This window comes from Occultella gossypii (assembly GCF_019947135.1).
In the GTDB taxonomy this organism is placed as follows: Bacteria; Actinomycetota; Actinomycetes; order Actinomycetales; family Beutenbergiaceae; genus Occultella; species Occultella gossypii.
Map to the genome: position 1 here is coordinate 1 of NZ_JAGSHT010000015.1, position 57671 is coordinate 57671.

General features: G+C 71.6%; 54 protein-coding genes. 17 read left to right on the forward strand and 37 right to left on the reverse strand.

Features of this window, described 5'->3' with window-relative positions; translation table 11 throughout:
* Positions 1-123: 123 nt before the first annotated feature.
* Together KCQ71_RS15810 and KCQ71_RS15815 are read right to left on the reverse strand one after the other, a co-directional pair.
* The gene (locus tag KCQ71_RS15810) at positions 124-741 is read right to left on the reverse strand and encodes a MarC family protein (protein WP_223407603.1); all 618 of its coding nucleotides are present in this window, start codon (positions 739-741) and stop codon (positions 124-126) included.
* Positions 738-1580, reverse strand: coding sequence for a PHP domain-containing protein (locus KCQ71_RS15815; RefSeq protein ID WP_223407605.1), 843 nt, complete (start codon positions 1578-1580; stop codon positions 738-740). The genes KCQ71_RS15810 and KCQ71_RS15815 overlap by 4 nt, the downstream gene beginning before the upstream one ends.
* Before the next feature lie 83 nt (positions 1581-1663).
* Here KCQ71_RS15815 and KCQ71_RS15820 point away from each other — a divergent pair, with 83 nt between their 5' ends.
* Together KCQ71_RS15820 and KCQ71_RS15825 are read left to right on the forward strand one after the other, a co-directional pair.
* A complete protein-coding gene (locus tag KCQ71_RS15820) occupies positions 1664-3166 on the forward strand; it encodes an aminopeptidase P family protein (protein WP_223407607.1) in 1503 nt (500 codons plus the stop codon).
* Positions 3163-4608, forward strand: a complete 1446-nt coding sequence (locus tag KCQ71_RS15825; RefSeq protein WP_223407609.1) for a DUF2079 domain-containing protein — start codon at positions 3163-3165, stop codon at positions 4606-4608. The genes KCQ71_RS15820 and KCQ71_RS15825 overlap by 4 nt, the downstream gene beginning before the upstream one ends.
* Before the next feature lie 113 nt (positions 4609-4721).
* On the opposite strand, the gene KCQ71_RS15830 is transcribed toward KCQ71_RS15825, so the two are convergent.
* Entirely contained in the window at positions 4722-5216 is a 495-nt protein-coding gene (locus KCQ71_RS15830; RefSeq protein WP_223407611.1) for a YflT domain-containing protein, read from the reverse strand.
* 85 nt (positions 5217-5301) lie between these two features.
* Between KCQ71_RS15830 and KCQ71_RS15835 the strand changes: the two genes are divergently transcribed.
* The 3 genes from KCQ71_RS15835 (at position 5302) to KCQ71_RS15845 (ending at position 8336) form a co-directional block, all read left to right on the forward strand.
* Entirely contained in the window at positions 5302-6582 is a 1281-nt protein-coding gene (locus tag KCQ71_RS15835) for a magnesium transporter MgtE N-terminal domain-containing protein (RefSeq protein ID WP_223407613.1), read from the forward strand.
* Entirely contained in the window at positions 6575-7087 is a 513-nt protein-coding gene (locus KCQ71_RS15840; protein ID WP_223407615.1) for a DUF1003 domain-containing protein, read from the forward strand. Before KCQ71_RS15835 ends, KCQ71_RS15840 begins: the two co-directional genes overlap by 8 nt.
* A gap of 64 nt (positions 7088-7151) precedes the next feature.
* Positions 7152-8336 (forward strand): Mrp/NBP35 family ATP-binding protein, encoded by a 1185-nt coding sequence (locus KCQ71_RS15845; RefSeq protein ID WP_223407617.1) that lies wholly within the window; start codon positions 7152-7154, stop codon positions 8334-8336.
* Positions 8337-8387: 51 nt separating this feature from the next.
* On the opposite strand, the gene KCQ71_RS15850 is transcribed toward KCQ71_RS15845, so the two are convergent.
* The 5 genes from KCQ71_RS15850 to KCQ71_RS15870 form a co-directional block, all read right to left on the reverse strand.
* Entirely contained in the window at positions 8388-8840 is a 453-nt protein-coding gene (locus KCQ71_RS15850; protein WP_223407619.1) for a twin-arginine translocase TatA/TatE family subunit, read from the reverse strand.
* Positions 8841-8859: 19 nt separating this feature from the next.
* Positions 8860-10371, reverse strand: a complete 1512-nt coding sequence (locus KCQ71_RS15855) for a S1C family serine protease (protein WP_223407621.1) — start codon at positions 10369-10371, stop codon at positions 8860-8862.
* A gap of 93 nt (positions 10372-10464) precedes the next feature.
* A complete protein-coding gene (locus tag KCQ71_RS15860; protein WP_223407623.1) occupies positions 10465-11355 on the reverse strand; it encodes an anti-sigma factor family protein in 891 nt (296 codons plus the stop codon).
* Positions 11352-12002: an RNA polymerase sigma factor SigE gene (sigE, locus tag KCQ71_RS15865; RefSeq protein ID WP_223407625.1), complete on the reverse strand. Its 651-nt coding sequence runs from the start codon at positions 12000-12002 to the stop codon at positions 11352-11354. Before sigE ends, KCQ71_RS15860 begins: the two co-directional genes overlap by 4 nt.
* Before the next feature lie 76 nt (positions 12003-12078).
* Positions 12079-12819 carry a tetratricopeptide repeat protein gene (locus KCQ71_RS15870; protein ID WP_223407627.1) on the reverse strand — a complete coding sequence of 247 codons (741 nt, stop codon included), beginning with the start codon at positions 12817-12819 and terminating at the stop codon, positions 12079-12081.
* Between the two features lie 224 nt (positions 12820-13043).
* Here KCQ71_RS15870 and KCQ71_RS15875 point away from each other — a divergent pair, with 224 nt between their 5' ends.
* Positions 13044-13631, forward strand: a complete 588-nt coding sequence (locus KCQ71_RS15875) for an O-methyltransferase (RefSeq protein ID WP_443683102.1) — start codon at positions 13044-13046, stop codon at positions 13629-13631.
* A 42-nt stretch (positions 13632-13673) separates the two neighbouring features.
* On the opposite strand, the gene KCQ71_RS15880 is transcribed toward KCQ71_RS15875, so the two are convergent.
* From KCQ71_RS15880 to dapE, 4 genes are all read right to left on the reverse strand, one after another.
* Positions 13674-15209, reverse strand: a complete 1536-nt coding sequence (locus tag KCQ71_RS15880; protein ID WP_223407629.1) for a leucyl aminopeptidase family protein — start codon at positions 15207-15209, stop codon at positions 13674-13676.
* A gap of 8 nt (positions 15210-15217) precedes the next feature.
* Complete coding sequence (locus KCQ71_RS15885) at positions 15218-15385, reverse strand: DUF3117 domain-containing protein (RefSeq protein WP_223407631.1); 168 nt, start codon at positions 15383-15385, stop codon at positions 15218-15220.
* Positions 15386-15646: 261 nt separating this feature from the next.
* Positions 15647-16453, reverse strand: a complete 807-nt coding sequence (locus KCQ71_RS15890; protein WP_223407633.1) for an LOG family protein — start codon at positions 16451-16453, stop codon at positions 15647-15649.
* Positions 16450-17607 (reverse strand): succinyl-diaminopimelate desuccinylase, encoded by a 1158-nt coding sequence (gene dapE / locus KCQ71_RS15895; protein ID WP_223407635.1) that lies wholly within the window; start codon positions 17605-17607, stop codon positions 16450-16452. The genes KCQ71_RS15890 and dapE overlap by 4 nt, the downstream gene beginning before the upstream one ends.
* A gap of 180 nt (positions 17608-17787) precedes the next feature.
* Between dapE and KCQ71_RS15900 the strand changes: the two genes are divergently transcribed.
* The 3 genes from KCQ71_RS15900 (at position 17788) to KCQ71_RS15910 (ending at position 21262) form a co-directional block, all read left to right on the forward strand.
* Entirely contained in the window at positions 17788-18855 is a 1068-nt protein-coding gene (locus KCQ71_RS15900; protein WP_223407637.1) for a fatty acid desaturase family protein, read from the forward strand.
* A gap of 122 nt (positions 18856-18977) precedes the next feature.
* Entirely contained in the window at positions 18978-20444 is a 1467-nt protein-coding gene (locus KCQ71_RS15905; protein ID WP_223407639.1) for a sugar porter family MFS transporter, read from the forward strand.
* Positions 20445-20542: 98 nt separating this feature from the next.
* Positions 20543-21262 (forward strand): NADPH-dependent F420 reductase, encoded by a 720-nt coding sequence (locus tag KCQ71_RS15910; RefSeq protein ID WP_223407641.1) that lies wholly within the window; start codon positions 20543-20545, stop codon positions 21260-21262.
* A 39-nt stretch (positions 21263-21301) separates the two neighbouring features.
* Here KCQ71_RS15910 and KCQ71_RS15915 read toward each other — a convergent pair whose 3' ends face one another.
* Positions 21302-22768 carry an NAD(P)H-quinone dehydrogenase gene (locus tag KCQ71_RS15915; RefSeq protein ID WP_223407643.1) on the reverse strand — a complete coding sequence of 489 codons (1467 nt, stop codon included), beginning with the start codon at positions 22766-22768 and terminating at the stop codon, positions 21302-21304.
* Positions 22769-22851: 83 nt separating this feature from the next.
* Between KCQ71_RS15915 and KCQ71_RS15920 the strand changes: the two genes are divergently transcribed.
* The 7 genes from KCQ71_RS15920 (at position 22852) to KCQ71_RS15950 (ending at position 31164) form a co-directional block, all read left to right on the forward strand.
* Positions 22852-23676: a purine-nucleoside phosphorylase gene (locus tag KCQ71_RS15920; RefSeq protein WP_249423112.1), complete on the forward strand. Its 825-nt coding sequence runs from the start codon at positions 22852-22854 to the stop codon at positions 23674-23676.
* Positions 23676-25451, forward strand: a complete 1776-nt coding sequence (locus KCQ71_RS15925) for a phospho-sugar mutase (protein WP_223407645.1) — start codon at positions 23676-23678, stop codon at positions 25449-25451. The genes KCQ71_RS15920 and KCQ71_RS15925 overlap by 1 nt, the downstream gene beginning before the upstream one ends.
* On the forward strand, positions 25448-26725 hold the full coding sequence (gene ilvA / locus KCQ71_RS15930; protein WP_223407647.1) for a threonine ammonia-lyase IlvA: 1278 nt from the start codon (positions 25448-25450) through the stop codon (positions 26723-26725). The genes KCQ71_RS15925 and ilvA overlap by 4 nt, the downstream gene beginning before the upstream one ends.
* 357 nt (positions 26726-27082) lie before the next feature.
* On the forward strand, positions 27083-27703 hold the full coding sequence (locus KCQ71_RS15935; protein ID WP_223407649.1) for a CYTH domain-containing protein: 621 nt from the start codon (positions 27083-27085) through the stop codon (positions 27701-27703).
* A gap of 78 nt (positions 27704-27781) precedes the next feature.
* Positions 27782-28819, forward strand: a complete 1038-nt coding sequence (gene deoC, locus KCQ71_RS15940; protein ID WP_223407651.1) for a deoxyribose-phosphate aldolase — start codon at positions 27782-27784, stop codon at positions 28817-28819.
* A gap of 9 nt (positions 28820-28828) precedes the next feature.
* Positions 28829-30277, forward strand: coding sequence for an aldehyde dehydrogenase family protein (locus tag KCQ71_RS15945; protein ID WP_223407653.1), 1449 nt, complete (start codon positions 28829-28831; stop codon positions 30275-30277).
* Positions 30274-31164, forward strand: coding sequence for an aldehyde dehydrogenase family protein (locus KCQ71_RS15950; RefSeq protein WP_223407655.1), 891 nt, complete (start codon positions 30274-30276; stop codon positions 31162-31164). Before KCQ71_RS15945 ends, KCQ71_RS15950 begins: the two co-directional genes overlap by 4 nt.
* A gap of 146 nt (positions 31165-31310) precedes the next feature.
* On the opposite strand, the gene KCQ71_RS15955 is transcribed toward KCQ71_RS15950, so the two are convergent.
* The 24 genes from KCQ71_RS15955 to KCQ71_RS16070 all read right to left on the reverse strand — a co-directional run bounded on the left by KCQ71_RS15955 (position 31311) and on the right by KCQ71_RS16070 (position 56207).
* Positions 31311-32297: an EamA family transporter gene (locus KCQ71_RS15955; protein WP_223407657.1), complete on the reverse strand. Its 987-nt coding sequence runs from the start codon at positions 32295-32297 to the stop codon at positions 31311-31313.
* The gene (locus KCQ71_RS15960; RefSeq protein WP_223407659.1) at positions 32294-33052 is read right to left on the reverse strand and encodes an amino acid ABC transporter ATP-binding protein; all 759 of its coding nucleotides are present in this window, start codon (positions 33050-33052) and stop codon (positions 32294-32296) included. The genes KCQ71_RS15955 and KCQ71_RS15960 overlap by 4 nt, the downstream gene beginning before the upstream one ends.
* Positions 33049-33915, reverse strand: coding sequence for an amino acid ABC transporter permease (locus KCQ71_RS15965; RefSeq protein WP_223407661.1), 867 nt, complete (start codon positions 33913-33915; stop codon positions 33049-33051). Before KCQ71_RS15965 ends, KCQ71_RS15960 begins: the two co-directional genes overlap by 4 nt.
* 10 nt (positions 33916-33925) lie before the next feature.
* Positions 33926-34789, reverse strand: a complete 864-nt coding sequence (locus tag KCQ71_RS15970; RefSeq protein WP_223407662.1) for an ABC transporter substrate-binding protein — start codon at positions 34787-34789, stop codon at positions 33926-33928.
* A 146-nt stretch (positions 34790-34935) separates the two neighbouring features.
* The gene (locus tag KCQ71_RS15975; protein WP_223407664.1) at positions 34936-36123 is read right to left on the reverse strand and encodes a TerC family protein; all 1188 of its coding nucleotides are present in this window, start codon (positions 36121-36123) and stop codon (positions 34936-34938) included.
* On the reverse strand, positions 36123-37253 hold the full coding sequence (locus KCQ71_RS15980; RefSeq protein WP_223407666.1) for an adenosine deaminase: 1131 nt from the start codon (positions 37251-37253) through the stop codon (positions 36123-36125). The genes KCQ71_RS15975 and KCQ71_RS15980 overlap by 1 nt, the downstream gene beginning before the upstream one ends.
* Positions 37254-37299: 46 nt before the next feature.
* Complete coding sequence (locus KCQ71_RS15985) at positions 37300-37617, reverse strand: DUF202 domain-containing protein (RefSeq protein WP_223407668.1); 318 nt, start codon at positions 37615-37617, stop codon at positions 37300-37302.
* 13 nt (positions 37618-37630) lie between these two features.
* Positions 37631-38044: a YidH family protein gene (locus KCQ71_RS15990; RefSeq protein ID WP_223407670.1), complete on the reverse strand. Its 414-nt coding sequence runs from the start codon at positions 38042-38044 to the stop codon at positions 37631-37633.
* Positions 38041-39336 (reverse strand): thymidine phosphorylase, encoded by a 1296-nt coding sequence (locus KCQ71_RS15995; RefSeq protein WP_223407672.1) that lies wholly within the window; start codon positions 39334-39336, stop codon positions 38041-38043. The genes KCQ71_RS15990 and KCQ71_RS15995 overlap by 4 nt, the downstream gene beginning before the upstream one ends.
* 83 nt (positions 39337-39419) lie before the next feature.
* Positions 39420-39812 (reverse strand): cytidine deaminase, encoded by a 393-nt coding sequence (locus KCQ71_RS16000; protein ID WP_223407674.1) that lies wholly within the window; start codon positions 39810-39812, stop codon positions 39420-39422.
* A gap of 20 nt (positions 39813-39832) precedes the next feature.
* The gene (locus KCQ71_RS16005; RefSeq protein ID WP_372454049.1) at positions 39833-41122 is read right to left on the reverse strand and encodes an ABC transporter permease; all 1290 of its coding nucleotides are present in this window, start codon (positions 41120-41122) and stop codon (positions 39833-39835) included.
* Positions 41119-42393 carry an ABC transporter permease gene (locus KCQ71_RS16010; RefSeq protein ID WP_223407676.1) on the reverse strand — a complete coding sequence of 425 codons (1275 nt, stop codon included), beginning with the start codon at positions 42391-42393 and terminating at the stop codon, positions 41119-41121. The genes KCQ71_RS16005 and KCQ71_RS16010 overlap by 4 nt, the downstream gene beginning before the upstream one ends.
* The gene (locus tag KCQ71_RS16015) at positions 42390-43979 is read right to left on the reverse strand and encodes an ABC transporter ATP-binding protein (protein ID WP_223407678.1); all 1590 of its coding nucleotides are present in this window, start codon (positions 43977-43979) and stop codon (positions 42390-42392) included. The genes KCQ71_RS16010 and KCQ71_RS16015 overlap by 4 nt, the downstream gene beginning before the upstream one ends.
* A 196-nt stretch (positions 43980-44175) precedes the next feature.
* Positions 44176-45291, reverse strand: a complete 1116-nt coding sequence (locus KCQ71_RS16020) for a BMP family lipoprotein (RefSeq protein ID WP_223407680.1) — start codon at positions 45289-45291, stop codon at positions 44176-44178.
* 207 nt (positions 45292-45498) lie between these two features.
* Positions 45499-46743, reverse strand: a complete 1245-nt coding sequence (locus tag KCQ71_RS16025; protein WP_223407682.1) for an amidohydrolase — start codon at positions 46741-46743, stop codon at positions 45499-45501.
* 57 nt (positions 46744-46800) lie between these two features.
* Complete coding sequence (locus KCQ71_RS16030) at positions 46801-47844, reverse strand: LacI family DNA-binding transcriptional regulator (RefSeq protein ID WP_223407684.1); 1044 nt, start codon at positions 47842-47844, stop codon at positions 46801-46803.
* Between the two features lie 60 nt (positions 47845-47904).
* Positions 47905-48834, reverse strand: a complete 930-nt coding sequence (locus KCQ71_RS16035; protein ID WP_223407686.1) for a ribokinase — start codon at positions 48832-48834, stop codon at positions 47905-47907.
* Positions 48831-49691, reverse strand: a complete 861-nt coding sequence (locus KCQ71_RS16040; protein ID WP_223407688.1) for a carbohydrate ABC transporter permease — start codon at positions 49689-49691, stop codon at positions 48831-48833. The genes KCQ71_RS16035 and KCQ71_RS16040 overlap by 4 nt, the downstream gene beginning before the upstream one ends.
* Positions 49688-50599 (reverse strand): carbohydrate ABC transporter permease, encoded by a 912-nt coding sequence (locus KCQ71_RS16045; RefSeq protein ID WP_223407690.1) that lies wholly within the window; start codon positions 50597-50599, stop codon positions 49688-49690. Before KCQ71_RS16045 ends, KCQ71_RS16040 begins: the two co-directional genes overlap by 4 nt.
* A 64-nt stretch (positions 50600-50663) precedes the next feature.
* On the reverse strand, positions 50664-51983 hold the full coding sequence (locus KCQ71_RS16050; RefSeq protein WP_223407692.1) for an ABC transporter substrate-binding protein: 1320 nt from the start codon (positions 51981-51983) through the stop codon (positions 50664-50666).
* Between the two features lie 57 nt (positions 51984-52040).
* The gene (locus KCQ71_RS16055; RefSeq protein ID WP_223407693.1) at positions 52041-52991 is read right to left on the reverse strand and encodes a nucleoside hydrolase; all 951 of its coding nucleotides are present in this window, start codon (positions 52989-52991) and stop codon (positions 52041-52043) included.
* 238 nt (positions 52992-53229) lie between these two features.
* Positions 53230-54339 (reverse strand): mannose-1-phosphate guanylyltransferase, encoded by a 1110-nt coding sequence (locus KCQ71_RS16060; protein ID WP_223407695.1) that lies wholly within the window; start codon positions 54337-54339, stop codon positions 53230-53232.
* Positions 54340-54451: 112 nt separating this feature from the next.
* Entirely contained in the window at positions 54452-55582 is a 1131-nt protein-coding gene (locus KCQ71_RS16065) for a YihY/virulence factor BrkB family protein (protein WP_223407697.1), read from the reverse strand.
* A gap of 85 nt (positions 55583-55667) precedes the next feature.
* Positions 55668-56207, reverse strand: coding sequence for a 2'-5' RNA ligase family protein (locus tag KCQ71_RS16070; protein WP_223407699.1), 540 nt, complete (start codon positions 56205-56207; stop codon positions 55668-55670).
* A gap of 157 nt (positions 56208-56364) precedes the next feature.
* On the opposite strand from KCQ71_RS16070, the gene galK reads away from it, so the two are divergent.
* Positions 56365-57564, forward strand: a complete 1200-nt coding sequence (galK, locus tag KCQ71_RS16075) for a galactokinase (protein ID WP_223407701.1) — start codon at positions 56365-56367, stop codon at positions 57562-57564.
* Positions 57565-57671: the final 107 nt, after the last annotated feature.

The window sequence follows — 57671 nt, forward strand, 5'->3', positions numbered from 1 at the left end:
GCCGGCCTCCCCCCCCCCCCCCCGGCCGTGGGGCGCGGGGGCGGGCCGCGCGCCCCCCCCCCCCCCCCCCCCCCCGTCTCCTTCGTTTCCCGGCCCGGCCCGGCGAGTCCCCGGTCGGGGGTCTCAGGCGGCCTCGATGAACGCCTGGATGGCGTCCGCGATGAGTTGCACGGCGATCGCCGCGAGCAGCAGTCCGGCGATCCGGGTGACCAGGATGGTGCCGCCGTCACCGAGGACGCGGTGGATGAGCCCCGCGAACCGCATCGCCAGGAACAGGCTCAGGTGCACCGCCAGGATCGCGAGCAGGATCGCGACCCAGTCCTGCACGCTGCCGTCGGAACCCTGCACGGCCAGCATCGACGCCACGATCGCACCCGGCCCGGCGAGCAGCGGCGTGCCCAGCGGGACCAGGGCCACGTTGACCTTGCCGGAGGGCTGTGGCTCCTCGGTCTTGCCGGTGAGCAGATCCATCGCGACCAGGAGCAGCAACAACCCGCCCGAGGCCTGCAGGGCGGGCACCGAGATGTGCAGGAAGTTCAGGATGCCCTGACCGAACAGCACGAACGCCAGGATCACGCCGAACGCCACGAGCACCGCCTGGCGGGCCGCCCGGGCTCGCTGCTTCGCGGTCATCGTGGAGGTGAGGGCGAGGAACACCGGCACCGTGCCGGGCGGGTCCATGATCACGAACAGGGTCAGGAACGTGGTCAGGAAGAGCGTGCCGTCCAGCAAGCCGTTCACGGCCTGACCACCCGGAGCCGGCCCTGCTCCTCGATCCGGGCCAGGACGTCGGCCGTGGTCGTGTTCTCGCCCAGCCGGTTCGGCTTGCCCGCACCGTGGTAGTCGCTCGAGCCGGTCACGAACAGGCCGAGCTCGTCCGCCAGCGCCAGCAGTTCGGCGACGGCGGCCGGCGTGTGGTCACGGTGGTGCACCTCAAGACCGGCGAGCCCGGCCTCGACCATCTCCCGGATCGCCTCGTCGCCGACCACGCGACCCCGCAGCACGGCACGCGGGTGCGCGAAGACGGGCACCCCACCGGCGGCACGGACGAGCCTGACCGCGGCGACGGCGTCGGGCGCGTGATACCGGACGTAGTACGGCCCGGCCGGTGACAGGACCTCGTCGAACGCCGCGGACCGGTCGGTCAGATACCCCTTGGCCACCAGGGCGTCGGCGATGTGCGGGCGCCCGATCGTGGTACCCGGCTGCGCCTGCGCCTGCACGTCCGCCCAGGTCAGGTCGTAGTCGCCGGCGAGCAGGGTGACCATGTCCCGGGCGCGGCTGTCACGGGAGCCACGGGAGGCCTGCAGCTCCCCCGCGAGCGCCTCGTCGTCGGGGTCGTGCAGGTAGCTGAGCAGGTGCACACTCATCCGGCCGGCGCGCGCGGAGATCTCCGTACCACGCACCAGCGCCACCCCCGTCGCGGGGACCTCGGCCGCGGCCTCCGCCCAGCCGGCGGTCGTGTCGTGGTCGGTGAGGGCCACCACGTCCAAGCCGGCCACCGCGGCATCGCGCATCAGCAGGGCCGGCGCGTCGGTGCCGTCGGACACGCGTGAATGCGTGTGCAGATCGATGCGCATGAGGCCCCAGACTAGGGCAGACGAGGGCCTGGATCCCAGCACGTGAGACGCGCGCCGGGCGGCGACAGTGAGACGATGAGCACATGACGTCCGAGCCGACCTCCGAGTCCATCCCCGAGACCAGCGAGCAGGAGCTCGCCGAGCGGGGTTCGAACCGTTCCCAGCGGCCCCAGTCCCAGGCGTTCCGCGAGTTCGTGGGCGCCGACTGGGCCCCGCGCACCGAGCCGGACGTGACCAGGGAGCCGGTGGCCGATCACGCCGCCCGCCGCCGGGACGCGATCTCGGCCGCGTTCTCCGGCGAGCGGCTCGTGGTTCCGGCCGGGCCCCTGAAGGTCCGCTCGAACGACACCGACTACCGGTTCCGCCCGCACTCGGCGTTCGCGCACCTGACCGGCCTCGGCACCGACGAGGAGCCCGACGCCGTCCTGGTGCTGCACCCCGAGGAGATCGGGCACGAGGCGGTGCTGTACTTCCGGCCGCTGGCCGGCCGAGACACCGAGGAGTTCTACGCGGATTCCCGCTACGGCGAGTTCTGGGTCGGCGCCCGCCCCACCCCGGCCGAGCTCGAGACGCGAACCGGGCTGCGCTGCGCCCACATCGACGAGCTCCCCGACGCCATCGCCAAGGACGCCGGCCAGGTGCAGCTGCGGGTGGTGCCCGGCTCCGACACCGCGGTCGAGGCGCTCGTCGAGAGGATCCGGGGCGAGTCCGCCGAGGAGGCCGACGCCGCCCTGGCCGAAGCGCTTTCCGAACTGCGGCTGATCAAGGACGAGTGGGAGGTCGAGCAGCTGCGCGCGGCCGTGGCCGCGTCCGCCGAGGGCTTCGCGGACATCGTCCGGTCGCTGCCCACCGCGGTGGCGCACCCGCGCGGCGAGCGCGTCATCGAGGGCGTCTTCGGGGCGAAGGCCCGCGAGGAGGGCAACGGCATCGGGTACGACACCATCGCCGCCGCCGGGGACCACGCCACCACGCTGCACTGGATCCGCAACGACGGCGCCGTGCGTGCCGGCGAGCTGGTGCTCGTCGACGCCGGGGTGGAGGTGGACTCGCTGTACACCGCGGACATCACCCGCACCCTGCCCGTGGACGGCACGTTCACCGACATCCAGCGCACGATCTACACCGCGGTCCTGGACGCGGCCGACGCCGCGTTCGCCGTCGCCCGCCCGGGCCTGAAGTTCCGGGACCTGCACACCGCGGCCCTGGAGGTGCTCGCCGAGCGGCTCGAGCAGTGGGGACTGCTCCCGGTCGAGGCCTCCGTCGCGATCACCCCCGAGGGGCAGCAGCACCGCCGGTGGATGCCGCACGGCACCAGCCACCACCTCGGCCTGGACGTGCACGACTGCGCGCAGGCCCGCCGGGAGATGTACCTCGACGCCGAGCTCGTGCCTGGCATGGTGTTCACGATCGAGCCGGGTCTGTACTTCAAGGCCGACGACCTCGCCGTCCCCGAGGCCTACCGAGGCATCGGAGTGCGGATCGAGGACGACGTGCTGGTCACCGCTGACGGCGTGGAGAACCTCTCCGCCGCCCTGCCCCGGCGTCCCGAGGACGTCGAGGCCTGGATGGCGTCCCTGGCCCGGTGAGCTCCGCCGTCACCGGGGCCGCGCAGCGCCCGACCCACCGCACGGACGCCGCCGGGTACCGACCACCCGAGCGAGCGCACGTACTCGTGGCGGCCACCGCCGTCGGGCTCTTCACGACTGCCCTCTACACCCTGTTCTCGTGGCGACAGTGGGCGCGGTTCCAGGTGCCGTCGTGGGACCTGGGCATCTTCACTCAGATCCTGCGTGCGTACTCGCAGTGGCGGGCGCCGGTGGTGCCGATCAAGGGCGAGGGCTTCATGATCCTCGGCGATCACTTCCACCCGTTGCTCGTGATCCTGGCTCCGGTGTACGCGGCGTTCGGTTCCGGACTGACGCTGCTCGTGCTGCAGGCGGTCCTGATCGGGCTCTCGACGGCGGTCGTGACCGGTTGCGCGGTCCGGCACCTCGGGCGTCTGCCCGGCGCCTGCCTCGGGCTCGCCTACGGGTTGTCCTGGGGGTTGCAGTCCGCCGTCGCCTCGCAGTTCCACGAGGTGGCCCTGGCCCTGCCGCTCCTGGCGCTGTCCCTGGCCGCGCTGGTGCGCCGCGATCACCGGGCCGCGGCGCTGTGGGCGCTGCCGCTGCTGCTGGTCAAGGAGGATCTCGGGCTCACCGTGGCCGCGATCGGCGTGGTCATCGTGATCCGCGGTGCCCGACGCCTGGGCGCCGCCCTCGCCGTGGGCGGCGTGGCCGCATTCGTGATCACCACCAAGGTGATCCTGCCCGCCCTCAACCCCGACGGCGTATGGGACTACGCGGACGACTCGATCGTCTCGCTGCTGGTCACCGACCCCGGGGCGGCCCTGAACGGGCTGTTCACCGGGGTGGGCAACAAGGCCGCCCTGGTGCTGCTGGTGTTCGGGATCACCGGATTCCTCGCGCTGCGCTCGCCGCTGGCCCTGATCACCCTGCCCACGTTCGCCTGGCGGCTCACGTCGGACGTGCCGTTCCACTGGAGCACCGACTGGCACTACTCGGCCGTGCTCATGCCGGTCGTGTTCCTCGCGGTGGTGGACACGTTCGTCACGGTGCGCGGCGCTCGGCGGTTCGCGGCGCCGATCGGCATCGGCGCCCTCGTGCTGGCGCTCGTGGTCACCGTGTGGTTCCCGCTGTGGCGGCTGACCGACCCGGAGACGTACGCGCCATCCCACCAGGACGCGGCGGCCCGGCAGGTGCTCGCGTTGATCCCGGACGGTGCGGTGGTCGACACCGACATCACGATGATGGCCTACCTCGCGCCGCGCACCGAGGTCTACTGGGTGGGCAACGAGGGCAACCCGGTCCCCGACTACGTGGTGGTCAACCAGTCCTCCGGGATCTACGGCGGGAGCCCGCCGTCCGACGTGGTCGACTACGCGACGTCGAAGTTCCCCGAGGAGACGTTCGTCGAGGTGTTCGCCGAGGACGGCTTCCTGGTCGCCGAGCACGTGGCGGATACCGGCTGAGACGCGGCCCGGGCGCGGATGCTGCCGTCGAGGTAGTCGGGTAGCCGTCGAGGTAGCCGGTTGTTCATGACTTACTCGACGGCTAGGTGACTAACTGGGCGGCGCGCGCCCGATCAACGGGCGAGCGGGTCCTGCTGGGGTGGCAGCTCCGCGAGGAGGGCGCGCGCCCTGTGGGCGCTCTCGGTGAGGCAGAGGACGGCGAACTTGCTGGCCACCACCTGCGAGGACGACGTGAAGTCGCGGCGCCCGCCGGTGAAGGCGTAGGACACCACAGCGAACAGCATCCCGAAGCCGGCACCGATGAGCAGCGCCGGCACGATGGTGGTGAGCAGCGAGCCACCGCCGAAGAGGGAGAGCAGCAGGCCAACGAACAGACCGAAGTAGGCACCGGAGGCGGCCCCTTGCAGCGCCGCCGAGGGATAGGTGCGCCGGCCGGTGATCCGCTCGACCATCTTCAGGTCGGTGCCGACGATGGTCACGGCCTTGACCTCGAACTCCTTGTCCGCGAGGAAGTCGACGGCTCGCTGGGCCTCGAGATAGGTGTCGTAACTGGCGATCTCGTCGCCGCGCGGCTGGGCTCCCCCGCGCGGGTCGGTCGGCGTTCCCATGGGTGGCATACGGGCCATTGTCCCCTGACCGCGTCGCGGCTGTCACCTCGGGCCGCACGCGGTCCGCTGGCATAGGCTGACCGCCGTGAGTACTGCGACGAGCCGGGTCTTCGTGGCCCGCCTGGCCGGCACCGGGGTCTTCGACCCGCTCGGCGACCGGGTCGGGCGTGTGCATGACGTCGTCGTCCTGCTCCGCGTCAAGCTGCCGCCCCGTGCGGTCGGCCTGGTGGTGGAGGTCCCGGGCCGACGGCGGGTGTTCCTGCCGCTCTCGCGCGTCACCTCGATCAACCCGGGCGCCGTGATCACGACAGGTCTGGTGAACATCCGGCGGTTCGAGCAGCGGGCGGCCGAGACCCTGGTGGTCAGCCAGCTCTTCGACCGGCACGTCGCAATGCTCGACGGCTCCGGTGACGTGGCCATCGAGGACGCGGCCATCGAGCAGCAGCGCAACCGGGACTGGCTCATCACGAAACTGTTCGTCCGCCGTCGGACCCCTTCCAAGGGAGGCCTGTTCCGACGCGGCGAGTCCATGGTGATCGACGTCGGGGACGTGCAGCGGCTCGCCCCGACGGAGGAACAGCAGGGCGCCGGTGCGCTCCTGGCCACCATGGAGGACCTCAAGCCCGCGGACCTCGCGGACGTGCTCCACGACCTGCCGGACCGGCGCCGGCTGGAGGTCGCCTCGGCGCTCCCCGACGAACGCCTGGCCGATGTCCTGGAGGAGCTCGGCGAAGACGACCGGGTGTCCATCGTGTCCGCCCTGACCGCGGACCGGGCCGCGGACGTGCTCGATGCGATGCAGCCTGACGACGCCGCCGACCTCATCTCCGAACTGCCCACCCACCGGGCCTCCGAACTCCTGGAGCTGATGGAGCCGGAGGAGGCCGAGGACGTGCGACGCCTGCTCGTCTACGCCGACCACAGCGCCGGTGGCCTGATGACCACGGAACCGATCATCCTGCCGCCGGAGGCCACCGTCGCAACGGCCCTCGCGCACGCCCGCCGCGAGGACATCACCCCGTCGCTGGCCGCGATGGTGTTCGTGGTCCGGCCGCCGCTGGAGACCCCGACCGGGCGGCTGCTCGGTGTCGCACACCTGCAGCGGATGCTGCGCGAGCCCCCGCACGAAGCGATCGGGACGTTCCTGGACAAGGACATCGAGCCGGTGAGCCCCGATGCCGGTATCGGTCGGCTGACCCGGCTGCTGGCGACCTACAACCTGACGGCGTTACCCGTGGTCGACGACGAACGGCGGCTCCTCGGGGCGGTGAGCGTCGACGACGTGCTCGACCACCTGCTCCCCGAGGACTGGCGCGACGCCGACGATGACGTGACCGACCGGGCGATGGGGAATGCGCATGGCTGACGACGACGGCCTGGACACCCCGCTGTCCGCCCGGCGCCGCTGGCTGCCCCGCCGCGGCGAACGGGACAAGGACACCTTCGGGAAGGTGGCCGAGGCGATCGCCATGTTCATGGGGACGCCCCGGTTCCTGCTGTACATGACGGTCTTCTGTTTCGCGTGGCTGGCCTGGAACACCCTGGCCCCGGAGCACCTGCAGTTCGACCCCCGCGCCCTGAACTTCACGCTGCTCACCCTGATGCTGTCGCTGCAGGCCTCCTACTCGGCCCCACTGATCCTGCTCGCGCAGGACCGACAGACGGACCGGGACCGGGTCTCGGCCGAGCAGGACCGGCGCCGCGCCGAGCGCAACCTCGCCGACACCGAGTACCTGGCGCGGGAGATGGCCGCCCTGCGGATGGCCCTGAACGACGTGGCCACCCGGGACTTCGTCCGTGGCGAGCTGCGCTCGCTGCTGGAGGACCTCCAGGCGGAGCGGGTCGATGAGACGGCCGAGGAGAAGGGCTGAGAGGCCGCTCACACCTGCTCGCGGGCCGGGCCGGGGACGCGTGGGGCGGGCTTAGACTCGAAGCATGTCAGCGTCACCTTCCCCGGCCCCGTCCGCCAGCTCCCATGCCGCCGCGGCACCTACCGAGGAACGTGTCCACGAGGCACTGAAGACGGTCCTGGACCCCGAGATCCGCCGGCCGATCACGGACCTGGACATGGTCCGCGGCGTCCAGATCGACGCAGGCGGGGACGGCGCGGTGGTGACCGTCGGTATAGCCCTGACCACCTCGGGCTGCCCGCTGCGGGACACGATCATCTCCGACGTCACCGCCGCCGTCGAGAAGGTCGGGGGCGTGGCCCGTGTGGTCGTGGACATGACCGTGATGACCGACGACGAACGCACCGCCCTGCGCATGAAGCTGCGCGGCGGCGTCGCGGAGCCGGTCATCCCGTTCTCCCAGCCGGACAACCTCACCCGGGTGTACGCCGTCGCCTCCGGCAAGGGCGGCGTCGGCAAGTCCACGGTGACCGCGAACCTGGCCGCGGCGATGGCCGCCGACGGCCTCAAGGTGGGCGTCCTGGACGCCGACGTGTACGGCTTCTCGATCCCCCGGATGCTCGGCGTCGAGCACTCTCCCACGAAGGTCGACGACATGATCCTGCCCCCGGTCGCCGGGGACGTGAAGGTCATCTCGATCGGCATGTTCACCCAGCCCGGCCGACCGGTGGTGTGGCGTGGACCGATGCTGCACCGAGCCCTGCAGCAGTTCCTCGCGGACGTGTTCTGGGGCGACCTGGACGTGCTGCTGCTGGACCTACCGCCGGGTACCGGTGACATCGCCATCTCGGTGGCCCAGCTGCTGCCGAACGCGGAGCTGCTCGTGGTCACCACCCCGCAGCTCGCGGCCGCCGAGGTCGCCGAGCGGGCGGGCTCGATGGCGCAGGCCACCTCGCAGAAGGTGGTCGGCGTGATCGAGAACATGTCCTGGCTGGAGCAGAGCGACGGCTCCCGCCTGGAGATCTTCGGGGCCGGCGGAGGGCGGCGCGTCGCCGAGGAGCTCGGCAAGATGCTCGGGACCGACGTGCCGTTGCTCGGTCAGATCCCGCTCGAGGTGGCCCTGCGTGAGGGCGGGGACAGCGGTGAGCCCACGGTGGGCACCGCGACCGACTCCCCCGCCGCGGACGTGCTGCGCGACATCGCGCGCACCCTCGGGCATCGCTCCCGCGGCCTGGCCGGCCGCAAACTGGCTATCTCGCCGATCGGCTGACAGCCCGGTCCAGGTCTGGGCCGGTCCGCCCGCTCAGCGGGCCGGGGAAGGTCAGGTGGCCTCGTCGTCGAACGGCGCCGCCAACATCGCCGCACCGACCAGGGCGTCGTCGGTGACCACCTCGGAACCCGAGGCCGTCGCCACACCCGAGGCCGTGGCCACCGCCGTGCCCGCCGCCGCCGCCACCGTGCCGGCGGCGGTCGCGGCCGTGGTTCGGGCCGGCTTCGGCTTGGCCGACTTGCTCGAGAACGGGGTGTCGTCGAGCAGTGCCTCGCGCACGATCCGGCGGGGGTCGTACTTGCGCGGGTCGAGCTTGGCCAGGTCGATGTCGCCCATCTCCGGGCCGAGCTCTTCCTTGACCATCTGGGTGGCACCGGTCGCCATCTGCTTCAGCTGGCGCACGAGACGGCCCAGCTGTTCGGCATAGGTCGGCAGTCGCTCGGGGCCGATGACGACCGCAGCGATGACGATGAGGATGAGGATCTCCTCAGCGTTGAGATTCACGAGCCCATGCTACCTGTCACTACTCACTCTCCCGTTCGCCGAGGGTGACCTCGATCTCCCGCTCCCCGCCGTCCTCCAGGAGCGTCAGGGTGATGACGTCCCCCGGGGCGTGGGACCGGATCTTCACGATGAGCTCATCGGCGGTCGTCACCGGCTCGCCGTCGATGGCGACGATCACGTCGCCGGCCTGGAGCCCGGCCTCATCGGCTGGGCCGTCCGGCGTGACCGGGTCCACCCCGTCGGCCTCGTCGGCGGGCACGACCTGCACGCCCTCGCCGGTGTAGTCCCCGGTGAGCGTGGCCCCGATGATCGGGTAGGTGGCTCGCCCGGTCTCGATGATCTGCTCGGCGGTGCGGCGCACCTGCACGCTCGGGATCGCGAACCCGAGGCCGATCGCACCGGCCTGCTCGTCCGTCGCGATCGCCGTGTTCACGCCGATCACCTCACCGGCGGCGTTCACGAGCGGCCCACCGGAGTTGCCGGGGTTGATCGCGGCATCGGTCTGGATCGCGTTGATGAAGCTGCGGTCGGTGCCGCCGGTCACGCTGACCGGGCGGTCCAGGGCACTCACGATGCCGGCCGTGACCGTGCCCTCCAGGCCGAGCGGGGCACCGATCGCGACGACGGGCTCACCGACCACGACGGCGTCGGAGTCCCCGAGCACGAGCGGGGTCAGGTCATCGCGGTCCACCCGCAGCACGGCGAGGTCGTAGTCGGACGTGGATCCGATGACCTCGGCCTCTTCCTGCGATCCGTCCGGGAAGACGACGATGACCTGGCCGGCGCCGTTGTTCGCGGCGGCGATCACGTGCGCGTTGGTGACCACGTAACCGTCCTCGCGGAGCACGAACCCGCTGCCGGTGCTCCCGCCCGCGCCGGTGCGCACCTCGATGTAGACGGTGCTGGGCAGGACCCCGGCGGCGATGCCGGCCACCGAGTCCGGGTTCATAGCGCCGCCGGCCGACCCGCCGGAACCCGTGGTGACGTCCGACGTCGGCATCCCCGAGCCCGTCGAACGGTCCGGGAACAGCGCTCGCCCGCCGATGATCCCGCCGAGGACCCCCAGAAGCAGGCACAGGGCCATCAGGAGCGCGACCACGCCCGCCGGGACGCCCCGTCGCCGGGGTCGGGGCCGGGCGGCGGTGTCCGCAGGCGGTGGGCCCGCCTGGTGGGGGCCGAGCGGTCCGGGACCCGAGCCGGTGGTGTGCTGCGCGAAGCCCGGCAGGGTCTCGTTGGTGTGCTGGGTGCCGTTGGTCTGCTGGCCGTGCTGCACGAAGCCCGACGGCGGGTGCCCGGCTGCGGCCTGCGGGCTCGGCTCCGAGCGGCGGCCGGGCACGGCGTAGCCGGCCTGGTTGGGCGACGACCACGCCGCTGTCGGCGTCGACGCGGGTGGGGTGTGTGGGATCCCCGAGCCCGGGCCCGCCGCGGGTGGGGGTGGCTGGGCGCCCGAGGTCGGTGCCCATGCGACGTCCGCCGCCGGGCGCGGGCGGGGCTCACCCGGGGCGCCGGTCCCCTCCTCGGATGTGGTCATGGGGTCCATTGTGACGTGCCCGGAGCCCGGTCGGGACCCCGCCGCCGCAGGGTGCATCCACGCACGTCGCCCACCGCGGTCAGCACGCGCCGGTCAGAACGCCGGGATCAGGTCGGACAGGGTCGTGGTCACCCGGTCGACGACGGTGCCGCCGCCGGCCGGCAGTTGCTCGATGAACTCGTGCGCGGCGCCCGGGTCGGTGCCGGAACTGACGACGACGACGGAGTCATCGCACTGGACGACCCACCACTCGCCGGAGACGAGGTAGACGGTGTGCTCGCCGATCCGGGTCGGCTCCAGCGGTGCAAGCATCGCCGGGTCGAGCACCCCGTGCTGTTCCAGGACCATGACCTGCTGGCTCGACCCGGGCATGCCGATGGTGACCTGCAGGATCTCGCCGGTCTCGGGTGCCGGCGGCAACAGGCCGACGGCCTGGATGACCATGCCCGCGGGGAGTTCGTCGGGAGCCGCCCAGCCCGACTCGATGATCCAGTCGGTGCGGGACCGATCGTCGTCCGCCTGGGCGGCGGCCGGTGCGAGGGAGTTCGTGGCGCCGGACAGGGCGCCACCGGCGTCCATGAGCGGGGCGAGGTCATCGACCCGGCGCGGCTGCTCCCCGAGCACGAACAGGGCGAGGGCGAACACCCCGAGCGAAGCGACGGCACCCGTCAGCACCCTGGTCCGGAGCGGATGGGAAGTGCCGGTGGACCGCCGTGCCGGCGCTGCGAGGGTCGGGGCGTCGAGCTTGGGCCCGACCGGGCCGGGACTCTGGCCGGGGATCTGCAGGGCGAGCAGACGGGCGGTCAGGTCCTCACTCGGGCGAGCATCGCCGGCGGACCGGGCCGCCGAACGCCAGGAGCGTTCCTCGGCGACCTCGGCGCGGCACTGCGCGCAGGCGGCCACGTGAGCCATGGCACGCTCGGCCTTGGCCGCCGGCAGCTGACCGTCGATGAGCGGGGAGATCAGCGGTCCGAGATGGCTCACCGGTCCTCCTCGTGAGCGGCCGCGACCGCCTGGGGCGAGCGATGGGCCAACTCCTTGCGCAACTGGGCCCGGCCTCGGTGGATCCGGGACCGGACCGTGCCCATCGAGATACCGAGGGTGGCGCCGATCTCCTCGTACGACAGTCCCTCGATATCGCACAACACCACGGCCGCGCGGTACTGCGGCTTGAGGACATCGAGCGCGCGCTGGACGTCCAGGTCGAGGTTCTCGTGTTCGTAGCCGCGCTCGGGTGACCCGCGTTCCCCGACCTCGGGGATCCACTCGGCGGCCTGGCCGAGCGCGTCGAATCGAATCCGCTTCTTGCGCCGCTGACCGTCCAGGAACAGGTTCGTGGTGATGCGGTGCAGCCAGCCCTCGAACGTGCCCGGCTTGTAGGAGTGCAGCGAGCGGAACACCCGCACGAAGACCTCCTGGGTGAGGTCCTCGGCATCGGCCCGGTTCCCGGTGAGCCGGAAGGCGAGGCGGTAGACCCGGTCGGAGTTCTCGCGGACCACGCGTTCCCACGTCGGCGGTTCCCAGAGTGGCTCGGTGGCCCCGGTGGTCGTCAGGTCCCTGGCCACCGGCGCCGTCGACTCACCGATCAGCTCTGCGACGTCGGTCTGGGCCACCACCGGCTGCTCCTCCATGATTCGTCGAGTCTAGTTCGGCTACCTGAGAACTCCCTGGGAGAACGAACGGGGCCGCCGCCAGGTTCCGGCCGGGTCAGGAACGCAGCGGATCCGTCAGCAGCGCGATCTCGGCGTCGACGTCCTCGTCATCGATCCCCGCGGCGATCAGGTCCTCCTTGAGGGCGCGCTGCATCGCCAGGGCCTGCGTCCGGCGGCCGAGGAGGCGCAACGCCCACGCGACCATCCATCGGGCGATCTGTTCCTCGCGGGCCTGCCCGGCGTCGCGGCGGATCTGCTGCGCCTGCCGGAACACCTCCAGCGCGGTGCCCGGATCACCCGCGTCGACCAGCGCGCAGCCGAGGTTGTTCAGCAGGCTCGCCTCCCAGCGCCGGGCCCGCGGGTCGGTCGCCGTGCGCGCGATGCCGAGGGCCTCCCGGTTCGCGGCCACCTGCGCCTCGGGGGTCTCGGCGATCAGCGCCAGCATGTGCAGCGCATCGATCCGGAGTGCTTCCAGCCCCGCCGCTTCCGCCAGATCGGCTGCCGTCCGCAGCGGCTCCGGGTCGGGCCGACCGGCGCTCCGGCGCAGCCGGCCTCGTTCGAGTGCCACCCGCACCACGACCTCGGGACCACGGTCCACAGCGTTGGTCGCAGCATCGAGTGACTCGAGGAGACGCTCCGCCTCGTCGTACCGGCCGGCCATGCCGAGGGCGCGAGCGAGTTGGGTGGTCAGCACGTCCCGCTCCGCACCGTCGGCGCGCACGATCGCGGCCCGGAACCGGTCGGCACTGCCGGTGGGGTCCTCGAAGTCCCAGAGCGCGTCGATGTTCCTCGCCACGAGCGACCTCCCTCCTCGCCCGGCACCGAGACGGTTGCCGCGCTCGAGCGTGGTGACCTCGACGGCCGACCCGGACCGCAGAAACCTGCTCTCGGTCCCAGCGGGATGGCGACACGCCCGCCCGTCTGCGGTAACGATACGATCCAGTCCCTAGACACGCATCCACCGGGAGGCCCACCATCGCTGCCGACAAGGCCCAGAGCTGGGCCTACTCCGAAGACTTCATCACCGAATCCGAGGCCGCCGCAGAAGCCCGCGCCCGCGCCGAGGAGTTCGGCATCGCCGCCGTGTCCACGGGAACCGGTGCCGCGCTGCGCCTGCTGGCGGCCGCATCCCACGCCCGCGCGGTCGCCGAGATCGGTACCGGGACGGGCGTGTCCGGCCTGTGGCTGCTGGACGGGATGGACCCCGAGGGCGTGCTGACCACGATCGACGTCGAGGTCGAGCACCAGCGCGCCGCCAAGGAGGCCTTCGCCGCGGCCGGGATCCGCGCGACCCGCACCCGACCGATCTCCGGGCGGGCCCTTGACGTGCTGCCGCGGCTGGCGGACGCCGCCTACGACCTGGTGTTCATCGACGCCGAGCCGTCCGAGGCCGGCGACTACGCCGACCAGGCCGTGCGGATGCTGCGTAGCGGTGGCTCCCTGGCCGTCACCGACGCGCTCTGGCACGACCGCGTGGCCGACCCGGCCCGCCGGGACGAGGCGACCGTGGCGATGCGGGAACTGGGCCGCCGCCTCCGCGAGGACGAACGGCTGATCCCGGCGCTGCTGCCCAGCGGCGATGGGCTCCTGGTGGCCGTCAAACGCTGAGGCGAGGCGTCACGCGTCTGGCGGCGTCGAGGACAAGCGCAATCAGGACAAGGACTGCAGCCAGGCGAACAGCACGCGGGCGCCGAACCCGGTGGCACCCTCACTGATCTCGTGCTCGGTCTTCGCCGAACGCGCCGGACCGGCGATGTCGAGGTGCGCCCAGGGGGTGTCCCCGACGAAGTGCTGCAGGAACAGCGCCGCCGTGATCGACCCTCCGGAGGTGTGCGGGTCGGTACCGATGTGGGACAGGTCCGCGATCGCCGAGTCGAGCGCGTGCCGGTACTCCTCCACGAGCGGCATCGGCCAGAGCGCCTCACCGGCTCGGTCGCCGGCGGCCACGAGTGCGTCGCGCAGGTCGTCGCGGGTGGCGTAGAGCGCACCGTGCCGCTTGCCCAGGCCGAGGCTGGCGGCGCCGGTCAGGGTGGCGATGTCCACGAGCACCCTCGGCTCGTACTCCCGCCTGGCCCACGCCATCGCGTCCGCGAGCACCATCCGCCCCTCGGCGTCGGTGTTCCCGATCTCGACCGTGGTGCCGTCCACCATGCGGAGCACGTCACCGGGCCGGTAGGAGTCACCGGAGAACGCGTTCTCCGCGAGTGGCAGGACACCGATCACGCGGATCGGCAGCTCGGCCCGGGCGGCGCCGAGCACCGCACCGAGCACGGCCGCGGCACCAGCCATGTCCGTCTTCATCGCGATCATCGCATCCCGCGGCTTGATGGAGATGCCGCCGGAGTCGAAACTGATGCCCTTGCCGACGATGACCACCGGGTCGCCGGTCGCGCCGGCGGGGTTGTGGTCCACGGTGACCAGGCGAGGCGGGGTGGCCGAGCCGCGCCCGACGGCGAGGATCCCGTTCAGGCCGTGCTTGGCCAGCCAGGCCTCGGTGCGCACGGTGACCTTGACCGACCGGGTGCCGCGGGCGCGCGTGCGGACCTGGTCGGCGAGCCACTGCGGGTTCTTCACGTTCGAGGGGGTCGCCGCAAGGGTGCGGGTGAGCAGGGTGGTACCCGCGGCGATCTGCGCCTGCGCCACCGCGTCCGGATCGGCGTCGCCGACGAGCGTGACCCGGTTCACCGGTGCGCTCGGCCCGGTCCCGGTCCCCGTCCAGGGCGGCCGGTAGGAGGCGAGCAGGACTCCCTCCACGAGCGGCCGGACCTGGTCGTCGACGCCGTCCGCGGCCAGCGAGGTGACCAGGGCCTGCGTCCCCACGGTGATCCGCGCGGCAGCGGCGCCGGCTCGGCGCATGGCGACGGCGGACTCGTCGCCCACACCGACGAACACGATCCGGCCGGGCAGTCCCTGCCAGGGCGACGGCGCACCCGTGAGCACCGGCAAGGTCACGCTGACCGCCTCGCCCGCGGCTCCGGTGGAACCGGACCGGGCGGCGAGGTCGTACAGGTCGACCTCGTACGCCGCCGCGGCGTCGGCGACGCCTGCGCGGGGCTGCAATTCGCCGTCGTCCGGCCGGGCCGGAGCGATCGGCAGCGCGAGCACCGCCGAGGGACCGAACTCGGCGAGCAGTTCCCGGCTCAGCGGCCCCGGGCGGACGTCGAGCTCGGGACTCGCCTGCGCCATCGGGTGCGTCAGCCGGCGACGGCGCTCAGCGCGGCGCTGAGCTCGCTCGCCTCGGTGGCGTTCAGCTCGACGACGAGCCGACCTCCGCCCTCAAGCGGAACGCGCATGATGATGCCCCGACCCTCCTTGGTGACCTCGAGCGGTCCGTCACCGGTCCTGGGCTTCATGGCGGCCATGGGCAAACTCCCTGCTGTCATCGGGTGGTGCGCCCTCACGGTTCGAGGCAACGTTGTCTGCCGACGTCCCCGGAGTGGTGCTCTGCTGGGCCCATTCTATGCCAGTTCGTGGCGTCGGCTCTGCCGCACCCCCGATCCGCCCGGTGGAGACGAGCCAGGTGACGACGAGCACGGCGACGATCACCAGCGCGAACACGCCGGTGACCCACGTCACCCAGCTCATGCGTCAGCCATGACCGGACGAGCACCTCGCGGCGGTCCTCATTCCGGCCCCACGGCGCCGGCGCGGGACGCCGCCGCCTGGGCCGCGGCGAGCTCCTCGCGGCGGCGGCTCCGATTGGCGTTCAGCACGATCTCGACGGCCTCGCGCGGGTCGTCGGTGATGTGCATCAGGTCCAGATCGTGCGAGGAGATCGTGCCTCGGTCCACCAGCGTGTCCTTGAGCCAGTCGATCAGGCCGGCCCAGAACGCCGTGCCGATGAGGACGATCGGGAACCGCTTGACCTTGGTCGTCTGCACGAGGGTCAGCGCCTCGAAGAGCTCGTCGAGGGTGCCGAAGCCACCCGGGAGCACGATGAAGCCCTCGGCGTACTTCACGAACATGGTCTTGCGGGCGAAGAAGTAGCGGAAGTTCACCCCGAGGTCCACGTACTCGTTCATGCCCTGCTCGAACGGCAGCTCGATGCCGAGGCCCACCGACGTGCCACCGGCCTCGTGGGCGCCCTTGTTCGCACCCTCCATCACGCCGGGGCCACCGCCGGTGATCACCGCGTACCCGGCCTCGACGATGTGGCCGGCCACCTCGCCGGCGAGCGCGTACTCCGGGTCCTCGGGCTTGAACCGGGCCGATCCGAACACGCTGATCGCGGGTCCGAGCTCGGCGAGGGCGCCGAAGCCCTCCACGAACTCGGCCTGGATGCGCATCACCCGCCACGGGTCCAGGTGCAGCCAGTCGGCGCCCTCGGCTGGTTCGAGCAGCCTCTCGTCGGTGGTCTTCTCCGGGATCAGCTTGCCCCGCAGCCGCACCGGGCCCTTCCGGTAGTTCCCGCGGTTGTTCGTGGTGCTCATCGGCGTTCCATTCCGTCTTGGGCGTCGTCGTGACCCGACGTCACCGGTGTACTCAACCACGCCGCGAGTGCCCGCGTGCAGGTGCTGATCTCGTCGACGGCCACCTGTTCGTCATCGGCGTGGGCGAGCATCGGATCGCCGGGGCCGAAGTTCACGGCAGGGATCCCGAGTTCGGTGAACCGGGCCACGTCCGTCCAGCCGTACTTCGGCCCGGCCACGCCGCCGGTCACGGCAGTGACCGCCTGCAGGAAGTCGACGGCGGCCGGGTGGTTCAGCCCCGGCCGGGCGCCCGCTGCGGCGTCGACGAGGGTGACATCGAACGAGTCGAACACCTCCTGCACGTGCGCGAATGCCTGCTCCGGGGTGGCCGACGGCGCAAACCGGTAGTTCACGGTCACCACACACTCGTCCGGGATCATGTTGCCTGCGATGCCGCCGCTGATCGCCACCGCGTTCAGCCCTTCCCGGTACACCAGCCCGTCCACGTCCACCTCGGCAGGGGTGTACCGGGCGAGCCGGTGCAGCACCTCGGCCGCGTCGTGGATGGCGTTGTGCCCCTTCCAGGCCCGGGCCGAGTGCGCGGTGGTGCCGTGGGTCCGGATGTCGGCCCGGAGGGTGCCGTTGCAGCCACCCTCGATCCCCCCGGCGGTGGGTTCCCCGAGCACCGCGAAGTCCGCGGCGAGCCACTCCGGATGGGTGCGGACCACGCGGCCCAGGCCGTTCAGGTCCGCCTCGACCTCCTCGTGGTCGTAGAACACCCAGGTGACGTCCTTGCCCGGCTCGGGCAGTGTCATGGCCAGGTACAGCGCGACGGCGACCCCGCCCTTCATGTCGACCGTGCCGCGCCCCCAGAGCAACGGTCCACCGTCGGGCGCGGTGCGCAGCTGGGTCGGCAGGTTGCCCTGGATCGGCACGGTGTCCAGGTGTCCGGCGATCACCACCCGTTGTGCCCGGCCGAGCCGGGTCCGCGCCAACACCGTGTCGCCGTCGCGCAGCACCTCCAGGTGCGGGGCCGATCTGAGCAGTGCCTCCACCGCATCGGCGAGGGCACGTTCGTCGCCGCTGACGCTGGGGATGTCACAGATCGCGCGGGTCAGGGCGACCACGTCGGCGATCGCCGGATCGGGCAGGCGCACGGGCGCAGGTTCGAGCATGTTCGCGAGCCTAACGGCCGATGCCTGGCGGCGGGCATCCGCCGGCTCGCCGCCGGGGCGGCAATGGGGCTACCCCTACCTCGGTTCGGGTGCCGCCCTGATCGCCCGGCGTCGGATCTCCGCAGAGGCTGGAGACACACCCCTTCCCGGCCATGCGCCCAGACCTCAGAACGGACACACATGACAGTCGCCGCGCCCTCCCGCCCACATGCCCGACCGACCAGCGACTACCACGAGCTGGCCCGCCAGGTCCGGGAGGCGGGCCTGTTGCGCCGTCGGCCGCTCTACTACGCCGCGAAGATGTCCGGACTGCTGGCGGCGTACGTGGTGACCGGGTGGGCGTTCGTGACCATCGGTGCGTCCTGGTGGCAGCTCGCTCTCGCCGTCGGGCTCGGGGTGCTGCTGACCCAGACCGCCTACCTCTCCCACGATGCCGCGCACCGGCAGATCTTCACGTCCGGTCGGGCGAACGACTGGGCGGCGCTGGTGATCTCGGACCTGTTCGTCGGGCTGAGCCACGGCTGGTGGCAGCGCAAGCACTCGCGCCACCATGCGAAGCCGAACCAGATCGGTGCCGATCCGGACATCGGGACCGGCGCGCTGGTGTTCATCCCCGAGGACGTTCCGACCCGCCGTGGCTTCGCCGCGTGGTTCGTTCGCCGGCAGGGCTGGCTGTTCTTCCCGTTGATCACCCTGGAGGGTCTGGCCCTGCACGTGACCGCGATCCGTACCGTGTTCGGACGCGAGCCGGTCAAGCACCGGGCCGTGGAGATCACGTTCCTGCTGGTGCGGATCGTCGGCTACCTGACCGCCGTGTTCTGGGTCCTGCCGGTCGGCATGGGAGTGGCGTTCGTGGGCGTCCAGCTCGCCGTGTTCGGCTTCTACATGGGTGCCACGTTCGCGCCGAACCACAAGGGGATGCCCCTCGTCCCGGCGGACGTCCGCATCGACTTCCTGCGCCGACAGGTGCTCATGTCCCGCAACATCTCCGGCTCGCGCGTGGTGGACGTGGCGATGGGCGGGCTGAACCACCAGATCGAGCACCACCTGTTCCCGAGCATGCCGCGCCCGAGTCTGCGCCGCGCGAAGCCGATGGTCCGCGCGTACTGCGCGGCGCGGGGGATCACCTACACCGAAACCACCCTGCTCGGGTCGTACCGGATCGTGGTGCGCTACCTCAATGACGTCGGACTGGGCCGGATGGACCCGTTCGAGTGCCCGGTGACGGCACAGTTCCGGACCCGGTGAGCCGGTGCCGCGCGGCGCCACACCGCGCGGCCACCGGCCATCTGCCCTAGCCTGCCTGGAGCGAGAGAACCGGGCGAGACCGGGGCGAACACGCACCGTGCCTGGTCCGTTGGGGAGGGCCAATGTCAGCGAGTGAGCACGGTGACGCACCCGCGGTGAGCCGGCTGAACGCCCGGATCATCGGGATCTGTATCGCGGCGGCCGTCGGGGGCTTCCTGTTCGGCTTCGACACCGCGGTCATCAACGGCGCGGTCGACGCGCTCGCCGGCGAGTTCGACCTCGGCGCCGGCCTGAAGGGGTTCGCGGTCTCCTCGGCGCTGATCGGGTGCGCCGTCGGCGCCTGGTTCGCCGGGCCGGTGGCGAACAAGCTCGGGCGGGTCCCGGTGATGCTGATCGCATCCGTCCTGTTCCTGATCTCGGCGATCGGCTCCGGCCTCGCGTTCGGGGTGTTCGACCTGATCATCTGGCGGGTGATCGGTGGCTTCGGCGTCGGCGCAGCCTCGGTGATCGCCCCCGCCTACATCGCCGAGGTCTCCCCCGCCCACGTCCGCGGCCGCCTCGGGTCGCTCCAGCAGCTCGCGATCGTCACCGGCATCTTCGTGGCCCTGCTCTCCGACGCACTGCTCGCCAACACCGCGGGCGGAGCCGCCGAGGAGCTGTGGTTCGGTCAGGCGGCGTGGCGGTGGATGTTCCTGGCGGAGGCCATCCCGGCGGTGCTCTATGGCGTGTTCGCGCTGCGCCTGCCCGAGTCGCCACGGTTCCTGGTGGCCCGCGGCGAGTATGACAAGGCCTCCGCCGTGCTGCACGACTTCACCGGCGTGGTCGAGGTGAACCTCAAGATCGAGGAGATCAAGAAGACCCTGAACCAGGAGAAGAAGGAGTCGCTGAGTGACCTGCGCGGGCGCCGGCTCGGACTCAAACCGATCGTCTGGGTCGGCATCCTGCTCTCGGTCTTCCAGCAGTTCGTCGGCATCAACGTGATCTTCTACTACTCCACGACGCTGTGGCGGTCGGTCGGCTTCGGGGAGTCCGACGCACTCACCATCACGGTGATCACGTCCGTCACGAACATCCTGGTCACGATCGTGGCCATCCTGCTCGTGGACCGGGTCGGGCGTCGCCCGATGCTGCTGGTCGGCTCGGTCGGCATGGCCCTGTCCCTCGGCCTGATGGCGGTGGCGTTCTCGTTCGCCACCATCGTCGACGCCGGTGACGGCACCACCACCGCCGAGCTCGCGGCGCCGTGGTCCACGGTCGCGCTGGTCGCAGCGAACGTGTTCGTGGTGGCGTTCGGTGCCACCTGGGGACCGCTCGTGTGGGTGCTGCTCGGCGAGATCTTCCCCAACTCCATCCGCGCCGGCGCGCTCGCCGTCGCGGCCGCGGCGCAGTGGGCGGCGAACTTCCTGGTCTCGACCACGTTCCCGGTCCTGGCCGACGTCGGCCTCACCCTCGCGTACGGCATCTACGCCGTGATGGCCGCACTCTCGTTCTTCTTCGTCTGGTTCAAGATCCCCGAGACGAAGGGACGGGAACTGGAGGACATGGACGAGAACCTCGTGGTCCGCCGAGGACGCATCCAGGCGACCTGAAGACCTCGCACCGGCGTCACCGGGTGGCGCGCGCGGAATAGTCCCTGCCGCCGCGAGTGTTGAGCCGTACGAACCCAGTACCGACCCGGAGCCGCCCCGTGAGTGACCCTGCCCAGTCCGCCGACCATCCCGACGACGACGGGCACCGTGTCCCGACCGGCGCCGACGGTGACGTTGGCACCGTGGCCATCCTCGGTGCCGGCCGGGTGGGCACGGCCATCGCCCGGGTGGCGATGAGGGCCGGCTACCAGGTCCGGCTCGCCGCGTCCGGCGACCCCGCGCTCATCGACCTGATCGCGCAGATCATGGCGCCCGGGGCAGTGACGACCACGGCGGCCGACGCGGTCACGCCCGCGGAGCTCGTCGTCCTGGCCCTGCCGCTGGGCAAACATGCCACGCTCGACGGCGACGCCCTCGCCGGCAAGGTCGTCGTGGACGCCATGAACTACTGGCCGAGCACGGACGGTCGCAACCCCGAGCTCGAGGCCGCGCCGAGCACCTCGGAGGTGGTCGCCCGCCACCTGACCCGCTCCGCGGTCGTCAAGACGCTCAACCACATCGGCTACCACGACCTCGAGGAACATGGGCTTCCGGCGGGTGCCCCGGGCCGGCGCGCCCTCGGCGTCGCCGGCGACGACCCGGACGCGACGGCGCTCGTGCGCGGATTCGTGGACCGGCTCGGCTTCGACCCCGTCGACGCGGGTGACCTCGCCGCCGGGGTGCACCTGCAGCCGGGCACGCCGATCTTCAACGGGAGCCACGACGCCACGGCCCTGTCGACGCTCCTACGCGAGGCACCTGCCGCCGTCGGGCACTGAGACCTTCGACCGGCGGCGCGGGCAACCGCGGCGGGCCGGTCAGCCGCGAGCGTCGTGCAGCGTACGGGCCGCCTCCGCGATCGTGCCGGACAGCGACGGGTAGACCGTGAACGCGCTGGACACCTGGTCCACGGTCAGCCGGTTGCTGATCGCGAGGGTGATCGGGAAGATCAGCTCGCTGGCCCGCGGCCCTACGACCACACCGCCGATGACCAGCCCCGAGGCGCGGTGGGAGAACATCTTGACGAAGCCCTCGCGGATGCCGAGCATCTTCGCGCGCGGGTTGCGGGCCAGCGGCAGTGTGGTGATCGCGCCACGCACCTCACCGGAGGTGATCCGGTGCTCGGGGATGCCGACGGTGGCGATCTCCGGGGCCGTGAACACGTTCGCCGACACCTGGCTCAGGTCGAGCGGGGAGACGGCGTCCCCGAGGGAGTGCCACATGGCGATCCTGCCCTGCATGGCCGCGACCGAGGCGAGGGCGAGCACCCCGGTGCAGTCGCCGGCCGCGTAGACGCCCCGCGCCGTGGTCCGTGAGACCCGGTCCACCTGGATGTGGCCGGACTCGCTCACCTTCACCCCGGCGCCCTCCAGCTCCAGGCCCTCGGTGTTCGGGACGGCACCGACGGCGATCAGGCAGTGCGAGCCCTGCACGACGCGGCCGTCCGCGAGGTCCACCTCGACGCCGTCGCCGACGCGCCGGGCCCCTGCTGCCCGCGAGCGCGAGAGCACCTCCATGCCGCGGCGCTTGAACACGGTCTCGATGAGCTCGGCGGCGTCCGGGTCCTCCCCCGGTAGCACCCGGTCCCGGCTGGACACCAGGACCACGTCGGCGCCGAGCCCGTTGTAGGCGCCGGCGAACTCGGCGCCGGTGACGCCCGAGCCCACCACGATCAGCCGCTCGGGCACCTCGGTCAACTGGTACAGCTGGGTCCAGTTCAGGATGCGTTCGCCGTCGGGCTCGGCCGTCGGCAGCACCCGGGGGCGGGCGCCGGTGGCGAGCAGCACCACGTCCGCGGGCAGCCGCTGGTCGCCGTAGCCGGTGCTCGCGATCACCGCGCTCGGGCCGTCCATGCGCCCCTCACCGTCCACCAGGGCGACGCCCTCGCGCTCCAGGCGGGTGCGGATGTCCGCCGACTGCGCCTTGGCGAGGTTCAGCACGCGCGCGTCGACGGTCGCGAAATCCGCCTCGAAGGAGCCGGCATGGCCACCGGTGGGCCGGATCCCGAGGTCCGCAGCCTCCTCGGTGACCGTCATCCACTCCGCGGTGGCGATCAGGGTCTTGGAGGGCACCACGTCGGTCAGGACCGCGGACCCGCCCATGCCCTGCCGCTCCACCACGGTGACCTCGGCGCCGAGCTGCCGGGCCACGAGCGCGGCCTCGTAGCCGCCGGGGCCCCCGCCGATGACCACCACCCGGGAGCCCTCACGGGTCGATGACCTCCCGACTCCGGACGCGGGCTCGGTGGTCGTGGGCGAAGTCGGGGTGCTCGTCACGTGGGACATTGTGCCGTGACGCAGGTAGGTTCGGCATCGTGAGCAGTACCGACGCCCCCGTGACCTCTCCCGATCCCGGCCCTGGCACCGACCTGGACGACCCGGCGACCGACCCGTTCGATGCGGCTGCGGCGGCCGCCGCAGCGATCACCGCCCGCAGTGGTGTACCCCACCATGACGTCGCCCTCGTCCTCGGATCCGGGTGGGGCGAGGCGGCGAACGTGCTCGGCGAGACCGTCGCCGAGTTCACCGCCGAGGACATCCCCGGCTTCTCCCGGTCCGGGGTGGCCGGGCACGCCGGCACCCTCCGCTCGGTGCGGTTCACCGGCGCCGACGGTGAGATCCGCCACGCCCTGGTGCTCGGCGCCCGGACGCACTACTACGAGGGCCGCGGCGTGCGGCGGGTGGCGCACGGGGCGCGCACCGCGGCGGCCGCCGGCGCCCATACGATCGTGCTCACGAACGGGTGCGGCGGCCTGCACCGCGGGTGGGTTCCGGGTACGCCCGTGCTGATCAGCGACCACCTCAACCTCACCGGCGCCTCGCCGCTCGAGGGCCCGACCTTCGTGGACCTCACCGACCTGTACTCGGCCCGCCTGCGCGAGGTGGCGAGGTCCGTGGACGACACCCTCGACGAGGGCGTCTACACCCAGTTCCGCGGCCCCCACTACGAGACGCCCGCCGAGGTGTCGATGGTCAAGCGGCTCGGCGGCGACCTGGTCGGCATGTCCACCGCGTTGGAGGCGATCGCGGCCCGGCACGCCGGGCTGGAGGTCCTCGGGATCTCGCTGGTCACGAACCTGGCCGCCGGCATCTCGCCGATACCGCTGTCCCACGCGGAGGTCCTCGACGCCGGGGTCGCCGCCGGTCCGCGGCTCGGCGCGCTGCTGGCCGAGATCGTCCGCAGGATCGCGTGATGAGCGATCTGGTCACCGCCGCTCGGGCGTGGATCGACGACGACCCGGATCCGGCCACCGCGGACGAGTTGCGGGAACTGCTCGACCACGCCCTCGGCGACGGGTTCAGCACCGGCGAGCAGCGGGTGGCCCTGGCCGAGCTCGCGGACCGGTTCTCCGGGCCGCTGGAGTTCGGCACCGCCGGGCTGCGTGGTGCCCTCGGCGCCGGCCCGCACCGGATGAACCGGGCCGTGGTGATCCGGGCCGCAGCCGGGCTGGTGCGCTACCTCACCGACGCCCTCGGCACGGCCCCTCGCGTCGTCATCGGCTACGACGCCCGGTTCGGCTCCAGTGACTTCGCCGCGGACACCGCGGACGTGGCTGCGGCCGCGGGCGGGCACGCGTATCTGCTGCCCGCGGCGCTGCCCACCCCGGTCCTGGCGTTCGCGGTGCGGCACCTCGACGCCGACGCCGGCGTGATGGTCACCGCCTCCCACAACCCGCCCCAGGACAACGGGTACAAGGTCTATCTCGGTGGCCGGGTGGTCACGGACGCCGGGCAGGGTGCCCAGATCGTGCCGCCTGCGGACGCGGAGATCTCCGCCCGGATCGCGCGGGTGCCCTCCGTCGCGTCGGTGCCCCGGTCGGCGGCCGACGCCGCCGCGGCCGGCGGCGTCCGCGAGGTGCTCGGTACCGACATCGTCGACGCGTACGCCGCCCGGGCCACGGCCCTGGTGCCCGACGGCGTCCCTCGCGAGCTGCGCATCGTCCTCACCCCGCTGCATGGCGTGGGTGGCGCCCTCGCCGGGCGGGTGCTGGCGCAGGCGGGCTTCGCGGACGTCACGCTCGTCGCCGAGCAGGCCGATCCCGACCCGACGTTCCCGACCGTGGCGTTCCCGAACCCGGAGGAACCCGGCGCCCTCGACCTCGCCCTCGCCACCGCGGCGCGGGTGGGCGCGGACCTGATCATCGCCAACGACCCGGATGCGGACCGTTGCTCGGTGGCGGTTCCCGACGCCGCCACGGCCACCGGCTGGCGTCAGCTCACCGGCGACGAGGTCGGTGCCCTGCTCGGGGAGCAGGCGGCCGTCGAGGCGGCCGGCCGTGTGACCACCGCGGGCAACCAGGCCGCCGCGTCCGGTCCGGGGGTTCTGGCGAACTCGGTCGTGTCCTCCCGGTTGCTGGCGGCCATCGCCGCGCACCACGGGCTCGCGCACCGGGTCACGCTCACCGGCTTCAAGTGGATCAGCCGGGTGGACGGGCTCGTCTTCGGTTACGAGGAGGCCCTCGGCTATTGCACCGACCCGGCCGCCGTGCGGGACAAGGACGGCATCACGGCAGCGGTCCGGATCGCCGCGCTGGCCGCGGACCTGCACGCTCGCGGACGCACCCTCACCGACGGGCTCGACGACCTGGCCCGGCGCCACGGCCTGCACGCGACGGCGCCGCTGTCCGTCCGGGTCGCGGACCCCAGCCTCATCGCCGCCGCCCAGGACCGGCTCCGCAAGGCGCCGCCGACCACCCTGGCGGGCTCCGCCGTCGCCGAGGTCGTGGACCTGGCCGAGGGAAGTGCCGACCTGCCGCCCACGGACGGGCTGATCTACCGGACCGAGGCGAACGACCGCGTCATCGTGCGGCCGAGCGGCACCGAACCGAAGATCAAGTGCTACCTCGAGGTGATCGAGCCGGTCGCGCCGGGTGCGGACCTCGGTCCGGTACGAGCGCGGGCGGCGAGCCGCCTGGAGCTGCTGAAGGCGGATATCGCCGCGGCGGCCGGGCTGGTCATTCCTGCATGAGCGCCGTCGCAGCCGACTCGGTCACCGCGACCGGGGTCCGGGAGGCCGCCCAACGCATCCAGCACGCCGTGCACCGGACCCCGCTGCAGCGCTGGGAGCGGATGAGCGAGTCCACCGGCGCCACGGTGCTGCTCAAGCGCGAGGACCTGCAGACCGTGCGGTCCTACAAGGTGCGCGGGGCGTTCAACCTGATGCTGCGGCTGGACGCCGTTGAGCGGGAGCGGGGGGTGGTGTGCGCGAGCGCCGGGAACCACGCCCAGGGGGTCGCGAAGGCCTGCCAGGAGCTGCGGATCCGGGGCCGGATCTACGTGCCGCGGACCACGCCGACGCAGAAGCTGGACCGGATCGCCTCCCTGGGCGGGGACTACGTGACGATCGTGTCCACCGGCTCCACCTACGACGAGGCGTCCGCGGCCGCGGCGCAGTTCGCGCGCACCGACGGCGCCGTGCAGGTGCACCCCTTCGACGACGCGCGCACCATCATCGGGCAGGGCACCGTCGCCAAGGAGATCCACGACCAGCTCGGTCGCAGCCCGGACGTGGTGGTCATCCCGGTCGGTGGCGGCGGCCTGCTCGCCGGTATGGGCACCTACCTCGCGGACGCCTGCCCGACGACCCAGGTGGTCGGGATCGAGCCGGACGGGGCGGCGTCGATGGCGGCCGCCCTGACCGCGGGCGGGCCGGTCACCCTGGCGGACATCGACACGTTCGTCGACGGCGCTGCCGTGCGCCGGGTGGGTGCGCTCAGTTACGCGGTGGTCGCCAAGCTGGGCGCACCGGTGCGCCGGCTCGCCGAGGGGCGCGTGTGCACCGAGATGCTCGAGCTCTACCAGACCGAAGGCATCATCACCGAGCCCGCGGGTGCGCTGGCGCTCGCCGCCGTCGGGCCGGTCGGCTCCGGGGCGACGGTGGAGGTCGCGCCCGGGTCCACCGTGGTGTGCCTGCTCTCCGGCGGGAACAACGACATCTCCCGGTACGCCGAGGTGGTCGAGCGCTCCCTCGTCTATCAGGGCCTGCGGCACTACTTCGTGGTCGATTTCCCGCAGGAACCCGGCGCCCTGCGCGCCTTCCTGGACTCGGTGCTCGGCCCGGACGACGACATCTCGCTGTTCGAGTACACGAAACGCTCGAACCGGGAGACCGGCCCGGCGTTCGTGGGGCTGACGCTCGGGTCGGCCGACGGCTACGAGCCGCTGCTGGCCAGGATGGACGCCTCCAGGCTCACCTACCGGGTGATCGCCCCGGACTCGCCGCTGTTCCGGTTCTTCGCCTGAGTCCGCGACCACCCGCGGTGCGGCACCTACGGCGGGCCGCTGCGCCGTCGGGGCCGGCGAGAACGCCGACCGGGCCGCCCATCCTGACGGGCGGCCCGGCGACGATTCCGACCGGTGCAGCCTGCGCTTCGGGTGACCCCGGCGTCACGAACACGCTGGCCTTCCCCCCTGCAGCACCACCGTGCCGGACGCGGCGGCAAACCAGTGTGAGTGGACGAGGAAGCTGTCGCTCCCGGTCCGCCGCGGTCACCACGATAGCGGCACGGCTCGGCGGGTGATCGGCGCCGGCACGGGCTCCGGCGGCGCGTTCGGCATGGAATCGGCGGAATACGGCCGTTGGCGCGGTAGGTTCGAACCATGAGCGACCCCGGGTACGGCGACTTCGAGTTCGAGCGGAAGTTCCTCGTCCGCGAGCTGCCCGTCGCGCTCCTGGACGAGCCCGCACCGGACATCATCGTGCAGAGCTATTTCCTCGCGTCCGACGGCTATGCGCTGCGGATCAGGTTGCAGATGCCGGCCGTCGCGAACCTGCCCCGCACGGGGGCGGAGATCCTGGACGCCCTCTCGGGACGGTTCACGTTCTGCACGCTGACCGCCAAGGGCCCTGCCAACGGCGGCACCCGGTACGAGGCGGAACGCGAGCTCGACCCCCACGTCGCCGAACAGATGGTGCGGCGGGGCGGGCACCTGGTGGTCAAGTTCCGGCACGCCGTGTGGCTCGGCGGGGACGGCTGGGTCATCGACGAGTTCCTGGACGCCAACGCCCCGCTGCTCGTGGCGGAGGTCGAGCGGGGCGGCCCGGTGACGGACCTGGTGATCCCGGACTTCTGCATCAGTGAGGTCTCCGACGATCCGCGGTTCGGCAACGAGTCCCTGGCCGGACGGCCCTACGGCACCTGGGCCGCGGAGTTCGAGCGCGAGCTCGCCGCGACCGGTCCACGGTTCCTCCAGGAGTTCGGCCACAACGAACGGTCCTGAGCCCGGCTGGGCGGACCGTCCGGCAGGCCAGCACCGACCGGGAGCGTCCGCATGCCGGACGCCACTAGACTCGGCGCTATGACTTCAACGGTGACGACGCCGTCGTCCGAGTCCGCGCACGGGCCCCACCCCGCGGACCGGACCGGCGCCCAGGTGGCGGCCGACGCGGCCGCGGTGATCGGCACCGCGGACCTCTCCGAGGCCGGCCTGCGCCGGTTCCTCCAGGGCCTGCCCGGCGTGGACCGGGTCGGTGCGGACGGGCGGGCGGCCCAGCTGGGCACCCGCTCGATCAAGACCAGCGCGAAGGCCTGGGCCCTGGACCTGACGATCTCGATGATCGACCTGACCACGCTCGAGGGTGCCGACACCGCCGGCAAGGTGCGCTCCCTCGTCGCGAAGGCCCGCACCCCCGAACCCGGCGATGCGACGTGCCCGCGACCGGCCGCCGTCTGCGTCTACGGCGACATGGTCACCGTCGCTCGAGACGCGATCGGCACCTCGGGCATCAACGTGGCCGCGGTGGCGACCGCGTTCCCGTCGGGGCGCGCCGGCCGTGAGGTGCGCCTGGCCGACACCCGGGACGCCGTCGCCGCGGGCGCCGACGAGATCGACATGGTGATCGACCGCGGCGCCTTCCTGTCCGGTCACTACCGCAAGGTCTACGACGACATCGTCGCGGTCCGCGAGGTATGTCACGAGGCCGACCGGCCGGCGCACCTGAAGGTGATCCTCGAGACCGGCGAGCTGGCCACGTACGACAACGTGCGCCGCGCCTCCTGGCTCGCGATGCTCGCCGGCGCGGACTTCATCAAGACCTCCACCGGCAAGGTCTCCCCCGCCGCGACGCTCCCGGTCACCGTGATCATGCTCGAGGCGGTCCGGGACTTCCTGGCCACCACCGGGGTGCAGATCGGTGTGAAACCCGCGGGCGGCATCCGTACGGCCAAGGACGCGATCAAGTACCTGGTGGCCGTCAACGAGGTGGCCGGCGAGGCCTGGCTCGACCCGGACTACTTCCGGTTCGGGGCGTCGTCGCTGCTCAACGACGTCCTCCTGCAGCGCCAGAAGCTGGCCACCGGCGCCTACTCCGGGCCCGACTACGTGACGATCGACTGAGGACCACCCATGCCACGCTTCGAATACGCACCGGCCCCGGAGTCGCGGGCCGTCGTCGACATCGCCTCCTCCTACGGGCTGTTCATCGACGGCGAGTTCGTCGAGTCCGCCTCCGGCGGGTCCCTGAAGACGATCAACCCCGCCACCGAGGAGTCCCTGGCGGACGTCGCGGTGGCCGACGAGTCCGACGTCGACAGAGCTGTCCGCGCGGCCCGACGCGCCCAGGAGAAGGTCTGGGGGCCGATGCCCGGTGCGGAGCGGGCGAAGTACCTGTTCCGGATCGCCCGGCTGCTGGCCGAGCGTTCGCGTGAGTTCGCGGTCCTCGAGGTCCTGGACAACGGCAAGCCGATCCGCGAGGCCCGGGACGTCGACGTGCCCACGGCGGCCGCCCACTTCTTCTACTACGCCGGCTGGGCGGACAAGCTCGACCACGCCGGCTTCGGCCCGTCGCCACGCCCGCACGGGGTGGCCGGGCAGGTGATCCCGTGGAACTTCCCGTTGCTGATGCTCGCGTGGAAGATCGCACCGGCACTGGCCACCGGGAACACCGTGGTGCTCAAGCCGGCCGAGACCACCCCGCTCACGGCGTTGCTGTTCGCGGACCTGCTCCGCCAGGCCGAACTGCCGCCGGGCGTCGTCAACATCGTCACCGGCGCCGGGGCCACTGGCGCGGCGGTGGTCGCGCACCCGGGTGTGGACAAGGTCGCGTTCACCGGCTCCACCGCGGTCGGCAAGCGGATCGCCAAGGAGATCGCGGGCACCCGCAAGCACGCCACCCTGGAGCTCGGCGGCAAGGCCGCGAACATCGTCTTCGACGATGCCCCGATCGATCAGGCCATCGAGGGCATCGTGAACGGGATCTTCTTCAACCAGGGCCAGGTGTGCTGCGCGGGCTCGCGGCTGCTGGTCCAGGAGTCGGTCGCCGAGGAGGTCGTCGAGCGGCTCAAGGCCCGGCTCGGCACCCTCCGGGTCGGGGATCCGATGGACAAGAACACGGACGTGGGCGCGATCAACTCGGCCGCGCAGCTGGCCCGCATCACGGACCTGACGAAGGCCGGTGAGGAGGAGGGCGCGGTGCGCTGGACCGCCGACTGCGCCCTGCCCGAGCAGGGCTTCTGGTTCGCGCCGACGGTGTTCACCGACGTCTCCGCGGCGCACCGGATCGCCCGCGAGGAGATCTTCGGCCCGGTCCTGTCGGTGCTGACGTTCCGCACCCCGGCCGAAGCGGTCGCGAAGGCGAACAACACCCCGTACGGGCTGTCCGCCGGGATCTGGACGGAGAAGGGCTCACGGATCCTCTCGATGGCGGACAAGCTCCGCGCGGGCGTGGTCTGGGCGAACACGTTCAACAGGTTCGACCCCACCAGCCCGTTCGGTGGGTACAAGGAGTCCGGCTACGGCCGGGAGGGCGGCCGTCACGGCCTGGCCTCCTACCTGATCGAGGGGAGCACCCGATGAGGGCCACGGCGCCCGCACGGATCGACGTGCGCAAGACCTACAAGCTGTTCATCGGTGGTGCGTTCCCGCGCTCGGAGTCCGGCCGGACGTACGAGGTGACGAGCGCGAAGGGGGCGTTCCTCGCGAACGCTGCGCAGGGTTCACGCAAGGACGCCCGAGACTCGGTGCGAGCAGCCCGCGCGGCCCAACCCGGCTGGGCCGGGGCGACGGCGTACAACCGTGGGCAGGTCCTGTACCGGGTCGCTGAGCTGCTCGAGGGCCGACGGGCCCAGTTCGTCTCCGACGTCGCCGCCGGGGAGGGCCTCACCGAGCGGCGCGCGCAGGACGTGGTCTCCGCCGCGATCGACCGCTGGGTCTGGTACGCGGGCTGGTCGGACAAGGTCGCCCAGGTGGCCGGCAACGCGAACCCGGTGGCCGGGCCGTACTTCAACATCTCCGCCCCCGAGCCGACCGGCGTGGTGGCGGTGATCGCGCCGCAGGAGTCCTCACTGCTCGGCCTGGTGTCCGTGCTGGCGCCGGCGATCGTCACGGGGAACACCGTCGTGGTGGTCGCGTCCGAGGACCGCCCGTTGCCCGCGATCAGCCTCGCCGAGGTGCTCGCCACCTCGGACGTGCCCGGTGGCGTGGTGAACATCATCACCGGGCGCACCGGGGAGATCGCCCCCCACCTGGCCAAGCACATGGACGTCAACGCCATCGACGTGGCCGGGGCGTTGGGTGCCAGCGGCATCACCTGGGGCGAGCTCGAGGCCGAGGCCGCGGGCACCGTGAAGCGGGTGTTGCGACCGGCCGGGGACGACGAGGGCTCCTGGGCCGACGCCCAGTCCCTGAACGCGATCCTCGCCTACACCGAGACCAAGACGGTCTGGCACCCGAAGGGGATGTGAGGGAATCACGGCCGAAGCGGGCGCCCGAGCGCGTGGAATCCCACGGTCCGAGTCGGCGAGACCAAGGGCTTCTGCGCGGTCGGCGGGAGGTCGTCGGTCCCCACGGCCGTGGGCGATCCAATGCTCGGGCGCGATGGCGCCCGCCGTCAGGATCTGCGCCGGACCAGCTCGTCGTAGCGGATCGCGGCCACCCCGGCGACGATCAGGAGACCACCGAGGAGCTGCACGAGGCTCGGCAGTTCCCCCACGAGCAGCCAGGCGAACACGATCGCGAAGAGCACCTCGACCAGGCCGACGAACGAAGCGAGCTTGGCGCCGAGGCGGCGGGTCGCGGCGATCCCGGTCGTGTAGGCGACCACGGTCGAGACCAGGACCAGGACGATCAGTGCCGCCCACCACGGCACCGCCGCACCGCCGAGGGTGACATCCGCCGCAACCACTCGGATCGGCAGCAGTCCGCTCGCTCCGAGCAGCCCGAGCGCGACCGCGCCGACGGTCAGGCCACCGGCGGCGAGCACGATCGGCGGCAGCCCGGTCGAGGCGTTGCCGCTGAGGACGAAGTACCCGGCGAGCCCACAGGCGGCGGCAAGGCCCCAGAGCACGCCGGCCAGGTCGACGTCGCTCGCGCCGGTGAGGTCCAGGACGAGCACCAGCCCGACGACGGCGAGCGCCACCCCGGTGACGGTCGCCGCCCTGGGACGCTGCGCGTGCCGGACCCACAGCCAGAGCACCACGAGGACCACGCCGAGGTACTCCAGCAGCAGCGCCACCCCGACGGTGACGTGAGCGATCGCGGAGAAGTACGCGAACTGGGTCAGGGCCAGGGCGAGCAGGCCGTAGCCGACGATCAGCCGCACGTTCGTGCGCAGCAGCGACCAACGTCCGCGCAGCTGCAGCGCGGCCGGCACCGCCAGGACGACGGCGGCACCGGCGATCCGGGCGGTCACGGCCGCACCGGCGCTCCAGCCGATCTCGAGGAGCGCCCGCGCGATCGGCCCGGACGTCGCGAACACGGCCGCCGACAGCAGGCCCAGCCACAGGCCGCTTACCTGCGCCCGGACCGCGGGAACCGTGCGCGCGAAGGCGGCACCGCCGTCGGGCTGCCGGGGGCTCGGCCCACTCGCGGCGCTCACGCGTGCAGCCGGGCGAGGAACTCGCGGGTGCGTGGCTGCTCGGGCGCGCCGAGCACCTGCTCGGGCGGCCCGGACTCGAGCACCCGGCCGCCGTCGAGGAAGCAGACCAGGTCCGCCGCCTGCCGGGCGAAGCCCATCTCGTGGGTCGCCACCAGCATGGTGGTGCCTTCGGTCCGCAGCTCGGCGAGCAGGTCGAGGACCTCGCCCACGAGTTCGGGGTCGAGCGCGGAGGTGACTTCGTCCAGGAGCAGCAGCTCGGGTCCGTTGACGAGCGCCCGCGCGATCGCGGCCCGCTGCTGCTGGCCGCCGGAGAGATGGTCGGGGTAGGCCGTGACCTTGTCCCCCAGGCCGACCCGTTCCAGGATCGCCACGGCGGCTGACTCCGCCTCGTCCTTCGTCCGGCCGTGCACCAGGCGGGGCGCGAGCGCGACGTTCGCGAGCACGCTCATGTGGGGGAACAGGTTGTAGGCCTGGAACACCATGCCCATCCGCGCCCGGGCGGCGTTCGCGTCCACCCACGGGTCGGCGAGGTCGACGCCACGCAGCTCGATGACGCCGTCGTCGACCTCCTCGAGCAGGTCGACGGCGCGCAGCAGCGTCGACTTGCCGGACCCCGAGGAACCGATGAGCACGACGCACGAGTGCTCGGCGACATCGAGGTCGAGACCGTCCAGCACGAGGTTGGTCCCGAACGACTTGCGCAGCCCTGCCACGCGCAGCAGCGGCGCCGTCGGCTCGGTCATCGGCTCTGTCATCGGATCGCCCCCACCATCGCGCGGCCGCTGCCGCGCCCACCGCGGCGGGCGTTGTAGGCATCCACGAGCCGGGTCAGCGGCACGGAGATCAGCAGGAACAGGAAGCCGGCGGCCACGTAGGCGGTGAAGTTGTAGCTGCCGGTGACCGCGATCTCGGCGGCCCGGATCGCGTCCACGGCGCCGAGGATCGAGATCAGGCCCGAGTCCTTCTGCAGGGCCACGATCATGTTCAGCAGCGCCGGGGTGACCGCGCGCACCGCCTGTGGGACCACCACCCTGCGGGTCGTCTGGCCGCGGGTGAGCCCGAGCGCGCGGGCCGCTGCCACCTGCGAGGGGTGCACGGACTCGATGCCGGCCCGGAAGATCTCGGCCAGGTAGGCCGTGTAGGTCAGCACGATGGCCAGCGTGCCCAGGAACACCGCCGTGATCGGCAGCCAGGGCAGCCGTAGGGCGGGCAGGCCGAAGCCCACCAGGAGCAGCACCAGCAGCACCGGCACCCCGCGGAACACATCGATATAGATCGTGACGACCGCCCGCAGCGGGAACAGCGCCGGTGCGGTCGTGGTGCGGGCGATGGCGAGCAGCAGCCCACCGACCACCGCGATCACACCGGCGATCACCCAGACCCGCAGGTTCAGCCACAGGCCCTGCGCCACCGCGGGCAGCACGTCGACGAACTCGACCGGGTCGAAGAACGCCTCCCGGGCCCGCTCCCAGCCCGGCGACCCGACGAGGACGACCACGGCGAGCACGGCCACCACCACGGTGGACGCGAGTGCGACCAGGAAGGAGCGGCGCCGACGCCGGCGCCGGTATGCCACCCGCGCCAGCGCCCGCTCGGAGGGCGCCCAGTGCCCGCTCACGGCGGCGGCGTCAGCTCAGCGCGGGGATGTCGTCCGTGCGCAGCCACTGCGTGCTGAGCTCGGCGATGGTGCCGTCCTCGTGCAGCACTTCGACGGCGGCGGAGACACAGTCGGTCAGCGCCGAGTCGATGTCGAGGACGAAGCCGATCTGGGCGGTCTCGCCCACCTCGGGCAGGGTCCCGATCACAGCGGCGTCCGGGAAGTACACGGTGGAGGCGGACACCGCCTGGTTCACGTCCATCACGACGGCGTCGACCTGGCCGTTCGTCATCGCCTGCATGGCCAGCCCGGCGTCGTCGAACGGCACCAGCTCGACTGCGTCGCCCCAGGCAGCCTCGGCGATCGGCATCGAGGTCTGGCCGGCGGTCACCCCCACCCGAGCACCCTCGAGCTCGGCGAGCGTGGTTGCGGTCCCGTACGGGCCGGCCTCCTGCACCACCAGTCCCTGCAGGGTGTCCAGGTACGGGCTGGAGAAGTCGACCACCTCGGCCCGTTCCGGGGTGATCGTGGTCTGGTACGCGGCGAAGTCGAACGGCTTGATGCTCGGCGCGATGATCTGCTCGAAGGTCACGGTCTCCCAGGTCACCTGGTCCTCGGCGTAGCCGAGCTGCTCGGCGACGGCGTAGACGAGGGCCGACTCGAAGCCCTCACCCGTAGTGGGGTCCTCGCCCACGTACCAGGGCTCGTAGGGAACGCTCGTGCCGACGGTCAGGACGCCGTCGGTCAGGGTCGTCAGGTCGCCGGGCGCGCACTCGGCGGCTGGGTCGCCGGTGGACCCGGTGCCCGTGGTGGGGTCCTCGGAACCGCCGGTGGAACACGCGGCCACTGCGGCGAGGGCTGCGATCAGGACCAGGGCAGGAAGACGACGGCGCACAACAGGGCCTTTCTCAGGTGATCCGGGGTGGCGACGGCCGACGGGCAGGGCCCGCGGGCGACACTTGAACTCTAGAACAATCCCGCTCCGTAGGACTCCGTCGGTCTCAGACCGAGACGTACGTCACTGCGGTCGGTCCCGCATGGTCATCGCCGGGGGTCGCTGACCCGTTCGTCGTGGGCCTGATGGGCGCGCTCGAGCAGCGCCATGAAGTTGGACTCGTCCCGGATCCGGGCCCGGTACTTCTCCGGGAGGGCCTTCAGCACCGCCTCCTCGGCGAGCAGCTCGGCATACACCTCGTCCTGCACCTTCGGGTCCTCCTCCTCGACCTCGAGGTAGGACTTCGCGTGCCGCTCGGCGCCCTTGATGGCGTTCTGCGCCCGGCCCTTCGGGCTGAGCAGCGAGGCGACGATGGTGACCACGAGTACCCCGATGATCACCGACAGCGACAGCGCCGTGGAGATCTCGACGACGTCCACGTGCTCGCCGCCGTTGATGAACGGGACATTGTTCTCGTGCAGCGCGTGCAGGATGAGCTTGACGCCGATGAACGCGAGGATGGCGGCCAGACCGTAGGACAGGTAGATCAGCCGGTCCAGGAGGCCGTCGATGAGGAAGTACAGCTGGCGCAGCCCGAGCAGGGAGAACGTGGTGGCGGTGAACACGATGTACACGTTCTGGGTGAGCCCGAAGATCGCCGGGATCGAGTCCAGGGCGAACAGCACGTCGGTGCCGCCGATCGCCACCATCACGAGCAGCATCGGGGTCAGCGCGCGCCGGCCGTCCACGATCGTGAACAGCTTGTCGCCGTCGTAGTGCTCGGAGGTGTGCAGGAACCGGCGCGCGAGCCGGACCATGACGTTCTCGCCGTCGTCGTCGTGCCCTGGCTTGAGCATGTTCCCCGCCGTGATCAGCAGGATCAGTCCGAAGAAGTAGAACACCCAGGCGAAGGAGTTGATCAGCGCGGCGCCGAGGAAGATGAACCCGGTGCGTGCGAACAGGGAGAACACGATGCCGAACAGCAGGACCTTCTGCTGGTCCGCCCGTGGCACCTTGAAACTCGTCATGATGATCAGGAACACGAACAGGTTGTCCACCGAGAGCGCCTTCTCGGTGATGTACCCGGCGAAGTACTCGGTGCCCATGTCGGAGCCGCCGAGGACGAGGACGCCCACCCCGAACAGCAGCGCGATGCCGACGTAGATGGCGGACCACCTGGCGGCCTCGCCGAGCGTCGGGACGTGGGCCTTGCGCACGTGGAACCAGAAGTCGAAGAACAGCAGCCCCACGATCCCTACGACCGTGACCGCCCAGATCCAGCCGGGTACCCCCATCAGGACTCTCCGATCAGACTTCCGTCGTCGCTGTGGTCACCGGACTGCGCTGAGGCGTAGCCGGGTTCGATCTGCTCGGCGATGATGACGCGCATCTCCTGGTTCGGGGCGAACGCGTTCCAGGCGGCGGTCAGGGTCACCTGCTCGAAGTCCTCGAGCGTCCAGCCGGCCTCGTCCACCAGGGCTTCCATCTCCCGGCTCATCGAGGTGCCTGACATCAGCCGGTTGTCGGTGTTGAGGGTGACCGCGAAGCCCATGTCCCGGAGCACGGTGATCGGGTGTTCGGCCACCGATCCGGCGATCCCGGTCTGGAGGTTCGACTGTGGGCAGATCTCGAGCGGGATCTGCCGGTCGAGCACCCATTGGGCGAGGTCTCCGAGCGCCGCGAACAGCTCGCCGTCCGAGTCCGTGCCGAGCTCGATGTCGTCCATGATCCGCACACCGTGGCCGAGCCGGAGCGCCCCGCACAGCTGCACGGCCTCCCAGATGCTCTCGAGCCCGGCGGCCTCGCCCGCGTGCACCGTGTAGGGGAAGTTCGCCTCCCGCAGGGTCCGCAGCGCGGCGAGTTGCCGGGACGGCGGGAAGCCGTCCTCCGGGCCGGCGATGTCGAAGCCGACGGAGCCGCGATCACGGTTCGCGAGCGTCACCTCGGCGATCTCGGTGCCCCGGTCGAACTGCCGCATCGCGGACGGCAGGGTGCCGACCCGGATTCGCCGGCCGGCCTCGGCTGCCTCGGCCACCCCCTCGGCGAGGCCGGCGTGAACGGCGTCGAGGACCTCCTGGAGGCTCAGTCCGCCGCTGAGGTGCTGCTCGGGGGCGTAGCGGAGCTCGGCATAGACGACGCCGTCGGCGGCGAGGTCCACCACGGCCTCCCGCGCCACCCGGCGCAGGGCGGCCTCGGTCTGGGTGACCGCGAGGGTGTGCGCGAACGTCTCGAGGTAACGGGGCAGGTCACCGGCGCTGGCGGACTGCACGAACCATGCCGCGAGCTCGTCGGGGTCCGTGCTGGGCAGGTCGTGTCCGGCTTCGGCGGCCAGCTCGATGATGGTCGCGGGGCGCAGTCCGCCGTCGAGGTGATCGTGGAGCACCACCTTCGGCAGCGCGACGATGTCCTCGTGGGTGAGCGTCATGGACCGAGCGTAATGGTCCGGCCCCGAACGGCGCGCGCGACCGCGCTCAGTACACGAGTCCGGCGATCGCGAGGGTGGCACCCAGCCCGGCGAGCACCACGACGGCGATGCCGACGTGCAGCAAGGAGATCCACGGGCCGTGCCCGTCGTGCCGCCAGCGCCGCAGGTCGCGCAGCACGAGGAACAGCAGGGCCAGCGCGGCGAGACCGGCGATCGCGGCGATCACCGGACGCTGCTGTCGCTCGGCGGTCAGTGCGACGAGCATCGCGCCGAGCACCGCCGCGAGCATGGTGCGGTTCCACGCCAGCATGGTCCGTTGGGGCTGCGCCCCGGGGTCGCCGGCGAGCCCCTCGACCGCTCTCACGGGCAGCGCCGACTCACCCGAGCGCCTGGACCACGGCGTAGCCGGCCAGCACCACGGCGATCGCCGCGACGCCGACCACCAGGATCGGCAGCGCGCTCGGCGCGGGCAATGGCCTGCCCAGCCGCAGGGCACGCTCGGTGCGCCGCCAGCCCACCAGTGCCCCGATGGCGAGTGCGCCGCCGGCCAGGCAGGCGAGGGCGGCCACGACGTCCAGCAGCGGGCCGGCGACGGCGAACGTCGCCAGGGTGGTCAGGGCCACCCCGCCGGCGACGAGGGCCAGGCCGGTGCGCAGCCACGCGAGCGCGGTGCGCTCGTTGGCGAGGGAGAACCGGGCGTCCGGTTCCGAGCCGACGCCGTACACGGACGACGGCCGCCGCCCGGGGCCGGCGGCGGGGTCGGGTTCGGTGCCGGCGGACGTGTCGCTCACGCGGCTCCGACCCGCTCGAGCACCACCGCACCCGTCGCCGGGCGGGAACCTGACGGGGCGATGGTGACGGCGTCGGCAAGGGCCTCGGCCGCCCGGTCGAACCGGTCCGGGGTGTCCGTGTGCAGGGTCATCAGGACCTGTCCCGCACGTACCGGCGCGCCGGGCTTGGCGTGCAGCTCGATGCCCGCGCCTGCCTGGACGGTGTCCTCCCGGCGGGCCCGGCCTGCGCCGAGGCGCCAGGCCGCGATGCCCACGGCGAGCGCGTCCAGCTCCACGAGCACCCCGTCGGCGGGTGCGAGTACCTGCTCGGTGTGCTTCGCCGTCGGCAGCGGTGCGTCCGGGTCACCACCCTGCGCCGCGATCATGGCGCGCCAGACGTCCATGGCCCGTCCGTCCGCGAGCGCGGCGGCGGGGTCGGCGTCCGGTCGGCCGGCGGCGTCGAGCATCTCCCGGGCGAGGGCCACGGTGAGGTCGACGACGTCGGCGGGACCGCCACCGGCGAGCACCTCTACCGACTCCCGCACCTCGAGCGCGTTACCGGCGGTGAGCCCGAGCGGGGTGGACATGTCGGTCAGCAGGGCGCTCGTGCGCACCCCGGCGTCCGTGCCGAGGTCCACCATGGTGCGGGCCAGCTCACGGGCATCCTCGAGGTTCTTCATGAACGCACCGGACCCGACCTTCACGTCCAGCACGAGGGCCCCGGTGCCCTCGGCGATCTTCTTGCTCATGATCGAGGAGGCGATGAGCGGGATCGACTCGACGGTGCCGGTCACGTCACGCAGCGCATACAGCTTGCGGTCGGCCGGGGCCAGCCCGGAGCCGGCCTGGCAGATGACCGCGCCGACGTCGTCGAGCTGGGCGAGCATCTCCGCGTTCGTGAGCGCGGCCCGCCAGCCCGGGATCGACTCGAGCTTGTCCAGGGTGCCGCCGGTGTGCCCGAGCCCGCGGCCGGACAGCTGCGGCACCGCGACGTCGAACACGGCGACCAGGGGCGCCAGCGGGAGGGTGATCTTGTCCCCGACGCCGCCGGTGGAGTGCTTGTCCGCCGTGGGCCGGGCCAGCGTGGAGAAGTCCATCCGCTCGCCGGAGGCGATCATCGCGGCGGTCCAGCGGGCGATCTCCGGCCGGGTCATGCCGTTCAGCAGGATCGCCATGTTCAGGGCCGCCATCTGTTCCTCGGCGACGACCCCGCGGGTGTACGCGTCGATGACCCAGTCGATCTGGTCGTCGGCGAGGACCTGCTGGTCCCGCTTGGCGCGGATGACGTCGACGGCGTCGAAGGCTTCACTCATGGGCCCAGCCTAGTGAGACGGGTCCGCGGTGGCCTCCACGTCGGCACTCCGACTGTTCGCCGCCCGGGGTGTGGGCGGGCTCCTCATGCCTCCAGGTCGTCAGGTCCGAACGCGTCCGGGAGCACCTCTGTCATCGGCCGGATCCCGGAGACCGTCTCCACCAGGAGGTCCGGGCCGCCGTGTTCCCAGAGGAGCTGCCGGCACCGACCACACGGCATGATCGTGTCCCCGTTGCGGTTCACGCAGGTGAAGGCCGCCAGCCGGCCCCCGCCCCCGGTGATCAGCGCGGACACCAGGGAGCATTCCGCGCACAGGGTGACGCCGTAGGCGGCATTCTCCACGTTCGCCCCGACGATCAGGTCCCCTTCGGTGGTGAACGCGGCCGCGCCCACGGGGTACCCGGAGTACGGGGCGTACGCCCGGGTCATCACCTCGCGCGCGGCGGCCCGCAGGGCGTCCCAGTCGATGTCCGGCACAGCGGCCTCCTCCGAGCGACTCACGGGTACGGCTTGCCCTCGGCGGCCGGCGGGCGGATCCGCCCGACCAGGCCGGCCACGGCGAAGATGGTCGCGAGGTAGGGCAGCATGGCGAGCAACTCGTACGGCACCGGGGATCCGATGTTGCCGAGCACCCGGTTCAGCGAGTCGGCGAACCCGAACAGCAGGGCCGCGGCCAGCGCACCAGTCGGGCTCCACCGGCCCAGGATCATCGCCGCTAGGGCGATGTAGCCGCGCCCCGCGGAGACCTCCTTGGTGAACGGCAGAGCCGCGGAGACGAACGCTGCCCCACCGAAGCCGGCGATCGCCGAGCCCAGCACCACGTTGCGGTACCGGGTCCGGTTCACCTTGATGCCGACCGTGTCCGCGGCCTTGGGGTGCTCGCCGACGGCGCGCACCCGCAGCCCCCATCGGCTGCGGAAGAGCATGACCTGCAGCACCGCGACCACCACGTACATGACGTAGACGATGACCGTCTGGTTGAACAGCGCCGGGCCTAGGACGGGGATCTCGGACAGGAGCGGTATGGCGAAGGCGGGCGTCCGCGGCGGGTTGTTGAGGCCCTGCGGATTCTGGGTGAGCACGGTGGAGAACAGGTAGTTCGTCAGACCCAGCACCAGCACGTTCAGCACGACCCCGACGATGATCTGGTCGACCCGGTACTTGATCGAGAACACGGCCAGGAGCAGCCCCACCAGGGCGCCCGCGATCGGGGCGGCGATCAGCCCGAGATAGGGGTTCCGGGTCGCGGAGGAGACCACGACGGCGAGGAACGCGCCAGCCAGGAGCTGCCCCTCGATCGCGATGTTGATGATTCCCGAACGCTCGCACAGCACGCCGGCGAGGGCCCCGAACACCAGCGGCACGGCCGCGGTGATCGTGGTGGACAGCAGCAGCGGCAGGGGTAGGCCGCCCGTGTTCCCGGCGACGGCCCAGATCAGGAACGCGAACAGCATCACGATCCCGAACACGATCGGGATCGCGCCGAGCTTGCGCCGGTTCAGCGTGGCCCAGAACGCCAGCCCGGTGAGGCCGAATGCCACCACCACGAGGAACAGCGCCGAGCCCTGGGACGGCAGATGCAACGGGTCGATCTGCAACGTGGTCGCCGAGTTGGAGACGACGATCCGCGAGATCGACCCCGGGGGCGTGAAGAGCACGAACGCGAGCAGCCCGATGATGCTGACGACGCCGAGGATGATCGGGGTGCGCCACGAGATCGGTGCCATCGCCCTCTCGTCGAGCAGCCCCTCGGGGTTCAGACGAGGTGCGGTCAACTGGCTGCTCACGCGGCCACCCCCTTGACTCGACGGCGCCCGTCCGCGGACGGCAGGAAGAACATCGACCGCACCAGCGGCGGGGCGGCGATGAACAGGACGATCACGGCCTGGATCACGAGCACGATGTCGATGGGGGTGTTCGAGACCGTCTGCATCAGCGGCGAACCTGCCCGCAGGGCTCCGAACAGGAGGGCCGCCAGCACCGTGCCCAGGGGTCTGGACCGGCCGAGCAGGGCCACGGTGATCGCATCGAAGCCGATCGAGCCCGCGCTTCCGGCCTGCAGCGTCTTGTCGGTACCGAGGATCTGGGACGCGCCACCGAGGCCGGCGAGGATGCCCGCCGAGACCATGACGAACACGAAGATCAGGTTCACGTTGATGCCGGCCGTGCGGGCGGCGTCCATGTTCGCCCCGACGGCGCGGAACTTGAAGCCGATCGTGGACCGTTCCATCAGCCACCAGACCAGCGCGGCGGCGGCGAGGGCGAGCAGGAAGCCCCAGTGCAGCCGGAATCCGTCACCGAGCATCAGTGGCAGACGGGCGTTCTCGCCGACTGCCGGCGAGATCGGCCGGGACCCGCCCTGCCGAAGGACCGTCGTGGTGAGCAGATAGGTGATCAGCCAGATCGCGATCCAGTTCAGCATGATCGTCACGATCACCTCGCTCGCACCGGTGCGGGCCTTCAGGAAACCGGCGATCCCGGCCCACAGCCCGCCGACCACCATGGCGGCGATCACGGCGAGGACCACGTGCACGACCACGGGAAGGGACCAGGTGATCCCGACGTACGTCGCGGCCGCGGCGCCCATCAGCACCTGGCCCTGGGCACCGATGTTGAACAGGCCCGACCGGAACCCCATCCCGAGCCCGAGTGCGGCGAAGATCAGCGGGGTGGCCGCCACCATGGTCTCGGTGATCGGCCGGATCGCCCGGGCCAGGGTCGGTGCCTGGAAGTCGAACACCGCGCCGCGGAACAGGGACGTGTAGGCCCCGGCGACGCTGTTCCAGGCGGCCGCGAGCGTGTCGAGGGGACGGGCGAAGAAGTACGTCGCCGCGTCGCGGACGTCCTCGTCGGCGATCGCGATCAGGACGCCGCTGATCACGAGCGCGGCGACGATGGCGAGCAGGGTGACCAACCAGTTCGAGGTCAGGACGCCGCGCATCCACTCCCGGAGCCACCGCTCGTCCGGCCGCATGGTGTCCGGCTGCGCGCGGCCGCCTGCCTCGGCGTCCGTCTCCGGGACCTCCGGGGTCCGAGGGCTTTCCGGCTGCTGGCTCACGAGGGCTCCTCGCTCTGCTCGTCGTCGGCGATGACGTCCGCCTCATGCAGGAGCGTCGGATGTTCGGCCGCCTCCTCCTGCGCGGTCTCGGGTGCGACGCCCGCCATCATCAGCCCGAGCACGTCACGATCCACGTCGCCGCCCACGATCCCGATGATCGAGCCGCGGTACATCACGGCGATCCGGTCCGCGAGCGCCATCACCTCGTCGAGTTCGGTGGAGACGATGATGACCGGGGTGCCATGGTCCCGCTCGGCGACGATCCGCTTGTGCACGAACTCGATGGACCCGACGTCCAAGCCCCTGGTGGGCTGGGACGCGATGAAGAGCTTCAGCGGGCGGGACATCTCCCGGGCGAGCACCACCTTCTGCTGGTTCCCGCCGGAGAGGGTGGAGATCGGTGCCTCGACCGAGGGGGTACGCACGTCGAACTCCTCGACGAATGCCGCGGACCGTTCCCGGACCACGCGCAGGTCCATCGCGATGCCACGCGCGTACGGAGGGCGGTCGTGCTGGTCCAGGATCATGTTCTCGGCCACGCTGAACGAGCCGATCAGTCCGTCCGTGCTGCGGTCCTCGGGCACGAATCCGACGCCGGAGTCGAGCACGTCGTTCACGGAGAGCCCGATCAGTTCCTTGCCGTCCAGGTCGATCGACCCGGACAGCGGGGTCCGCAGGCCGAGGATCGCCTCGGTGAGCTCGGACTGCCCGTTGCCCTGCACACCGGCGATGGCGAGCACCTCCCCACCGCGCACCTCGAAGCTCACGTTGTTCACCACCGGCCGCCCGACCACGTCGGCGACCAGCAGGTCGGTGACCGCGAACACCGCGTCGCGCAGCTGCGGTGGATCCTTCTCGACGCCGAGGCTCACCGCGCGCCCGACCATGAGCGACGCCAGTTCGGCCTCGGTGTCCTCCGCCGTCGCCGTGCCCACCACCTTGCCGCGCCGGATCACGGTGATCTCGTCGGCGATCGCGCGCACCTCCCGCAGCTTGTGGGTGATGAACACGATCGAGGTCCCGGCGTTGCGCAGCTGACGCATGATCTCGATGAGTTCGTCGGTCTCCTGCGGGGTGAGCACGGCGGTCGGCTCGTCCAGGATGAGCACCTCGGCGTGCCGGGACAGCGCCTTGATGATCTCGACCCGCTGCTGCACGCCGACCGGCAGGTCCTCGATGAGAGCATCGGGGTCGACGTCGAACCCGAACCTCGCCGAGATGTCCCGCACCAGCGCCCGCGCCTTGTCGAGTCCGATGATGCCGAGCGGACCGGTGGGCTCGTGCCCGAGCACCACGTTCTCCGCGACGGTGAACACCGGCACCAGCATGAAGTGCTGGTGCACCATACCGATCCCGGCTGCCATCGCCTGCCCCGGCCCGGCGAACGCCACGGGCTGGTCGTCGATGACGATCTGCCCCTCGTCGGGCGTGTACAGCCCGTACAGGACGTTCATCAGGGTGGACTTCCCGGCCCCGTTCTCACCCAGGAGCGCGTGGATCCGCCCGGGGGAGAACGTGAGATCGATCCGGTCGTTGGCGACCAGGGAGCCGAACCGCTTCGTGATGCCACGGAGCTCGAGCTTCACCGCCTGCCTCCTTCACGTCGTGGCACGAACTGTATCGCCGTGCGGGCACGGCCGATCGACGAACACAGTCGAGGGGCCCGGCCCCCCAAGGCAGCCCGGGCCCCCGACGCAGACGGGGGGGCCCGGCCTACCCACCAACACTGCGGTGGGCCCGGCCACCCTGGGGCGGCCCGGCCCCTCGACTATGACGGATGAATCAGTTCGCGCTCGGGGACTCGATGACGAGGTCGCCCGCGATGATCTGCTCGCGCAGATCCTCGATCTCGGTCTGCAGCTCGGCCGGCACCTGGTCCTCGAAGGAGTGGTACGGGGCCAGGTCCACGCCGCCGTTCTCCAGGGTGCCGACGTACGGAGCCGGGTCGAAGTCGCCCGCCACCGCGGCGTCGATCGTGTCGAACACCGAGTTGCCGATCAGCTTGATCACCGAGGTCAGGATGAGGTCCTGGTACTCGGCGTTGCTGGCCTGCTCGTAGCCGTCGGAGTCGACCCAGATCACCGAGACGCCCTCGTGCTCGGAGGCCGCGGAGAGCGAGCCGGCGCCGACCGGACCGGCCACCGGCAGGATGATGTCCGCGCCGGCCGCGATGAACTGCTGCGTGGTGTTGTAGCCGTTCTCGGTGTTGGTGAAGTCACCGGTCATCGAGCCGTCCTGGGCCTCCTTGTCCCAGCCGAGCACCTGCACGTCCGTGCCGTGCGCCTCGTTGTACGCGGCGACGCCGTCGACGAAGCCGTCCATGAAGATCGTCACGGACGGGAAGGCCTGGCCGCCGAACGTGGCGACCGTGCCCGTCTGGGTCATGCCGCCGGCGAGGTAGCCGGCCAGGAATGCGGCTTCCTGCGTGTTGAACAGCAGCGGCTTCGCGTTCGGCAGTTCCACCGGCGAGAAGTCGGGGGCCGAGAACGCGGAGTCGACCAGGGCGAAGTGCAGGTCCTCGTTCGCCTCGGCGGCCGCCTGGATGGTGTCCTCGAGCGCGAAGCCGACACCGATGATCAGCGAGCAGCCCGCCTGCACCATGGCATCGGCGTTGGAGGTGTACTGACCCGGGTCGGTGGACTCGGCCGACTGGACCGTGATGCCGAGCTCGGTCTCGGCGCGCTCGAGGCCCTCGAAACCGGACTGGTTGAAGGAGGCGTCGTCGAAGCCGCCCTCGTCGGAGATCATGCAGCCGATGAAGTCGGAGTTGTCGGGGGCCTCCGCGGTGGTCTCGGTGTCACCGCCCGTCGTCTCCTCGTCCTCGGGGGCGGCGCCACAAGCGCCCAGGGTCAGGGCGGCGACGGCGAGGGTGGCCACCACGTAGATCGGCTTCTTCACGTGAACTCCTGTGTTTTCTTCGGCGGCTCGCGGGGTGTCGCGAGCCCGGATCCCACGGTGCGGTCGATGCGTTCCGTGGGTCACCTAGGGGGAGACAGTAGACCGGCGGATATCTCGTTCGTGTTACATGGTGAGACGTTCGGGCAAAGCGTTACCGAACTGGTACCGAACGCCGCTCCCGGCCGAACGCGGGCTGCCCCGTGCGGCTCACGCCGTCGGAGTACGCCGATCGATGCCCTGGGCCCCCGCCTGGACCGCCACCTGAGCCAGGAACCGCGCCCCCACCCCGATCGCGGACTCGTCGATGACGAGGTCCGCCTGGTGCAGGTCGAACGTGCGACCGCCCGGAGTCCGTGTGCCCAGGCGAGCCATCGAGCCGGGGATCCGGGTCAGGTACCAGCCGAAGTCCTCCCCACCGAGCGATTGCTCGGTGAGCAGGACCGAGTCGGGTCCGAGGATCGTCTCGGCGGCGTCGTCCATGTGGCGCACGCAGCGCTCATCGTTGTCCACCGGCGGCACGCCCCGTTGGATCTGGAGGTCCACGTCCACACCGGTCGGGGCGACCACCTGGTCGATCAGCTCGCGGAGCAGATCCTCGGCGCGGTCCCACGCGCGCACGTCGAGGCAGCGAAGGGTCCCGGTGAGGACACCCACGGATGGGATCGCGTTGGCCGCGGTGCCGGCGCGGACGCTGCCCCAGGTGAGGTTCACCCCGGAGCGCGGGTCGAGGCGCCTGCCGAGCAGGGCCGGTGTGACCGTCGTGACCAGGCCGAGCGCGTACACCACGTCACCGGTCAGGTGCGGCCGGGACGTGTGGCCGCCGGTCGAGGACAGCGTCACCGTGATCGTGTCGGAGGCACTGGTGATCGGCCCGATCCGAGTGCCCACCTGCCCGGCGTCGAACTTCGGGTCGCAGTGGATCGCGTAGATCTGGTCGACGCCCGCGAGCACTCCGGCCTCGATCAGGTCCAGGGCTCCGCCCGGCTGCAACTCCTCGGCCGGCTGGAAGATCAGGCGCACCCCGATCTCGAGTGTCCCCTCCGCCGCGAGGCTCGCCAGGATGAGGCCGGCGCCGAGCACCACGGCGATGTGCGCGTCGTGACCGCACGCATGGGTGACGCCCTTGACCGTGGAGGCGTACTCGAGCCCGGACGTCTCCTGCAGCGGCAGGGCGTCCATGTCCGCCCGCAACGCCACCCGGCGCAGCCGGCGCGACTGCAGTGCATCCGCGGTGCCCGCGGGGTCGATGTCGCAGTACAGGCCGGTGCCCGCGACCCGGTGCACGGTCAGGCCCGCCGCCTCGAGTCGGGCGGCGACCAACTCGCTCGTGCGGTGCTCCGTACGCGCCAGTTCCGGGTGTGTGTGGATATCGCGTCGCAGTGCGCGCAACTCGGCGTCGAGTTCGGCGGCTAGGGCGTTGATCCGGGACGTCAGGGCAGCTGGCTTCGACACCCCCCGAGGCTACTGCCTCGCGCGCCGGCGCCGCCCTGGCGTCCGTTCCCACGGTGTTCAGCCCCGGGGCACGCATCCGCAACTGCGCCCGATCACAAGGTTCCCGCGGAGCACGGAGTGCACCGGCGCGAGCCCGGGGGCATGGATGTGCTCGAGCAGCGTCCCGACGGCGAGCCGGGCCATCTCCACGATCGGTTGACGGAAGCTGGTGAGGGAGGGCAGCACGAAGCGTCCGGCGGCGGTGCCGTCGATGGCCGCGATGGCGACGTCCTCCGGCACCCGCAGACCGAGTTCGTGGCAGGCGAGGATCGCGCCGAATGCCTGCGTGTCCGACTCGACGAAGAGTGCGGTGGGCGCGGGTGCGCCCGCGGATCCCCGCCGGGAGGACTCGCCGAGCAACGCCAGCGCGGCCTCACGTCCGCCGGCCTCGGAGAACTCGGCGTGCTCGACCAGCGCGTTGCTCGCGTCCGCCCCGACCCGCTCCTGTTGCGTGCGCCAGCCCTCGATCCGTTCGGCGGACAGCGCCACCGGCCACGGCCCGGCGACGCAGGCGATCGTCCGGTGACCGTGCTCCTGAAGGTGCTCCACGGTGTAGGCGGCGGCCTGCCCGTTGTCGATGTGCACGCTCGACACCGCGTCGGAGCGTTCGGCCTCGCCGACGCGGTCGAAGACCACGGCCGGTACGCCGTCCGGCCTCAGCTCCGCGAGCGTGGCCATGGCGCGCACCGAGGTGACGATCAGCCCGTCGACCCGGCGGTCCAGGAACGAACGCAGGTACAGCGCCTCCCTGGAGGGATCGTCGTCGGTGATCCCGATCGAGAGGGTGTTGCCGCGCTGGAAGAGCTCGACGACGAGGGCCTCGGCCACCTCGGCGAAGAACGGGTTCCGTGGGCTCGGGGTGAGCAGCCCGATCGAGCGCGTCATGCCGCCGCGCAGCGCGGAGGCGATGGCGTTCGGCCGATAGCCGAGTTCCTCGATCGCGGACTCGACCCGGCGTCGGGCCTTGTCCGAGACCGGCCGTGGGCCGCCGTTGATCACGTACGAGACGACCGCTGGTGAGACGCCGGCCAACGCCGCGACCTCCGCTCGGGTCACCGCCATCGCCAACGCGTCCTCGCCGTCACGGCCCGAACCTACCGTGCCGTCGGCGGCACATCGACATCAGGACCCGGTGGCCACGTCGACGAGCTCGCCGCTCATGGCGTAGGAGGACTGCGCACCGTCCCGGGCCACCGCGTACGTCCCGGCCCGCACGCCGAGTTCGACCGCGCTGCGCAGGTCGGCACCCTGAGCCAGGCGCACCGTCAGCGCACCCACGAACGCGTCGCCGGCGCCGGTGGTGTCGACCACCCGGCCGACGGCCGGTGCCGGCACCAGGCCGGCCCCCTCGGCGTCCGCCCAGACGGCCCCGCGGGCGCCGAGCGTGATCACGACGGACCGGGCCCGCTCGAGTAGCTGCCGGGCGGCCTCGTGCGCCGAACCGACGCTGGTGACCGGCCGCCCGGTGATCGCCGCCGCCTCGGACTCGTTCACCACGAGCGGGTCGCAGGTGGCAAGCACGTCCGCGTCCAGTTCGACGAACGGCGCGAGATTGAGCACGAACCGGGATCCGGACTCGTGCGCCGCGGCTGCTGCGGCGGCGATGATCCTCGGCTGCACCTCGGCCTGGAGGACCACGAGCCCACCACCCGCGCGGCGGCGCACGACGCGGGTCACCCGCGTTGCCGTCAACGCGAAGTTCGCCCCAGGTACGACCACGATCGAGTTCTCGCCGGAGTCCTCGACGGCGACGATCGCGAGCCCCGTGTGCTCGCCTGTGATGACCTCGACCTCGGCACTGTCGACGCCCTCCGCCCGCAGTTCGCGCAGGAGCAACGCTCCGTCGTCGTCGTCACCGACACAACCGACGAATCTGACCCGGCCACCGAGGCGTGCCGCGGCTACGGCCTGGTTCGCCCCCTTGCCGCCGGGGCTCTTCCGCATGGCCCCGGCCAGCACGGTCTCCCCCGGTCCGGGTGCCGTCGGCACCCGGACGATGTAGTCAAGATTCGCGGATCCGATGACCGTGATCGGCGCTCCCCCAGCTGTCATTTCTCTCCCGTTGCCAGCGAGAGGCCGCCGAACGACCTCTGCAGAATGAACATCATGACGGCGGGCACGACGGAGAGCACCACGGCGCCGGCGAAGTTCTGGCCGTAGTCGAACGTGTGCTCGCCGAAGGTGCGCGACAGTGCCACGGGCGCGACCTGGAGACGCGACTCGGAGACCACCAGCAGTGGCCAGAGGTAGGCGGTCCACTGGCCGAGGAAGATCAGCAGTGCGGAGTTCGCCAGCGCCGAACCACCCAGTGGCCAGTACACCGACCAGAGCACCCGAGGCTCGGATGCCCCGTCGATCGTCGCGGCCTCCCGATACGACGTCGGCACGGCGAGGAAGTGCTGCCGGAGGTTGAAGATGGCCAGGCCGTTCCCGATCCCTGGCAGCACCAGCCCCATGATGGTGTTCGTCAGGCCCCAGCTGGTGAAGAGTTGGGACAGCGGGATCGCGATGGCCTCGAAGGGCACCATGAAGCTGATGACGACGAACGCGAACACCGCACCCCGCCCGCGGAACTGCAGCACCGCCAACGCGTAGGCGGCCAGGGCACACACGATGACGCCGACCGCGACCGTGAGTGCGCAGACCAGGAAGGAGACTCCAAGCGCACGGCCGAAGGAACCGGTGAGCAGGGTGACGTAGTTGTCGAGGCTCACCGAGCTCGGCACCAGGATCCGCCATGACAGCGGCGAGAGTGAGCCGAAGATCTCCGAGCTCGGTCGGACCGACCCGAGGAGGAGCCAGAGGGCGGGCAACGCGAACACGGCGGCCACGAGCACGGCCAGGATGGTGAGCGCGACGGACCGACGCTCCGAGCGGCCCCGGCGTAGTCGGGTGGTGGTGGCGGTCATCGACGACTCCTCGTCGGGCGGTCCTCACGCAGCATCCGGAACTGGATCGCGACGAAGACGAGCATGATCAGCGTCAGGATGACGACCTCGGCCGCGCCGAGGTTCTTGCTCCCGTACGTGTAGGTCGTCCGGTAGGCGTTGAACATCTGCATCGTCGTGCTGTTCTGCGGCCCACCGTTCGTGAGCATCTGGATCGGCACGAACACCACGAAGTTGGCGACGGTGTCGGCGACCAGCACGAACAGCAGCGGCCGCTTCAGCAGCGGGATCGTGATCGAGAAGAACGTGCGGATCGGGCCGGCCCGGTCCAGCCGGGCCGCCTCGTAGTACTCCTCCGGGATCGACTGGATCCCGGAGATCAGGAAGAGCATCCAGTAGCCGATCCCGATCCAGGAGAGCACGAGCATGATCGAGGCGAGGGCCTGGTCGCCGGAGGTGAAGAACGGCTGGGGCGTGCCGCCGAGCGCCTCGATGATCGCGTTGATCGGCCCTTCCGGCCGGAGCGCGACCCCCCACACGATGCTGGACCCGACGATCGGGACCGTGGCGGGGATGAAGATCAGCGTGCGCCAGAGCCCAGGGGCACCGATCTTGCGGGTGACCAGCACCGCGACCATGAGCGCGATGGCGACCTGGAGCGGGTTGATGATCACGTTGAACACGACGGTACGGACCACCGTGTCGCGGAACGCCTCGTTCGCGAGCAGGTCGGCGTAGTTCCGGAAGCCGCTGAACACCGGCTCGAGGACGCCGCCGGGGAAGCCCCGGTGGAGGCTGGAGATCACGGCCCCGATGCTGGGCGCGATCCGCAGCGTCAGGATCGCGATGATCGCCGGCGCCAGGAAGATGACCGCCCAGGCGAGTTCCTTGTGGCGCCGGGAAAGTCGTCGCGGGGGTGGGCTCCCCACACCGGGTGATGTCCTCACGCCGGTGCGGGGAGCCTCGTGCTGCACACTCATCGGATCGACGGCCCTACTGATACTGGGCCCAGGCGGTCTCGAGTTCGCTGGTGGCCGACTCGAGCGCTGTCTGCGGATCCGTACCGTTCGCGACGTCGGAGAACGCCCGCCCGAGGATCTCCTCGAACTCCACGTACCCGACCGTCTGGAGCCGTGGCACCGCGGTGTTGGACGACTCGTAGTCGATGATGGCGACCGCGTCCTGACCGGAGTCGGAGTCGAACACGTCGCGCTCGAAGTAGGCGGTCTTGCCCTCGGGGGTGGCCGGCAGCTCGGGTGAGCCGTAGTTGAGCGCGTACCCGCCGCCGCCCTCGACCGACATCCACCGCATGAAGACTCCGGCCGCCTCCTTGTCGTCGCTGAACGGGCTCATCGCCAGCGACCAGGAACCGGTCGGCGTGACCGCCTCGCCATCGGCGAAGGCGGGCTGCGCCGCGACGCCCCATTCGAACGTGGCATCCGAGAGCTGCGGCAACAGCCACGGCCCCTGCACCATGTAGGCGGTGTTGCCGGTGAGGAACTCCGCGTCGGACTGTTCCGGGGTCACGCCCTGTGGGGAGAGCCCGTCGGCGAAGAGCGAGCCGTACCACGTCATCGCCTCGACCCAGGGGTCGGTGGTGACGTCGGGAGTGAGGTTCCCGTCACCGGTCCCGCCCGCGGAACCGCCGAGTGACATCGGCAGCGGCTGCAGCTGGTAGTACCGGTTGACCTGCCCGAACAGCAGGCCGTTCTGCGCACCGGCGTCGACGGCGGCCTGCGCCCGCTCGGTGACCTCCTCCCAGGTCATCCGGTCCTCGACGGCGGCCGAGGGATACTCGGCGCCGGCAGCGTCCAGCAGCGTCTTGTTGTAGTAGAGGAGCTGGGTGGAGTTCGCGATCGGCAGTGCCCATAGGCTGCCGTCGAACGAGCTGGACTCCACCGGGGCCGGGTCGAACGCGTCGAGGTCGTCGGCGAACTGCTCGCTGAGGTCCTCGGTGTAGCCGCGGGACGCGAGCGCCGGGATCCGAGGCTGGTCCGCCCAGAAGACATCGGGGTTGCCGTCCTGGTTCCCGATCCGGGCGTCCAGGATCGAGTTGAGCTGGTCGAACGGCACCGCCTCGTACTCGACGGTGATCGTGGGGTGCGCCTCGGCGAACGCGTCGAGCACGAGCTGCATGTCAGCAGCATCCTGGTGTCCGAGCACCTGGATCGTGGCCGTCGGGTCCTCGGCGGGCAGGCTCCAGGAGCCGTCGCCGCCGCCGTCGCCACCGCCGTCCGATCCGGAGGAGCAGGCGGCCGTGAGCATGAGGGCGATGACGCCGACGGTGCCGGCCGCACGGGTGGTGCGTCGCATGATGGGTCCTTTCGTGACTTCGGTGTCGGGGGGTCGGGACTGCGTGTTCGGGTCGCGTCAGAGCGCGGCGATGCGGTCGAGGAAGTAGGTCATGAATGCCTCCACGTCGACGGCGGTCGCCACGGTTGCGTTGGCCGGCGGTGCGTCATGCCCGGTCAGCAGGTCGGTGATCGCGACACCGCGGCCCACCTCGTCACCGGCCACGACGTCCACGTGCGCCGGTACCCAGGTGAGCAACTCGGGCCGGGAGATCGCCGCAACGGCGAGCGGGTCATGCATCGCGCAGGAGCGGCCGGCCTCGGGGTCGCCGGGGTGCTCACGACCGAGGCGGTCGAGCCAGGCGATCGTGCATTCGCCCGCGAACTCCCCGAAGGGCCGCCCGCCGGCGGCCATCGTAGCCGCGTGCTCGCGGGTCAGCCGCACCTTAGTGGTGACGTCGAGCCCGACCAGCCGGACCGGTGCGCCGCTGCGCAGCACGGCCCGCGCGGCGAGCGCGTCCACCCACCAGTTGAACTCCCCGGGCATCCGGCGCACGTTCGTGTGGCCGAGGAACACCCCGCCCATCACCACGATCTCCTTGACCGCTCCTGCCACCGTCGGGTCGAGCGCGATCGCTGCGGCCACATTCGTCAGCGGGCCGATCGCCACGATGGTGATCTCACCGGGCGAAGCAAGGACGCGACGTGCGATCTCGGCCGCGGCGAACCCGGGGGCCGCCTTGTGGTGGCCGAAGCGTGACCGCACCTCCTCCGGCGCCGAACGTGCCCGGTCCGGCTCCACGATCGGCGCCGCAGCGCCGCGGACCACGGGGATCTCCGGCCGGCCGAGGCGCTCGAGGAGCTCGACGCTGAGGTAGGTGCCGGACTCCACGTCGATGTTGCCGTTGACGGACGTGACGAGCTCGACGTCGAACGTGCCGTCGGCGAGCAGGAGGGCGAGGGCGAAGCCGTCGTCTATCTCGGAACCGGGCGCGCCCATCGCCATGTCGGTGTCAAGGATGATTCGCATCTGAACTCCTTCGTTCAACTCGTGTTGCGGACATGTTGACACGTGTTGACCACCGGAATCAAGCCAATGACCCCAGCACCGAGATCACGAGTTGGTCACGTTGGCCACGGACCAGACCGTGGCATCGCACACGCGGCGCCGACATCGCACCGGGCGCCGGTGCGAAGTCAGCCACCCGGGTGCGACTTCAGCCGCCCACGTGCGAAGCAGCGGGCGGAGTGTCGAACGCCGACCCGGATCAGGTCAGGTCGCCCCGCCCGGACTCCTTCAGCAGGCCCACGACGTCCTTGACCCGTTGCGCGTGCTCCCTCGTGGTCACCAGGAGCGCGTCAGCGGTGTCCACCACCACGGCATCGTCGATGCCGAGCAGCACCACGGTCCGCCCGGCCGCGGGCACCACGATCGACCCGGCCGAGTCCCGCACGACCACGTCGGCAGCGGACCCGAGCACACCGCCGGCGGCCGCCGGAAGCAGGTCGGCGAGCGCGGCCCAGTCCCCCACGTCGTCCCAGCCGAAGTCACCAGGCACCACGGCGACACCGCCGGCCGCCGCGACCGGTTCGGCGATCGCATGGTCGATCGCGATCCGGGTGAGTGCGGGCCAGTGCCGCGCCAGGGTCTCGTTCCGGCGGTCGGTGTCCCAGTCCGCGGCGATCGCGGTGAGACCGTCGGCGAGCGCGGGCTGCAGCCGGCGCAGATGCTCGAGGAGCACCGTCGCCCGGACCACGAACATCCCGGCGTTCCACCGGTAGGAGCCGGTCGCCAGGTATGCGGCCGCGGTCTCGGCGTCGGGTTTCTCCGTGAAGGCGACCACATGCCGGGCGCCGCCCTCCTCGCGAGCCGCTCCCCCGCCGTCGACCGCCTTGCCCACCTCGATGTAGCCGAACGCCGTGGACGGATGATCGGCGGCGATGCCGATCGTCACCACGAAGTCCCGGCGGGCGGTGGCGACGGCGGTGCGCACCGCACGCTCGAACGCCGCCCGGCCATCGATCACGTGATCGGCCGCGAACGAGCCGAGCACCACGTCCTCGTCCGGATGGCGCTGCAGCAGCACGGCGGCAGCGAGTCCGATCGCGGCCATCGAGTCACGCGGGCTGGGCTCGCACAGGATGTCGTCCTGGGACAGGCCCGGCAGTTGCGCACCGATCGCCTCCGCGTGCGCCGTTCCGGTCACCACCAGAGTGGCGTCGACCAGCGGTGCGAGCCGGTCCGCCGTCGCTTGGATCAGGGTGCGACCGGACCCGGTGAGATCGTGCAGGAACTTCGGATGCCCCGCGCGTGACAGCGGCCAGAGCCGGGTTCCCGCGCCACCCGCGGGGATCACCGCGTAGAAGGTCTGGCTCATCGGGTCAGCCTAGGGCCCGGCGCTGCGAGTCGGTCCCGAAGCCGGCGAGTCAGCCGGCCGGTGCCGACTGGTTCGAGATGTCCACGGCTGATGACACACGGTGCCGGTGCCGTCAGTCCCGCTCGGCGTGCTCCCGGTGGCGCTCGAGCGCCTCGCGATGGGTTCGGGACTCCTCGCGAACCGCGCGCCACTTGCGCCGCACCCACCCGATCAGGCCGCCCCAGTACTCGGGCTCGGGTGGCGGCTGCTCGGGCCGGATCTTGCCGGTCACCGGATCGTGGTCCCAGTCGAGGGTGGCGGGCTCGGAGACCGTGACGTAGTTCGGGTGCTCCTCGAGGTGGGTGATCATCTCCTCGGTGACCTCCGGCGCCGAGGGTGGGTTCACCGTCCAGGCCGCGACCATCAGCGTGACGCGCACCACGAGGTTCACCCAGAGCAGCAACGTGATCAGGGCAGCGAAGGTCTGCAGCAGCGGGTTGTTGTCGACGCTGCCGACGATGCTCGTGCCGAGGTAGCGGATCACGCCCGCGCCCACGGCGGCGACGAGCGCCCCGAGCCACAGGTCGCGGCGTGGCGGGTGCACCCCGGCGAGGACCCGGTAGAGCATCACGAACACGAGCAGGTCCATACCGAGCACCACGACGAGCCCGACGATCCGGAGCACCCAGCGGCCCGCGGTGCTGCCGTCGGCACCGATCAGGCCGAGCAGGTACTCACCGGCAGCGCCCACCGCGATGCCCAGAGCCGAGGTGAGCAGGACGGCGATGGCGAGTCCGAAGTACCCGCCGAGGTCGCGCAGCTTGCCGACCACCACGTTCTCCTTCGGCGCGATGATGCCGAACATGGCCCGGATCGCGGTGCGCAGGGCGGCCATCACGGTGGTGGCCGCGTTCACGAGAACGACCACGGCGATGATGCCCGCGATCCCGGCGCCGGTGGACAACTGGAGGTCCTCGGGACTGATCAGGCCGTTCGGGTTGTCATCGGTCTCGATGATGCCGGGCAGCGCGTCGCTGATCGAGTCCAGGACGGCGTCGCGCAGTTCGGTGTTCGAGCCGAGCACGGCCATGAAGATCGTGTAGCCGATGGTGAGCCCGGCGAAGATCGAGAACAGCGCGGAGTACGCGATGCCGCCGGAGAGCAGCGCGCCGTTGGCCGCGCCGTAGCGCGCGAGGCCACGGGCGACCCTGGTCTGCTTCCACCACTCCAGGATTGCCTTGAGCCGGGTTGTGATGGCAGCCATGTGGGCCAGTTTCCCGGCTCCGGGGGTGCACCGCACTTCGACGAGCACCGGACCGGGCCGCCCACGCGCGGCGCGGGCGTGACGATCAGGAGGTCAGCACGAAGTTGCGGACACCCCGCCAGACGCCGTCGTCGCCGTACTCGTAGAGCGAGAAGTGAGCCACCGGGAACACCGCATCGAAGGCCTCCATGGCCGCGTTCGCGGCGTCCAGGCCGGCGTCGTCGATCTCGTGTGCGATGGTCACGTGCGGGTGGTAGGGGAACCGGAGTTCCTGTCGCAACGGCCCGGCGTTGATGGCCCGCTGCAGCCGCTCACATGCCTGCGTTCCGGCGGCGAGGCGCACGAACACCACCGGAGAGATCGGTCGGAACGAGTCCGTGCCCCCCAGTTCCACCACGAACGGCGGATGCTCGGCGGCGACCGTACGTAGGTGTTCGGTCACTTCGGCGAGATCATCGGGTTCGACGACCGCCGGCGGCATCAGGGTGATGTGCGGCGGCACCGAGTGGGCCAACGGATCGCCGGCCTCGATGCGGGCACGGGTCAGGGTCGCGCTGTACGGCTCCGGGATCGGAATGGACACCCCGATGCGAACCTGCGCCCCCATCCGCTCCGGAGCGCTCATCCGCCGATCACCGGCACTGTCCCCCGATCCATTCTCCTAGTGTGCCGCACCCGCGACGGTGGCCGCGCACGGCCGGCCCATGGGGCAGGATGGGCGCGGCGCCCGCCGTGCCGCGCCCGCAGCATCCGCACACCGCACCCGACCACGAGGACCCGCGATGATCGACCCCTGGAACCCGACCGAGGGCGCCGCCTCCGCCCGCGCACAGTTCGCCGAGGTCTTCGGCGGGGAGCCCGACGGCGTCTGGTCCGCCCCCGGCCGCGTGAACCTGATCGGCGAACACACCGACTACAACGGCGGTCTGTGCCTGCCGGTCGCGCTGCCGCACCGTACGTTCGTGGCGTTGCGCACCCGGGACGACGGCGGACTGGGCCTGGTCTCGGGCCGTGAGTCGGGCGCGTGGTCGTCGGAGCTGACCGCAGTCGGCCCGGGCACCGTCGAGGGTTGGCCCGCGTACCCGGCCGGCGTCGCCTGGGCGCTGGCCCAGGCGGGGGTCAGCGTGCCCGGGTTCGACGCCGCGGTCGCCTCCTGCGTTCCGTACGGGGCGGGGCTGTCCTCCTCGGCAGCGCTGGAGTCCGCGTTCGCCGTCGCGATCGCCGACTCCGTGGGCGCGGCGTGGACGGGTCCCGACCCGTCGAGCGACGCGGGCCGGGCGTTCCTCGCGCAGGCGTGCGTGCGGGCCGAGAACGAGGTGGCGGGGGCGCCGACCGGCGGCATGGACCAGGCCGCCTCGCTTCGGTGCGCGGCGGGCCACGCCCTGCTCCTGGACTGCCGCGACGGCTCCACCCGACAGGTGCCGTTCGACCTGGCTGCGGCCGGACTCGACCTGCTCGTCATCGACACCCGGGCCGAGCACGCCCTGGTGGACGGCCAGTACGCCCAGCGTCGCGCCACCTGCGAGGCGGCCGCGCGGGCACTCGGAGTACCGACCCTGCGCGAGATCGACCCCACCGGACTCTCGGACGCGCTGGCCGCCCTCGGCGACGACGTCAGCCGCCGCCGGGTCCGGCACGTGGTCACCGAAATCGCCAGGGTCACCGAGTTCGTGGCGCTGCTGGACACCGGCCGGGTCCGGGAGGTCGGGCCCCTGATGGACGCCTCGCACGAGTCGCTGCGCGTCGACTACGAGGTGACCTCCGCGGAACTGGACGTCGCCGTCGCCACGGCCCGGGCCGCGGGCGCCCTCGGAGCCCGGATGACCGGTGGCGGCTTCGGCGGTTCCGCCATCGCCCTGATCGAGGCGGGCACCGCGCAGCCCGTGGCCGAGGCCGTCTCCGCGGCGTTCGCCGATGCCGGCTTCACCGCACCGGAGTTCCTGATCGCGACGCCGTCCGGTCCGGCCCACCGGGACATCTGACCGGGCCCACCGAGGCGAACGCTCCCTCGAACGCCCCGACTCTTGGCGGCTTGGTGCCATTTCGTCCACCGATGCCGCGTTGGCGTACCGCACGCTCCCCCGGGAAC

Bases quoted from the DNA above. Each gene is read 5' to 3' on its own strand.
- KCQ71_RS15995 (WP_223407672.1), bottom strand. From the start codon at position 39,336: ATGAGTGAAGCCTTCGACGCCGTCGACGTCATCCGCGCCAAGCGGGAC.
- KCQ71_RS15880 (WP_223407629.1), bottom strand. From the start codon at position 15,209: ATGGCGCAGGCGAGTCCCGAGCTCGACGTCCGCCCGGGGCCGCTGAGC.
- KCQ71_RS15815 (WP_223407605.1), bottom strand. From the start codon at position 1,580: ATGCGCATCGATCTGCACACGCATTCACGCGTGTCCGACGGCACCGAC.
- KCQ71_RS15820 (WP_223407607.1), top strand. From the start codon at position 1,664: ATGACGTCCGAGCCGACCTCCGAGTCCATCCCCGAGACCAGCGAGCAG.
- dapE (WP_223407635.1), bottom strand. From the start codon at position 17,607: ATGCTCGAACCTGCGCCCGTGCGCCTGCCCGATCCGGCGATCGCCGAC.
- KCQ71_RS15890 (WP_223407633.1), bottom strand. From the start codon at position 16,453: ATGAGCACCACGAACAACCGCGGGAACTACCGGAAGGGCCCGGTGCGG.
- KCQ71_RS15960 (WP_223407659.1), bottom strand. From the start codon at position 33,052: ATGACAGAGCCGATGACCGAGCCGACGGCGCCGCTGCTGCGCGTGGCA.
- ilvA (WP_223407647.1), top strand. From the start codon at position 25,448: ATGAGCGCCGTCGCAGCCGACTCGGTCACCGCGACCGGGGTCCGGGAG.
- KCQ71_RS16035 (WP_223407686.1), bottom strand. From the start codon at position 48,834: ATGACAGCTGGGGGAGCGCCGATCACGGTCATCGGATCCGCGAATCTT.
- KCQ71_RS15905 (WP_223407639.1), top strand. From the start codon at position 18,978: ATGTCAGCGAGTGAGCACGGTGACGCACCCGCGGTGAGCCGGCTGAAC.
- KCQ71_RS16070 (WP_223407699.1), bottom strand. From the start codon at position 56,207: ATGAGCGCTCCGGAGCGGATGGGGGCGCAGGTTCGCATCGGGGTGTCC.
- KCQ71_RS15980 (WP_223407666.1), bottom strand. From the start codon at position 37,253: ATGACGCTCACCCACGAGGACATCGTCGCGCTGCCGAAGGTGGTGCTC.
- KCQ71_RS15915 (WP_223407643.1), bottom strand. From the start codon at position 22,768: ATGTCCCACGTGACGAGCACCCCGACTTCGCCCACGACCACCGAGCCC.
- KCQ71_RS15900 (WP_223407637.1), top strand. From the start codon at position 17,788: ATGACAGTCGCCGCGCCCTCCCGCCCACATGCCCGACCGACCAGCGAC.
- galK (WP_223407701.1), top strand. From the start codon at position 56,365: ATGATCGACCCCTGGAACCCGACCGAGGGCGCCGCCTCCGCCCGCGCA.
- KCQ71_RS16065 (WP_223407697.1), bottom strand. From the start codon at position 55,582: ATGGCTGCCATCACAACCCGGCTCAAGGCAATCCTGGAGTGGTGGAAG.
- KCQ71_RS16050 (WP_223407692.1), bottom strand. From the start codon at position 51,983: ATGCGACGCACCACCCGTGCGGCCGGCACCGTCGGCGTCATCGCCCTC.
- KCQ71_RS16040 (WP_223407688.1), bottom strand. From the start codon at position 49,691: ATGACCGCCACCACCACCCGACTACGCCGGGGCCGCTCGGAGCGTCGG.
- KCQ71_RS15945 (WP_223407653.1), top strand. From the start codon at position 28,829: ATGCCACGCTTCGAATACGCACCGGCCCCGGAGTCGCGGGCCGTCGTC.
- KCQ71_RS15950 (WP_223407655.1), top strand. From the start codon at position 30,274: ATGAGGGCCACGGCGCCCGCACGGATCGACGTGCGCAAGACCTACAAG.
- KCQ71_RS15975 (WP_223407664.1), bottom strand. From the start codon at position 36,123: ATGGGGGTACCCGGCTGGATCTGGGCGGTCACGGTCGTAGGGATCGTG.
- sigE (WP_223407625.1), bottom strand. From the start codon at position 12,002: ATGGAGGAGCAGCCGGTGGTGGCCCAGACCGACGTCGCAGAGCTGATC.
- KCQ71_RS16055 (WP_223407693.1), bottom strand. From the start codon at position 52,991: ATGCGAATCATCCTTGACACCGACATGGCGATGGGCGCGCCCGGTTCC.
- KCQ71_RS15855 (WP_223407621.1), bottom strand. From the start codon at position 10,371: ATGACCACATCCGAGGAGGGGACCGGCGCCCCGGGTGAGCCCCGCCCG.
- deoC (WP_223407651.1), top strand. From the start codon at position 27,782: ATGACTTCAACGGTGACGACGCCGTCGTCCGAGTCCGCGCACGGGCCC.
- KCQ71_RS15830 (WP_223407611.1), bottom strand. From the start codon at position 5,216: ATGGGAACGCCGACCGACCCGCGCGGGGGAGCCCAGCCGCGCGGCGAC.
- KCQ71_RS15840 (WP_223407615.1), top strand. From the start codon at position 6,575: ATGGCTGACGACGACGGCCTGGACACCCCGCTGTCCGCCCGGCGCCGC.
- KCQ71_RS15845 (WP_223407617.1), top strand. From the start codon at position 7,152: ATGTCAGCGTCACCTTCCCCGGCCCCGTCCGCCAGCTCCCATGCCGCC.
- KCQ71_RS15925 (WP_223407645.1), top strand. From the start codon at position 23,676: ATGAGCGATCTGGTCACCGCCGCTCGGGCGTGGATCGACGACGACCCG.
- KCQ71_RS16030 (WP_223407684.1), bottom strand. From the start codon at position 47,844: ATGGCGGTGACCCGAGCGGAGGTCGCGGCGTTGGCCGGCGTCTCACCA.
- KCQ71_RS16060 (WP_223407695.1), bottom strand. From the start codon at position 54,339: ATGAGCCAGACCTTCTACGCGGTGATCCCCGCGGGTGGCGCGGGAACC.
- KCQ71_RS15885 (WP_223407631.1), bottom strand. From the start codon at position 15,385: ATGGCCGCCATGAAGCCCAGGACCGGTGACGGACCGCTCGAGGTCACC.
- KCQ71_RS15935 (WP_223407649.1), top strand. From the start codon at position 27,083: ATGAGCGACCCCGGGTACGGCGACTTCGAGTTCGAGCGGAAGTTCCTC.